Source organism: Novosphingobium sp. SG720 (genome assembly GCF_012275365.1).
GTDB lineage: Bacteria > Pseudomonadota > Alphaproteobacteria > Sphingomonadales > Sphingomonadaceae > Novosphingobium > Novosphingobium rhizosphaerae.
The window spans coordinates 346,029-402,349 of the sequence record NZ_JAAZQN010000005.1 but is presented as its reverse complement, the minus strand read 5'-3'; the positions used below and the strand labels follow the sequence as shown (position 1 = coordinate 402,349).

53 protein-coding genes and 1 pseudogene (2 of these 54 cut by a window edge) are annotated in these 56,321 nt (G+C 64.9%); 25 read left to right on the top strand and 29 right to left on the bottom strand.

Annotated elements, in window-relative coordinates; genetic code table 11:
• Positions 1-141, top strand: the final stretch of a protein-coding gene (locus FHW94_RS18490; protein WP_168557280.1) for a hypothetical protein. The gene continues 312 nt to the left of window position 1, outside the view; only the last 141 of its 453 coding nucleotides appear in the window; its start codon lies beyond the left edge, outside the window; the stop codon is at positions 139-141.
• A gap of 189 nt (positions 142-330) precedes the next feature.
• Here FHW94_RS18490 and FHW94_RS18485 read toward each other — a convergent pair whose 3' ends face one another.
• From FHW94_RS18485 to FHW94_RS18475, 3 genes are read right to left on the bottom strand one after another with little or no spacing between them, the layout of a single operon-like run.
• On the bottom strand, positions 331-1,314 hold the full coding sequence (locus FHW94_RS18485; RefSeq protein ID WP_168557279.1) for an NAD(P)H-quinone oxidoreductase: 984 nt from the start codon (positions 1,312-1,314) through the stop codon (positions 331-333).
• Positions 1,311-1,649 carry a carboxymuconolactone decarboxylase family protein gene (locus FHW94_RS18480; protein WP_168557278.1) on the bottom strand — a complete coding sequence of 113 codons (339 nt, stop codon included), beginning with the start codon at positions 1,647-1,649 and terminating at the stop codon, positions 1,311-1,313. The genes FHW94_RS18485 and FHW94_RS18480 overlap by 4 nt, the downstream gene beginning before the upstream one ends.
• Before the next feature lie 23 nt (positions 1,650-1,672).
• Positions 1,673-3,130 carry an NAD-dependent succinate-semialdehyde dehydrogenase gene (locus tag FHW94_RS18475; RefSeq protein ID WP_168557277.1) on the bottom strand — a complete coding sequence of 486 codons (1,458 nt, stop codon included), beginning with the start codon at positions 3,128-3,130 and terminating at the stop codon, positions 1,673-1,675.
• A 130-nt stretch (positions 3,131-3,260) separates the two neighbouring features.
• On the opposite strand from FHW94_RS18475, the gene FHW94_RS18470 reads away from it, so the two are divergent.
• Positions 3,261-4,259, top strand: coding sequence for a LysR family transcriptional regulator (locus FHW94_RS18470; RefSeq protein ID WP_168557276.1), 999 nt, complete (start codon positions 3,261-3,263; stop codon positions 4,257-4,259).
• Between the two features lie 137 nt (positions 4,260-4,396).
• On the opposite strand, the gene FHW94_RS18465 is transcribed toward FHW94_RS18470, so the two are convergent.
• Together FHW94_RS18465 and FHW94_RS18460 are read right to left on the bottom strand one after the other, a co-directional pair.
• A complete protein-coding gene (locus FHW94_RS18465) occupies positions 4,397-5,410 on the bottom strand; it encodes a nucleoside hydrolase (RefSeq protein ID WP_168557275.1) in 1,014 nt (337 codons plus the stop codon).
• A 245-nt stretch (positions 5,411-5,655) separates the two neighbouring features.
• A complete protein-coding gene (locus tag FHW94_RS18460; protein WP_168557274.1) occupies positions 5,656-6,543 on the bottom strand; it encodes a LysR family transcriptional regulator in 888 nt (295 codons plus the stop codon).
• A gap of 105 nt (positions 6,544-6,648) precedes the next feature.
• On the opposite strand from FHW94_RS18460, the gene FHW94_RS18455 reads away from it, so the two are divergent.
• Entirely contained in the window at positions 6,649-7,491 is an 843-nt protein-coding gene (locus FHW94_RS18455) for an oxidoreductase (RefSeq protein ID WP_168557273.1), read from the top strand.
• Here the strand turns inward: FHW94_RS18455 and FHW94_RS18450 are convergent.
• Positions 7,484-7,675 carry a hypothetical protein gene (locus tag FHW94_RS18450; RefSeq protein ID WP_168557272.1) on the bottom strand — a complete coding sequence of 64 codons (192 nt, stop codon included), beginning with the start codon at positions 7,673-7,675 and terminating at the stop codon, positions 7,484-7,486. The genes FHW94_RS18455 and FHW94_RS18450 overlap by 8 nt on opposite strands.
• A gap of 24 nt (positions 7,676-7,699) precedes the next feature.
• Positions 7,700-8,377 carry a hypothetical protein gene (locus FHW94_RS18445; protein WP_168557271.1) on the bottom strand — a complete coding sequence of 226 codons (678 nt, stop codon included), beginning with the start codon at positions 8,375-8,377 and terminating at the stop codon, positions 7,700-7,702.
• 364 nt (positions 8,378-8,741) lie between these two features.
• On the opposite strand from FHW94_RS18445, the gene FHW94_RS18440 reads away from it, so the two are divergent.
• A complete protein-coding gene (locus tag FHW94_RS18440; protein ID WP_168557270.1) occupies positions 8,742-11,756 on the top strand; it encodes a PAS domain S-box protein in 3,015 nt (1,004 codons plus the stop codon).
• 106 nt (positions 11,757-11,862) lie between these two features.
• Here FHW94_RS18440 and FHW94_RS18435 read toward each other — a convergent pair whose 3' ends face one another.
• From FHW94_RS18435 to FHW94_RS18415, 5 genes are all read right to left on the bottom strand, one after another.
• Positions 11,863-12,807 (bottom strand): NADP-dependent oxidoreductase, encoded by a 945-nt coding sequence (locus FHW94_RS18435; protein ID WP_210425742.1) that lies wholly within the window; start codon positions 12,805-12,807, stop codon positions 11,863-11,865.
• Positions 12,808-12,894: 87 nt separating this feature from the next.
• A complete protein-coding gene (locus FHW94_RS18430; protein ID WP_168557268.1) occupies positions 12,895-13,758 on the bottom strand; it encodes an alpha/beta hydrolase in 864 nt (287 codons plus the stop codon).
• Between the two features lie 48 nt (positions 13,759-13,806).
• On the bottom strand, positions 13,807-14,631 hold the full coding sequence (locus tag FHW94_RS18425; protein WP_168557267.1) for an oxidoreductase: 825 nt from the start codon (positions 14,629-14,631) through the stop codon (positions 13,807-13,809).
• 95 nt (positions 14,632-14,726) lie between these two features.
• On the bottom strand, positions 14,727-15,821 hold the full coding sequence (locus FHW94_RS18420) for an alkene reductase (RefSeq protein ID WP_168557266.1): 1,095 nt from the start codon (positions 15,819-15,821) through the stop codon (positions 14,727-14,729).
• A gap of 55 nt (positions 15,822-15,876) precedes the next feature.
• On the bottom strand, positions 15,877-16,665 hold the full coding sequence (locus tag FHW94_RS18415; protein WP_168557265.1) for an SDR family oxidoreductase: 789 nt from the start codon (positions 16,663-16,665) through the stop codon (positions 15,877-15,879).
• 108 nt (positions 16,666-16,773) lie between these two features.
• Here FHW94_RS18415 and FHW94_RS18410 point away from each other — a divergent pair, with 108 nt between their 5' ends.
• The 3 genes and pseudogenes from FHW94_RS18410 to FHW94_RS18400 all read left to right on the top strand — a co-directional run bounded on the left by FHW94_RS18410 (position 16,774) and on the right by FHW94_RS18400 (position 19,527).
• Entirely contained in the window at positions 16,774-17,322 is a 549-nt protein-coding gene (locus FHW94_RS18410) for a TetR/AcrR family transcriptional regulator (RefSeq protein ID WP_168557264.1), read from the top strand.
• Between the two features lie 413 nt (positions 17,323-17,735).
• Positions 17,736-17,915 (top strand): annotated as a pseudogene (locus FHW94_RS18405) (CsbD family protein); the annotation flags it as partial.
• Between the two features lie 121 nt (positions 17,916-18,036).
• Positions 18,037-19,527, top strand: coding sequence for a PAS domain-containing protein (locus FHW94_RS18400; protein ID WP_168557263.1), 1,491 nt, complete (start codon positions 18,037-18,039; stop codon positions 19,525-19,527).
• A 13-nt stretch (positions 19,528-19,540) separates the two neighbouring features.
• On the opposite strand, the gene FHW94_RS18395 is transcribed toward FHW94_RS18400, so the two are convergent.
• Positions 19,541-19,927 carry a response regulator gene (locus FHW94_RS18395; protein WP_168557262.1) on the bottom strand — a complete coding sequence of 129 codons (387 nt, stop codon included), beginning with the start codon at positions 19,925-19,927 and terminating at the stop codon, positions 19,541-19,543.
• A gap of 456 nt (positions 19,928-20,383) precedes the next feature.
• Between FHW94_RS18395 and FHW94_RS18390 the strand changes: the two genes are divergently transcribed.
• Together FHW94_RS18390 and FHW94_RS18385 are read left to right on the top strand one after the other, a co-directional pair.
• Complete coding sequence (locus FHW94_RS18390; RefSeq protein ID WP_168557261.1) at positions 20,384-22,531, top strand: TonB-dependent receptor; 2,148 nt, start codon at positions 20,384-20,386, stop codon at positions 22,529-22,531.
• Positions 22,518-23,984 (top strand): PepSY domain-containing protein, encoded by a 1,467-nt coding sequence (locus tag FHW94_RS18385; protein WP_349237556.1) that lies wholly within the window; start codon positions 22,518-22,520, stop codon positions 23,982-23,984. The genes FHW94_RS18390 and FHW94_RS18385 overlap by 14 nt, the downstream gene beginning before the upstream one ends.
• 251 nt (positions 23,985-24,235) lie before the next feature.
• Here FHW94_RS18385 and FHW94_RS18380 read toward each other — a convergent pair whose 3' ends face one another.
• Together FHW94_RS18380 and crtD are read right to left on the bottom strand one after the other, a co-directional pair.
• Complete coding sequence (locus tag FHW94_RS18380; protein WP_349237555.1) at positions 24,236-25,051, bottom strand: hydroxyneurosporene dehydrogenase; 816 nt, start codon at positions 25,049-25,051, stop codon at positions 24,236-24,238.
• A 23-nt stretch (positions 25,052-25,074) separates the two neighbouring features.
• Positions 25,075-26,634 carry a 1-hydroxycarotenoid 3,4-desaturase CrtD gene (crtD, locus tag FHW94_RS18375; protein ID WP_168557260.1) on the bottom strand — a complete coding sequence of 520 codons (1,560 nt, stop codon included), beginning with the start codon at positions 26,632-26,634 and terminating at the stop codon, positions 25,075-25,077.
• Between the two features lie 103 nt (positions 26,635-26,737).
• On the opposite strand from crtD, the gene FHW94_RS18370 reads away from it, so the two are divergent.
• From FHW94_RS18370 to FHW94_RS18315, 12 genes are all read left to right on the top strand, one after another.
• Positions 26,738-27,856 carry a methyltransferase gene (locus tag FHW94_RS18370; RefSeq protein ID WP_210425741.1) on the top strand — a complete coding sequence of 373 codons (1,119 nt, stop codon included), beginning with the start codon at positions 26,738-26,740 and terminating at the stop codon, positions 27,854-27,856.
• A 124-nt stretch (positions 27,857-27,980) separates the two neighbouring features.
• A complete protein-coding gene (bchC, locus tag FHW94_RS18365) occupies positions 27,981-28,958 on the top strand; it encodes a chlorophyll synthesis pathway protein BchC (protein ID WP_168557258.1) in 978 nt (325 codons plus the stop codon).
• A gap of 35 nt (positions 28,959-28,993) precedes the next feature.
• Positions 28,994-29,956, top strand: coding sequence for a chlorophyllide a reductase iron protein subunit X (locus FHW94_RS18360; protein WP_168557321.1), 963 nt, complete (start codon positions 28,994-28,996; stop codon positions 29,954-29,956).
• Positions 29,943-31,484 (top strand): chlorophyllide a reductase subunit Y, encoded by a 1,542-nt coding sequence (gene bchY, locus FHW94_RS18355; RefSeq protein WP_168557257.1) that lies wholly within the window; start codon positions 29,943-29,945, stop codon positions 31,482-31,484. The genes FHW94_RS18360 and bchY overlap by 14 nt, the downstream gene beginning before the upstream one ends.
• Positions 31,481-32,941 (top strand): chlorophyllide a reductase subunit Z, encoded by a 1,461-nt coding sequence (gene bchZ / locus FHW94_RS18350; RefSeq protein ID WP_168557256.1) that lies wholly within the window; start codon positions 31,481-31,483, stop codon positions 32,939-32,941. Before bchY ends, bchZ begins: the two co-directional genes overlap by 4 nt.
• A complete protein-coding gene (locus FHW94_RS18345; RefSeq protein ID WP_168557255.1) occupies positions 32,938-33,108 on the top strand; it encodes a hypothetical protein in 171 nt (56 codons plus the stop codon). Before bchZ ends, FHW94_RS18345 begins: the two co-directional genes overlap by 4 nt.
• On the top strand, positions 33,101-33,256 hold the full coding sequence (pufB, locus tag FHW94_RS18340; protein ID WP_168557254.1) for a light-harvesting antenna LH1, beta subunit: 156 nt from the start codon (positions 33,101-33,103) through the stop codon (positions 33,254-33,256). Before FHW94_RS18345 ends, pufB begins: the two co-directional genes overlap by 8 nt.
• Positions 33,257-33,335: 79 nt before the next feature.
• Positions 33,336-33,521, top strand: coding sequence for a light-harvesting antenna LH1, alpha subunit (gene pufA, locus FHW94_RS18335; RefSeq protein WP_168557253.1), 186 nt, complete (start codon positions 33,336-33,338; stop codon positions 33,519-33,521).
• 117 nt (positions 33,522-33,638) lie between these two features.
• Entirely contained in the window at positions 33,639-34,463 is an 825-nt protein-coding gene (gene pufL / locus FHW94_RS18330) for a photosynthetic reaction center subunit L (RefSeq protein WP_168557252.1), read from the top strand.
• 14 nt (positions 34,464-34,477) lie between these two features.
• Positions 34,478-35,452, top strand: a complete 975-nt coding sequence (gene pufM, locus FHW94_RS18325; protein ID WP_168557251.1) for a photosynthetic reaction center subunit M — start codon at positions 34,478-34,480, stop codon at positions 35,450-35,452.
• The gene (pufC, locus tag FHW94_RS18320; protein WP_168557250.1) at positions 35,449-36,555 is read left to right on the top strand and encodes a photosynthetic reaction center cytochrome PufC; all 1,107 of its coding nucleotides are present in this window, start codon (positions 35,449-35,451) and stop codon (positions 36,553-36,555) included. The genes pufM and pufC overlap by 4 nt, the downstream gene beginning before the upstream one ends.
• Before the next feature lie 269 nt (positions 36,556-36,824).
• Positions 36,825-37,355, top strand: a complete 531-nt coding sequence (locus tag FHW94_RS18315; protein ID WP_168557249.1) for a cytochrome c family protein — start codon at positions 36,825-36,827, stop codon at positions 37,353-37,355.
• A gap of 76 nt (positions 37,356-37,431) precedes the next feature.
• Here FHW94_RS18315 and hemA read toward each other — a convergent pair whose 3' ends face one another.
• From hemA to bchF, 14 genes are read right to left on the bottom strand one after another with little or no spacing between them, the layout of a single operon-like run.
• Positions 37,432-38,652 carry a 5-aminolevulinate synthase gene (hemA, locus tag FHW94_RS18310; protein WP_168557248.1) on the bottom strand — a complete coding sequence of 407 codons (1,221 nt, stop codon included), beginning with the start codon at positions 38,650-38,652 and terminating at the stop codon, positions 37,432-37,434.
• Between the two features lie 33 nt (positions 38,653-38,685).
• A complete protein-coding gene (gene puhE, locus FHW94_RS18305) occupies positions 38,686-39,498 on the bottom strand; it encodes a putative photosynthetic complex assembly protein PuhE (RefSeq protein WP_168557247.1) in 813 nt (270 codons plus the stop codon).
• Complete coding sequence (gene acsF, locus FHW94_RS18300; RefSeq protein ID WP_168557246.1) at positions 39,492-40,568, bottom strand: magnesium-protoporphyrin IX monomethyl ester (oxidative) cyclase; 1,077 nt, start codon at positions 40,566-40,568, stop codon at positions 39,492-39,494. Before acsF ends, puhE begins: the two co-directional genes overlap by 7 nt.
• Positions 40,565-40,855, bottom strand: coding sequence for a hypothetical protein (locus tag FHW94_RS18295; protein WP_168557245.1), 291 nt, complete (start codon positions 40,853-40,855; stop codon positions 40,565-40,567). Before FHW94_RS18295 ends, acsF begins: the two co-directional genes overlap by 4 nt.
• A complete protein-coding gene (puhC, locus tag FHW94_RS18290; protein ID WP_168557244.1) occupies positions 40,852-41,334 on the bottom strand; it encodes a photosynthetic complex assembly protein PuhC in 483 nt (160 codons plus the stop codon). The genes FHW94_RS18295 and puhC overlap by 4 nt, the downstream gene beginning before the upstream one ends.
• On the bottom strand, positions 41,331-41,957 hold the full coding sequence (puhB, locus tag FHW94_RS23615; RefSeq protein WP_168557243.1) for a photosynthetic complex putative assembly protein PuhB: 627 nt from the start codon (positions 41,955-41,957) through the stop codon (positions 41,331-41,333). The genes puhC and puhB overlap by 4 nt, the downstream gene beginning before the upstream one ends.
• Positions 41,954-42,742 carry a photosynthetic reaction center subunit H gene (gene puhA / locus FHW94_RS18280; protein WP_168557242.1) on the bottom strand — a complete coding sequence of 263 codons (789 nt, stop codon included), beginning with the start codon at positions 42,740-42,742 and terminating at the stop codon, positions 41,954-41,956. Before puhA ends, puhB begins: the two co-directional genes overlap by 4 nt.
• A gap of 22 nt (positions 42,743-42,764) precedes the next feature.
• Complete coding sequence (locus tag FHW94_RS18275) at positions 42,765-44,156, bottom strand: BCD family MFS transporter (protein WP_246866244.1); 1,392 nt, start codon at positions 44,154-44,156, stop codon at positions 42,765-42,767.
• A gap of 56 nt (positions 44,157-44,212) precedes the next feature.
• Complete coding sequence (gene bchM / locus FHW94_RS18270) at positions 44,213-44,917, bottom strand: magnesium protoporphyrin IX methyltransferase (RefSeq protein WP_349237554.1); 705 nt, start codon at positions 44,915-44,917, stop codon at positions 44,213-44,215.
• Positions 44,914-45,825, bottom strand: coding sequence for a ferredoxin:protochlorophyllide reductase (ATP-dependent) iron-sulfur ATP-binding protein (gene bchL / locus FHW94_RS18265; protein WP_210425739.1), 912 nt, complete (start codon positions 45,823-45,825; stop codon positions 44,914-44,916). The genes bchM and bchL overlap by 4 nt, the downstream gene beginning before the upstream one ends.
• 10 nt (positions 45,826-45,835) lie before the next feature.
• Entirely contained in the window at positions 45,836-49,414 is a 3,579-nt protein-coding gene (locus FHW94_RS18260; protein ID WP_168557240.1) for a cobaltochelatase subunit CobN, read from the bottom strand.
• Positions 49,404-50,942 carry a ferredoxin:protochlorophyllide reductase (ATP-dependent) subunit B gene (bchB, locus tag FHW94_RS18255; RefSeq protein ID WP_168557239.1) on the bottom strand — a complete coding sequence of 513 codons (1,539 nt, stop codon included), beginning with the start codon at positions 50,940-50,942 and terminating at the stop codon, positions 49,404-49,406. The genes FHW94_RS18260 and bchB overlap by 11 nt, the downstream gene beginning before the upstream one ends.
• 4 nt (positions 50,943-50,946) lie before the next feature.
• Entirely contained in the window at positions 50,947-52,230 is a 1,284-nt protein-coding gene (locus tag FHW94_RS18250) for a ferredoxin:protochlorophyllide reductase (ATP-dependent) subunit N (RefSeq protein WP_168557238.1), read from the bottom strand.
• Positions 52,227-52,694, bottom strand: a complete 468-nt coding sequence (gene bchF, locus FHW94_RS18245) for a 2-vinyl bacteriochlorophyllide hydratase (protein WP_246866257.1) — start codon at positions 52,692-52,694, stop codon at positions 52,227-52,229. The genes FHW94_RS18250 and bchF overlap by 4 nt, the downstream gene beginning before the upstream one ends.
• A 276-nt stretch (positions 52,695-52,970) precedes the next feature.
• Between bchF and FHW94_RS18240 the strand changes: the two genes are divergently transcribed.
• The 4 genes in view from FHW94_RS18240 to FHW94_RS18225 are tightly spaced (at most 58 nt apart) and all read left to right on the top strand, a layout consistent with a single transcriptional unit that may run on beyond the window.
• The gene (locus FHW94_RS18240) at positions 52,971-53,888 is read left to right on the top strand and encodes a cobalamin B12-binding domain-containing protein (protein WP_168557236.1); all 918 of its coding nucleotides are present in this window, start codon (positions 52,971-52,973) and stop codon (positions 53,886-53,888) included.
• 12 nt (positions 53,889-53,900) lie between these two features.
• Entirely contained in the window at positions 53,901-55,355 is a 1,455-nt protein-coding gene (gene ppsR / locus FHW94_RS18235) for a transcriptional regulator PpsR (RefSeq protein WP_168557235.1), read from the top strand.
• 58 nt (positions 55,356-55,413) lie between these two features.
• Positions 55,414-56,316, top strand: coding sequence for a chlorophyll synthase ChlG (chlG, locus tag FHW94_RS18230; RefSeq protein WP_168557234.1), 903 nt, complete (start codon positions 55,414-55,416; stop codon positions 56,314-56,316).
• Positions 56,313-56,321: the start of a BCD family MFS transporter gene (locus FHW94_RS18225; protein WP_349237553.1), read on the top strand. The gene runs 1,311 nt beyond the window's last position; the window shows 9 of its 1,320 coding nt (coding positions 1-9); its start codon is at positions 56,313-56,315; the stop codon falls past the right edge of the window. Before chlG ends, FHW94_RS18225 begins: the two co-directional genes overlap by 4 nt.

Here is a 56,321-nt window from a genome sequence, read left to right as displayed (position 1 = left end):
GAGATATTCAAGCTCATTGTAAGCAGCAGCGCGGATATTGATGCGGTCAGCAAAGCGCTTAATGCCGGCGCTGACATTAAGGGGGCAACGATAGCCTCATCATTGCTCGGAACTGACATCGCCTCGCACCTCCTCAAGTGAGGATGTCAGTTCCCCCTGCAACGCAGATCGACAGCACGCCTCCGATAGCGGCCTTCACCGGATGGCTACGCGAAACCCCTAGCCGGGCTCCTACGCGCTGACGGCATCTATAGCCATCGCAATGCAAACGGGCGAAGGAGGACTCGGGACCGGCGCAGCGAACACCGGTCCCCTTCTGCCGTCATCAAGTCACGACATCCGTAGAATGATCTTGCCGAAGCTGGCGCCGGTTTCCATCCGGCGATGGGCTTCGGGAGCCTGCTCGAGAGAGAAGCTGCTGTCGATCACGGGGCGGATTGAACCATCGGCGAAATGCCCCAGCCATGCCTCGCCAAAGCGTTGGACCATGGCATGTTTCACCGCCTGATCGCGCGACTTCATCACTGTGCCGATGATGCGCAGATGCCGGTAGAGCAGGAGATCAAGCGGCAGTTTTGCATCCGCTACGCCGCCCATGATGCCCACCTGAACCAAGCGTCCACCATAATTCATCGAGCGGATATTGCGCTCCAGATTGGGCGCGCCGATGAAATCGACGATCACATCCACCCCGCGCCCTTGCGTGGCTTCGGCCACGATCTGGGCAAAATCCTGGGTCTTGTAATCCACGCCGACATCGCCGCCGATAGCTTTCACCTTGTCGATCCGGTCGCCCGGCGCAGTGAAAATCACCTGACCCCCGCGCGCCTTGGCCAATTGCACGGCAGCCGAGCCAACCCCGCCCGAAGCCGCATGGATGAGCGCCCACTCGCCAGGTCGCAACTGCGCCAGATGCATCAGCGCCTCATGGGCGGTAACGAAGACCTCCATGATGCCTGCCGCCTCGACCAGATCCAGATTGTTGGGCACGGGCAGCGCCATGCGGTAATCGATGCGCGCCAGTTGCGCATAAGCGCCGCCGCCCGTGATGCCCATGACCCGGTCACCCACCTTGTAGCCGGGCACATCGCGGCCCACGGCCACAACCTCACCGGCCATTTCAAGGCCAATCAGGGGCGAGTCCCCGAAATCGGCCCAGCCATAAAAGCCGGTGCGAAAGCTGAGGTCGGCTCGGTTGATCCCCGCGGCTGCCACTTTGACCAGCAGATCGGTGGGGCGCAGCGCAGGATCGGGCACCTCGCGGATCTGCAGTACATCGGCATCGCCGAAAGCGTCGAACTGGATGGCTTTCACTGGACCTCTCCCTGCTGGGCGCCAAGCGTGGCGGCGGCGATGGCCGAGGCCGTGATGGCAGCCGGAAAACCGGCGTAGAACGACAAGTGCGTGATGAGCGCCCCCAGTTCCTCTTTGGTCACGCCATTTTCAACAGCGCGCTTGAGGTGGGCGGGAAGCTCATGCTCGGCGTGAAGCGTGATGAGTGCGGCAACGGTGGCAAGACTGCGATCCCGCGTCGAAAGCGTGGGATCATTCCACACCTGGGAATACAGCGGCTGTTCGACGAATTGCGTCAACAAAGGGGTGAAGGCGCGGGCAGCCTCGCGCGGGCTGGTGAAATCGATGGCGGACATGGGGTATCTCCTGGAAAATCGTGTCAGATCTGGCTGATGAATTTGGTCACGAGGTAATTGTCGATGCCTTCCTCGCCGCCTTCCGAGCCGTAGCCGCTTTCCTTGAAACCGCCGAAGGGCAGTTCGGAAACGATCATGCTGAAGTGGTTGATGCCGATCATCCCGGCTTCCAGTTCGTCCCCGGCGCGGATTGCGGTCCTGGCGTCCTGCGTGAAGACATAGCCGCCCAGAGCATAAGGGAGGCGATTGGCCTCCTTCATGCCATTTTCAAAGGTGTCGAACGGACGGATGATGGCGATTGGGCCGAAGGGCTCTTCCTGCATCACGCGGGCATCCAGTGGCACATCGGTCAGAACGGTGGGCTCGAAGAAGAAGCCGGGGCCGGGGATGGGCTTGCCGCCGGTCAGGATGCGAGCGCCGCGCGCCACGGCATCGTCGATCAGCGACTGGGTTTTCTCGACCTGCCTCGGATTGGAGAGCGGGCCGACCTGCGTGGCCGGGTCATGCCCACTGCCGACCTTGAGCGCCTGCGTTGCCGCCACGAATTTCTCAGTGAAAGTGTCAAGGCTTTCGCTCTGGACCAGAAAGCGCGTGGAAGAGATGCAGATTTGCCCTGTGCCGCGGAAGCGGTTGGCCGCGCCCAGCCGTGCCGCCGCATCCAGATCGGCATCGTTGAAGACCAGCACCGGCCCGTGCCCGCCCAGTTCCAGCGTGATGGGCTTCACCCCCTGCGCTGCTTGGGCTGCCAGCAAGCGGCCAACGGGCACCGAACCGGTAAAGGTCACCTTGCGGATGATGGGGGAGGCGATCAGATGCGCGCTGATATCGGCCGGCACGCCAAAGAGGATCTGCACCACGCCCTTGGGCAAGCCTGCATCTTCCAATGCTCGGCCGATGGCGAGAGCCGTGGCGGGGCATTCCTCGCCCGGCTTGATGATGACCGAGCACCCCGCCGCCAGAGCCGCGGCCAGCTTGCGTGCCGGGGTGATGGCCGGGAAATTCCAGGGGGTGAAGGCGGCGACCGGGCCGATCGGCTGGCGCTTTACGATCTGCTGCACTTCGGGCCGGCGCGAGGGGACCACGCGGCCATAGGCGCGCTTGCCCTGTTCGGCGAACCACTCGAAATAGTCGGCGGCGCTGGCCACTTCATATTTGGCCTCGCTCAGTGCCTTGCCCTGTTCGGTGGTCATCAGCCATTCGATGTGGGTCGCGCGCTGGCGGATCAGTTCGGCGGCGCGCTTGAGCACCTTGGCGCGGTCATAGGCGGGGGTGCCGCTCCACAGTTTAAAGGCGCGCTGCGTGGCGGCCAGCGCCCGTTCTACATCGTCATGCGTGGCATGGGGCACGCGGCCCACCACGCAGCCATTGGCCGGATTGATCACGGCCGAGGTGTCGCGGTTGCCCGCCTCCACCCATTCGCCGTCGATAAACAGATACAGGTCATCGAACCGGTCCGTGACCGGATTTGCCAGAGCATGCATGGATTGTCTCCTTGGGGGGCGGGGCCTTGGCCCCGCGGTACCGTCCTGCGGTGTGCCTCTGCATCTATGCCCCGCGCGCTTTTTCGATAATCCATTGCCTGCTCGAAACGCCTGTGCGAAAATCGCAAAGGTGAAAGATCCTCGCTTTGCCGAACACCTCTCCGTCTTTGTCGATGTCGTGCGGGCGGGCAGCTTCTCGGCTGCCGCGCGACGACGCAACGTCACGCCATCTGCCATTGTACGACAGATCGATGCGCTGGAAGCCGGACTAGGTACGGCTGTCTTCGTTCGATCAACCCGCGCGCTGGCTTTGACCGATGCAGGGCGCGTGGTGTTCGAGCGCGGTCAACCGATCCTGGATGAACTGGTCGATCTGCGGGCGGAAGTGCTGGGCCTCGACGATGCGGTGACCGGCATTCTCCGGCTTGCCTGCTTCCCCACGTTTGGCAAACGCTATGTCATCCCCGTCGCCCACGCGCTGATGGAGCGGCATCCCGATTTCAGCATCGAGTTGGACCTGACCGAGCGACTGGCCGATCCGGTGATGGAGCGCCTGGATGCGGTGATCCGCATCGGCCATCTGGCTGACAGTACGCTGATTTCTAGCAAGATCGCGTCTGACCGCCGCCTGTTGGTGGCTCATCCGGCCTATCTGGCACGGCACGGCGTGCCAGCCCATGAGGAGCTTTGCGAACACCGCCTGATCGATAAGCTGCACGGTCCCGATCTGCTGGGCTGGCGGCATGTTCTGGGGCGCACCACGGCAGAGTTGCCTAGCTCACGCACTGTTTTCCGTTGCGATGATTTCGAGGCGCTGCGTCAGGCGGCGTTCCGGGGGATTGGCATCGCCCTGTTGCCCGAATGGGTGATTGGGCCGGATGTGCGCGCTGGGTTGCTGCAAAAGCTGCCTCAAGATGTGAAGCCACCGGAAGGCGATGCCGGCATTTATGTGCTGCGCGCCTTGCCCAAGGCCAGCACCAGACTGGCTACCTTCATGACGGCGCTGCGCGCCCACATCGGTTCGCCGCCGGTCTGGGCCCATGACCATCAGCCGACCGAGGCGCAACTAGCGGCAGTACCTTCGTTGGCGCCCGCGCCCGCCCTGCTTGAATTGCCAACCACCGCATGATCATCTGCTCAGCGGGATGGCATGCAGATCATTGGTGACGAAATGGAGCAGAGTTTCCGTCACTTTTAAACCCGGTAGGCAAATGACCGGCTCCGACGCAGGGAACACGGCTGGAAGCGACTGGTCTTGGGGCGGAACTACCCGTTCGCTCTAAAACGGCTAATCATATCGCGAAATGTAAGGCCTGCATCCACCATTGTGTAAACCCGCATCGGGCGGGTGCCGTCCTGATTGTGATAGGAGCCGTCAGCCTGCAATATCGGCGTCGGTTTAAGAATATAGTGGCTGGAGGATGGATCCGGCTGAAGCGGCGACATGAGGGCGGTGAGCGTAACTAGCGGGCTGTCACCGAGGACATAAACATCACTCATCGGCATGGCAGGAAAACCGGGAATTTTGGTAAGATTAACTTCCATCTCGTCCAATTGCTGGCTAAGAAAACGGCCAATCTTGCAGCTTTTAGATAAATCTGACAGTTCGGCGGTTGACATCAGAAACTGCCGATAGGCATCGCGCGGGACCTGCCAAATATCGATATCGGATTCATTAAAGATCACCTGCGCGGCAATGGGGTCGACCGAAAAATTGAACTCAGCCTCGTATGGGCCAGGTGGTGGATTGGAAAGACCTGGGTGTTCGTTGCCGCCGATCCACGCCAATTTGATCCTTTTGCCGATTTTGGGTTCGGTCAACCAAGCAATCGCCAGTTCAGTCAGGCTGGCTCCCGCGGCGTAGAACAATGGCTCGCTCGCGTCTTCGCGCATCGCCTCGCGAATGATTGCGGCGGTGGCGGGGGTCGGTTTCCATTCAGTTCGTGCCGAAATCGGCAATTCTGCGCCGCCAATCAGGCGGGGCGAGGGGCCCTGATGGACGATGTCGAGCACTTGCTGCACTTTCTTCACGCCATTCCCGGCCGAAGATGGCCCGCCGAATTTGACCGGAAGATGCGAACTTACAATCAGCGGAATATGCACTGATGGGCTAAGGAGATGATGTGCCAATTGAAACAGGCCATCGGGATCGCCAGCAAAATCATTGTCGATGATCACACGCGCTGACACGCGCTTGGTTACGCTCGCCAATGTCGCTGCCGGTTTGACGACGAAAAGCCCCATGGCAGTCGTGGCCAGAAAACAGCGGCGATCGATCATGGCAATTCTCTCCATTTTTTGGTGCCGGGATGCTGAAAATCATCTCGGCTGCTCAAAAGCATGCGCCTAAGCGATATTCATGCCTGAACACAATCAGGCACGTAGACTTTTATCCGCGTGAATTTAATCCTGCTTGGGAAGGGCCGATCTTAAGCAGTGAACCAATGAAATAAGGACAGATTCGGCCCGATGTTTCGTCGTCTTTTCGCCGGTTTCTCTGGGCAACATCTTGCCGGTCCGTGTGCTCACTGCTCGCTGCAAAAGTCGATGAAAGCGCGCACTGCCGCTGGGAGCTGGCGGCGGCTGGGATAATAGAGGTGAAAGCCGTTGTACGGTGGACACCAATCTTCCAGCACGCGCATGAGGCGCCCTGCGGCGACCAGATCGGCCACTTGCCCCTCGAAGGCATAAGCCAGGCCCACGCCGTCCAGCGCAGCCTCGATCATCAGCGACTGGTCGTTCATTGAAAGCGGGCCGTCGACCTCGACTGCCAGGTCAATGCCGTTCCGCTCAAATTCCCACGCATAATAGCGACCGCTCTCGAAGCGCAACCGGATGCAGGGCAGCGTCTTGAGATCCTGTGGATGCAGGGGCACCCGATGACGAGCCAAAAAGTCCGGCGAGGCGACCACGGCCGATCGTTGGCGCGGTCCGATCGGCACGGCGATCATGCCCTGCGCGATGGTTTCGCCAAAGCGGACCCCGGCATCGAAACCGCCCGACACCAGATCGATCAATCCGTTGCTGATCACGATGTCGACCCGGACCTGGGGATAGGCCGCAACGAAACGACTGACTATCGGGCGCAGCACCATCTCGGCTGAAGAGCGCGCGGCATTGATTCTGAGCGTGCCGGTGGGCGTGCCCCGAAAATTGTTGAGATCGTCCAGCGCGTCATCAATGTCCCGAAACGCCGGGGCGACGCGGGCGTATAGCTGTGCGCCAGCCTCGGTCAGAGTAACGCTGCGCGTGGTGCGGTTGAACAATCGTAGGTCCAGCCGTTCCTCCAGTGCGCGCAAGGCATGGCTAAGGGCCGAAGGTGTGCAGCCGGTTTCATCGGCGGCACGGCGAAAGCTGCCATGGCGCGCAATAGCGAGGAAGCTCGCGAGGTTGCTGGGGCAAATGGTGTTCATTACTGAACAATGCTCATGATCAAGAGGAAAATCCAGTAGATTATCTCACCTGTTGGCAGGCGCTAGAGCCGAGTCACAGCAATAAGCGCGGATTGGAGTCTTCTCATGCGCACATGGTTCATCACAGGCGTCAGCAGCGGTTTCGGTAAAGCCATCGCGGTAGCTGCTCTGGCCGCAGGCGACACGGTAGCGGGCAGCTTGCGCCGGATCGAAGACTGCGCGGCTTTCGAGGCGCTGGCACCGGGGCAAGCGCTTGGCATCCTGCTGGACGTCACGCAGGATGACGCGATCCAGCCCGCCGTTCAGCGTATCCAGCGGGAGATCGGTCCGATCGATATTCTCGTCAACAATGCGGGGTATGGCCATGAGGGGCTGGTCGAGGAATCGAGCCTCGATGATCTACGGCGCCAGTTCGACGTCAATGTTTTCGGCGCGGTGGCCGTGATCAAGGCCGTGTTGCCGCAAATGCGTGAACGGCGGCGCGGGCACATACTGAACATAACCTCGATGGGCGGCATGATGACCCTGCCGGGGCTGGCATACTATCATGGCAGCAAATTTGCGCTGGAGGGTATTTCGGAAAGTCTGGGCAAAGAGGTGAAACATCTGGGCATCCATGTCACCGCGGTGGAGCCGGGGTCGTTTCGTACAGACTGGGCTGGTCGTTCAATGGTGCGCTCGCCGCGCTCTATTGCCGATTACGACCAGCTGATGGATCCCATCCGCCAGCGGCGCGAAGCTCTCAGTGGCCATCAGGCTGGCGATCCGGCCCTTTTGGCGGCGGCCATCATCAGGCTTGTTGCCGCACAGGATCCGCCTGCGCATCTGCTGCTCGGCTCGGACGCGTTGCGCCTTGTGTCGGAAAAACTGGCCGATCTGCAGGCGGAGTTTTCCGCTTGGCGATCGGTGACGGAATCGACCGATTTCCCAGTGCCAAGCGTCAGTTGACCACGGGAAAAGCTTTGGCTGAAGGCTCTGTGAAAGATGGATTTACGCTGGTCGTGCTGTCGATCAGGACAGTCAGGTGCAGATTATCGAGGCTGGGCACAGCTGACGGCGCGCGCGCGACAAGGGGCAGCGGCACCAGCGATGCTCCAGTGGCGGCCAGAAGAGTGCGGCGGCTCATGTACATGGCATTCTCCTCCAGCGCAAAAATTCAGCGCCGGGTCTGCTCCTGATCGGCTGAAAGCTGCCGGGCGCACAAACCCTGCGGCTGCCAGGTCTGTGTCAGGGTAGTGGCAGGTTGGGCGGCATCGTGCAGAATCAGAGCGAAGCCTTGCCGGGGCAGTTTGCCGATCGCCATCAGTAGCATCGGCGGCCCGGCCTTGATCAGTAGACTGTTGCCGGGGCCTCGGCCGATCTGGACGCCATCGGGGGTTTCGAGGCAAGTGTCGCCAGCTACGGCATAAAACGCTTCGGGTCCGGAGTGGACGTGCAGCGGCGCCGTGGCGCCGGGCTTGAATACTGACCTGAGATAGTCGGCAGAGTAGGTTGCGGCGGCGGCAAGGGGTAGGGGGCCGATCTCGGCCATGTGCTTACCGCCTTTTGGGCGCCATCCGGCATGCTGTAGCGTGAAAAGCCAGACCGATCCGAATGCTTTGGTCACTGTGCTGGTCGCGCTGGCGGCGTGCTCAGCATCGGCCAGCGACGGGAAAGTGTCCAAATGCCAAAACAGGGGGCCGGGCGGCAGAGACGGCAAAGGCGTGTGAACCAGCAGGCATGCAGGCCCTGGGGTCTCGATGGTATCGCATGGCCGCGTCGTCGCCTGCGCCCAGGCCGGCGTCGTCAGGCTGATCGCGGCCATAAAGGCGGCACACACAAGCGTCCTGCGCATCACGCCCTCCGTCGTAGCGGTCGGAGCGGCACTTATGCCCATTTCCAGCAACGGCATCAATCGACATGAGCATGGTTGGCCAACCAGATCCGTGGACGCCGCCAGCCGGTACCGGCAAATGCCGCCCATTTCAGGCAATTGCGCGCCACGCGTTTAGTTGTCCGGTCATGCCGAAATCCGCCCTTGTCTTGTGCGCGAGCATTCAATCAGTCTAAATTTCTGATTTCCGTCGATATTCGGGCTGGCCTGCGACTTGGGCAGCGAATGCGTTCATTGCATTGCTCAATGTGTCGCTGCGCGACGACCTTGTTTGAACTTCTGCGCATATGATAGGTTCGCAAAATGAACATCTTGGCTATCGGCAATGCGCTTCATGACCAGCGATAGGGAACTGGCAGGCGCCCAGCCACGCCTCATTGGCGGCGGCGAGGCCGGCGATCTCATCCGAAGCAAGGATTGGGGGGCAACGCCGCTGGGGCCGATCGCTGCGTGGCCGGTCGAGCTGGTTGCGAACTGCCAGACCGTGTTGTCTTCGGCGGTCCCCATGGTCGTGCTTTGGGGTACTGAGGGCATTCTGCTCTACAACGACGGTTACGCAGCGATCTGTGGCCCTCGCCATCCGGCTGCCATGGGCGGCAAGCTGTTGGAGGTCTGGCCAGAGGCGCGAGAGTTCAACGCCCGGGTGATCGAAGCTGGCTTGAGAGGAGAGGCGCTTAGCTTTCACAGGCAGGAATTGGAGCTGTGGAGGAATGGGCAGCCGGAAAGGGTCTGGATGGACCTTGAGTATCTGCCGATCCGTGACAGCGAAGGCTGTCCAATCGGGTCACTGGCGATGGTATTCGACATTACCGAGCGTGTGCTCGCTGAGCGGCGGCTCGCGCAGAGCGAGGAACTCTATCGCTTCCTCGACAGGCTCGGCCAGACTGTTGCGGGATTGCAGGATGCCGACGACGTGCTTTCGGTCACCATGAAGATGGTCGCCGCGCATCTCAAAGCGTCGAACTGTGCCTATGCCGACATGGATGCGGATGAGGACGGCTTCACCATCAGAGGCGATTGGCACGCTCCCGGCTCGCCCTCGATCGTGGGACATTACAGCCTGGCGGATTTCGGGCGCCTTGCAGTGCAGCAGCTGACAGCCGGCCGGCCGCTCATCATCAACGATAATCTTACGGAAATCGCCCCGTCGGAAGCCAAGACATTTCAGGATATCGGCATCGCCGCAACTGTCTGCATGCCGCTTGTGAAGAACGGTCAACTCACGGCGCTGATGGCCATCCACGACAAAATGCCGCGTCGCTGGAGCGACTATGATCTGACGGTTATCCGCGAAGTCACCGACCGATCATGGGCCCACGTCGAGCGGGTGGGGGCCGAAGCCAATCTCCGTGCCCGTGAAGAGCAGCTCAGGTTGGCGATCGAAGCGGCCGAAATCGGTCTATGGGATGTCGACGAGGTCGCTGGTACGTTGTTTTGGCCGCCGCGCGTGAAGGCTATGTTCGGCATCTCCCCGGACGTCCCGGTTTCTCTGGCAGACTTCTATGCCGGCCTGCACCCCGACGATTTCGAAGCGACTGCCGCGGCTTTTGCGGCGGCGGCAGACCCCGAGCGGCAGGCCGTCTACGAGGTCGAATATCGCACGATCGGCAAAGAAGACGGCGTTGAACGCTGGGTTGCGGCAAAGGGGCGCGGCGTATTCGAGGACGGGCGTTGCCTGCGGCTCATCGGCACGGCGATCGACATCACCCACCGAAAGCACGTCGAGGCTCAACTGCGCGACTTGAATGAAACCTTGGAACAGAGAGTGGCGGCGGCGCTCGCGGAGCGAAAGCTGCTCGCCGATGTTGTGGATGGCACAGATATCTTCGTGCAGGTTGTCGATCGCAATTACAATTGGCTCGCTATAAACACGGCTGCCGCAGCTGAATTCGCCCGCATTTTCGGGGTACGGCAGCCCCAGGCCGGCGACAACATGCTGGCCGTGTTGCAAGGGCACGCAGAACATCAAGCAGCCGTACGGGAGGTATGGTCCCGCGCACTCGGGGGCGAGGAATTTATCGAGACAGACGCTTTCGGCGACCTGTCCATCGATCGCCGTTCTTATGAGATGCGTTTCCGCAGCCTTCGCGACTCTGACGGGCATGTGATCGGCGCCTACCAGTTTGTCTCGGACGTGACCGAACGGCTGCGTGAACAGCAACGATTGCAGAGAGCGGAGGCGGCGCTTGCCCAGGCCCAGAAAATGGAGGCTGTCGGACAGCTCACCGGCGGGATCGCGCACGACTTCAACAACCTGCTTCAGGGCGTTACGGGTTGCCTCGATCTCATTCGCCGCAAGTCGGGCGATCAGGACCGGGTGCAGCGATGGGCTGATGCGGGACTGAAAGCGGCAGAGCGCGGGTCCAGGCTCACGGGCCAGCTCCTGGCATTCAGCAGGGCACAGAAGATCGAACTGAAGCCCGTGCCGCTTTCCGATCTGATCACGAATTTCCGCGAGATGATCGATCGGACCATTGGCGCCCACATCACAGTGCGCCTCGACCTCGGCGCGGACGGCGTTCGGGTTTTGGGTGACGATGTCCAAATCGAAATGGCGGTGTTGAACCTTGCGCTCAACGCGCGGGACGCAATGCCCGAGGGTGGCGAACTGACAATCAGCACGCGATCGATCCGCATGGAGCGCGACCGAGAGCTGGACGACGGTGACTATATCGAACTTGCAGTGCGTGACACCGGCACGGGTATGCCGCCTGAGATCGTTACGCGCGCCTTCGACCCTTTTTTCACGACCAAAGGCATAGGCAAGGGAACAGGGCTGGGGCTCAGCCAAGTCTACGGCGCGATGCGTCAAGGCGGCGGAACTGTTCGTATCGAAAGCGCGCCGGGCAAGGGCACGACGGTTCGGCTGTTCTTCCGGCAAACGGATAATTCCGAGAAGGTAGAAAGTTCGACAACCCGCTCGGTAATCACAGCGGGCGTTTCGGCTCAAGTCCTTGTCATCGACGATGATGCCGACGTGCGACATTTCGTTGCCGAATGTCTGGAGACTCTCGGCTTTGCCGTCACTTTGGCGGAAGATGGCGCCGCGGGTCTGGCAGAACTGCAGCGATCCGAGCCAGACGTCATCATTTTGGATTTTGCGATGCCTGGTCTGAATGGCGCCGAAGTTGCCAAGCGGGTGAAAGACATCCGGCCGGCGTTGCCCATTATCTTTGCGACTGGCTATGCCGAAAGCACCGCGCTAGCGCAGGTTTTCGATGGACCCGCGCCACTGCTCAGAAAACCTTTCCAGATTGACGAACTTGAGCGCGTGCTGATCGCAACTCTTCAGCACCGCGCTCAGGCGGATCTCGCGCAATCTAGGTCACGACCTAGCTAGAGCAAGAGCGTCTGCTCGATGAGATTTGGCCAATTACTGGCGACAATCCCGGATACCGCTGCCCCCTGGAGGTGGAGCGCGCTCTGAAAGCGCATGCCCCGCTTGGTCACAAACCCTGGACGACAACCTTTCCCTTGGCCCGCCCGGTTTCGACATAGGCAAGGGCGTCCGCAGTCTGCGCAAAAGGAAAGACCTTGTCGACGACCGCGCGGATCGCACCGGCATCAATCAGCTTGGCGATCTCCGCCAGTTGGCCCCCATCCGCGCGCATGAACAGGAAGCTATAGTCGACGCCCAGGCGCTTCGCCTTTTTCACGGTGCCCCGGCCCAGCATCCGCACCACGAGGCGCAGGACGGGGTTCATCCCCAGCGATCGGGCAAAGCCGATGTCCGGCGGGCCGGAGATGGAGATCAGCTTCCCGCCCGGCTTCAGCACGTTCAACGACTTTGCCAGAGCCTTGGCATCCTGGCTGTGGAGCACAAGGTCGTACCCGGACAGCAGCTGTTCGAAATCCTGCGTCCTGTAATCGATCACCACATCGGCGCCGAGGCTCCTGACCAGTTCGGCATTCGCGGCGCTGGTGGTGGTGGCGACGGTCGCGCCGAGATGCTTGGCCAGCTGGATGGCAAAGGTGCCGACGCCGCCCGAACCGGCCTGGATGAACACCTTCTGCCCGGGCTTCACTTTGCCCTGTTCCACCAGCGCCTGCCAGGCGGTAAGACCGACGAGCGGGATCGATGCGGCCTCTTCCATCGACAGGCTCGCCGGTTTCAGCGCGAGGTCCGCCGCGTTCACCGCGATCCTCTCCGCAAACGTGCCGGCGCGGCCATCGCGCGGGCGCGCATAGACTTCGTCGCCGGCCTTGAACTGCCGCACATTGGCGCCGGTGCGGATCACGGTTCCGGCCAGATCGTGCCCCAGGATGAACGGCGGGCGATAGGGCAGGAAGAGCTTGAACTCGCCGTCACGGATCTTGGAATCGAGAAGGTTGATCGCGGCGGCGTCGATGCGGACGAGAACATCGTCGGCACCGATCTCGGGATCGGGCATGTCGCGCAGGCGCAGCGGGCTCTTCTTCTTGTACTTGTCGACGACAAAGGCTTTCACGTGCGGTCTCCAGCGTGAGATGGTGTCGGGTCAATCGGCGAGGAAAGCTGCGGTTTTCGAGACGAACTCGTCGTGATACTGGAAGATGCCGCCATGGCCGGCGTCAGGGTAGATCACCAGTTCGGCATTCGGAATGCGCCGGGCCAAGTCCAGGCTGTTCGCGGTGGGCACCATGATGTCGTTGTCTCCATTGGCGACAAGCACCGGTATCACGATCCGCGCGAGATCTTGCGGAGGCTGGCGTCCCCAGGCCTTGATCGCGGCAAGCTGGCGCAGGAAGGCACGCGGCGTCGGTCCTTTGTCACGATCCGCCTTGCGCTCGTTCAAGCGCGCGAGAAAGTCCCTGGCCGCGCGGCGGCCTCTGGTGGTGCCGGTGAAGAACAGATAGGTCTTCGGGTCGCGTGCGGTCAGCATGCCTTTGAGGATCAGCGGCCAGGAGATGGCGCCGACTCTAGCGATGCCGGTGCCGCCCGCAGGGCCGGTGCCGGTGAGGATCAGCTTGCGCACCAGGCCCGGCGCCCTGAGCACGAGATCCTGGGCGACGAAGCCCCCCAGCGAGAAGCCCAGCAGATCGACCTTGGTGAAGCCCAGCGCGCTGATCACGGCCTGCACGTCGCGCGCCATCTCCCCTATAGTCGCCGGGGCCGATCCGCCGGAAAGACCGATCCCGCGATAGTCGAGCGCGATCACGTGGCGTGCGGTGGCGAGTCCGTCGACGATGCGTGGATCGAAATTATCCAGCACCGCGCCCCAGTGGTTGAGCAGGACCAGCGGCGTCCCGCCGCGTGGCCCGAGTTCGCGATAGGCGAAGCGGATCTTGCCCATGGTCACGAAGCGGTTGGGGGCGTCGCGATAGCGGCGTGGCGATGCGGTCGGATGGGTTGCGGTGGTCATGATGGGCCTGCGTTGCCCGCGCACGGGTCGATGAAGGGGAAGGGGCGCTCAGGCGATGTTGAATTGCTTGCGCAGCGTGCGATCGAACAGCGCGCGGGGCAGAAAGCGCCGGGCGAAGGCCGTCTGTCGCGCCGCCTTGCCCGAAGGGTAACGCAGCTGCGGTTTGCCGGCCTGTGCTGCGGCGACAATGGTTTCCGCCACATCCTCCGCCGTATCGCCGGTCGCCATCGCCGCCGCGAACGCGGCCTGGTAGCGCGCGAACGCGTCGCTATAGTCCGCGACGGGTCGATCGCCGCGCGGCGAATTGGCTTCGATGGATGTCTTGGTCGCCCAGGGCTCGATCACGGCGACGCGAATGCCGAACGGGCGCACTTCGTGGTCGAGCGATTCCGAATAGCCTTCAATGGCGTGCTTGCTCGCCGTGTAGTGGGCGCCGAAGGGACCGGGGATCAGCCCCACGACCGAGCCGATATTCAGGATCCGCCCGCCGCCCTGGCCGCGCAGGATCGGCAGCACCGCGTTCGTTACCCGGACGACGCCCAGATAGTTGGTGTCGAACAAGGCGCGGACCTGCTCGATCGAGCTCTCCTCCGCAGCGCCGGAAATTGCATAGCCGGCGTTGTTGACCAGCAGGTCGATGCGGCCGAGCTCGGCGTGCGCGGATGCCACTGCTGCTGCAACCGAGGCGTCCGATGTCACGTCGCAGGCGATCATCCGGATGCCATCGCGGATTTCGCCGGGTGCCGCCTTGCGGCTGGTGCCGATCACCCGGTAGCCCGCACGGGCGAGCGCCATAGCGGCCGCCTTGCCGATGCCGCTCGAGGCGCCGGTCACGAATGCTGTCTTCGATGCGTTGGATGTGGAGGTCGCCATGGCGTTGTTCTCGATCTGGCGTGCGGCATTGGCCGCGCGGCGGTTGATGGTGGGGTGGGTATCGAGGACCGCGCCGCAGCACGGCCCCCGCTGGCTCAGTTGCCGGACGCGTCGGTAAAGCGGGGGTAATCCGTGTAGCCTGCGGCGCCTCCGCCATAGAGCGTGGCTGGATCGATCTCGGCCAGGGGCGCGCCGCGCTGCAGCCGTTCGACGAGGTCCGGATTGGAGATGAACGGGCGCCCGAAGGCGATCAGGTCGGCCTTGCCTTCCGCCAGATGCGCGGTCGCGAGACCCAGATCATAGCCGTTGTTGGCGATATAGGCCTTTGAGAAGCGGCGGCGCAGCGAGCCGTAATCGAAGGGCGCGACGTCGCGCGGGCCACCGGTCGCGCCTTCGACGACGTGGATGTAGGCGATACCCAGAGTGTCGAGCTGATCGACGATATAGTCACATTGTGCCTGCGGATCGCTGCAGGCGATACCGTTGGCGGGCGAGACCGGGGAAATCCGGATGCCGGTGCGTTCCGCTCCGATCTCCTGCGCCACCGCGGCCGTGACTTCCAGCATCAGCCGCGCGCGGTTTTCCACCGAGCCGCCATAGGCGTCGGTTCGGACATTGGCCCCGTCTTTGGCGAACTGCTCGAGCAGATAGCCATTGGCACCGTGCACCTCGACCCCGTCGAAACCCGCCTCGATCGCGTTGGCGGCCGCCTGGCGGAAGTCGTCGACGATGCCAGCCAGCTCCTCGATCCTTAGCGCGCGGGGCTCGGAGACATCGACAAAGGCGTTGTTGACGAAGGTCTTGGTCTCTGCCCGGATGGCCGAAGGCGCGACCGGCTGGCCGCCGCCAGGCTGGAGGTCGAGATGGCTGATCCGGCCGACATGCCAGAGCTGGAGGACGATGCGGCCACCCTTTTCGTGCACCGCCGCGGTCACCTTGCGCCAACCTTCGATCTGATCGCGGCTGTAGATGCCGGGCGTGTCCTGATAGCCTTGCCCTTGCTGCGAAACCTGGGTCGCCTCCGAGATGATCAGTCCGGCTGAAGCCCGCTGGGCGTAATATTCGGCGGTCAGGTCACCCGGCACCAGGCCGGCCCCGGCGCGGTTGCGGGTAAGTGGCGCCATCACGATCCGGTTGGAAAGTGGAATGGCGCCGAGGGCGTAGGGTTCGAAAAGCGTGTTGCTGGTCATGATGCACCTGAAGGATGGCCGCTGTCGCGGCATGGGCATGGGGAGGGCTTGGTGCTCAGGCGCGCGTGCGATAGCGCTCGGCCGGCAGGGCGTTGCCGATGTTGCCGATCATGGCCTTGCGCGCGCCGTCGAACGCATCCCACTGGCCGGCATCGTGCAGCGGCGGGATCGTCACCGGTTCGCGGCGGTCGAAGCCGACCAGGGCCGCGTCCACCAGATCGCCCACTTCCATGACGTTGCTCATGGCATCGACGTCGGCACCGGCATGACCCCAGATCTCGGTGCGGGTCGAGGCCGGAAGCACCGCCTGGACGTAGACGCCCTTCGGCCCGAGCTCCTGCGCAAGGCCCTGCGACAGGAACTGCACGAAGGCCTTGGTTGCACCATATACCGTCATGCCGAATTCCGGCGCCACGCCAACGACCGAGCCGATATTGATGATCGCACCTTCGCCGGCCTCGGCAAGACGCGGGGCAATCGCCTTGGAAAGGCGCAGCAGCGCAGTTGCGTTGAGCGCGACGAGCCTGGTCATGTCTTCGACGCTCTGGTCGACGAAGCTTCCGCCGATCGCCGTTCCGGCATTGTTGATCAGGATGCCGATGCGCGCATCCTCCCGCAGCCTGGCCTCGACCTCGGCGAGATCTGCCGCCTGGGTAAGATCGGCCGGGAGGATGTCGATCGTCACCCCGGTTTCCTGCCGCAGGCGCGCCGCAAGCGCTTCCATCCGCGTCGCATCGCGCGCGACAAGCACCAAGGCATGGCCACGGCGGGCGAACCGCTCGGCATAGGTGGCGCCAATGCCGGTGGAAGCGCCGGTGATCAGAACTGCAGGAATGTCGCTCATCGGATTGCTCTTTCTGTATCGGGCTCTATATTCATGACAGTGATCATGATTGGCTAAATATGATAGCCATCATCTAAATGTCAACGGCGGTCGCGGAGAAATTTGGATATGAAGGTCAGCAAAGAGCAGATGGCGGAAAACCGTCGCCGAATTCTGAAAGTCGCCAGCGCCTTGTTCAGGGAAAAGGGTATCGAGGCGGTGAGTGTCGCGGAGGTGATGAAGGCGGCAGGCCTCACCCATGGCGGCTTTTACGGGCATTTCCGCTCGAAGGACGATCTGGTGGCGCAGGCGCTTGCGAACGCGCTTGCAGCGGACAGTTTCGAGAACGGAAGCTTCAGCGATTTTGTCCGGGCCTATCTGGCCCCGCGACACCGGGATAATCCCGGCGGCGGTTGCCCGACCGCCGGCCTCGCCGCTGCCATGCGCCACCAGACGCCTGCAGCGAAAGCCACCATGGCGGAAGGACTGCGAACGCAGATCGCGCGCATCGAACATGCGCTTCCGGCGTTGCCCGCAGCGGACAAGCGTACCGCAGCAATCGGAAGCTGGGCGGCGATGGTTGGGGCGGTCATCCTGGCGCGGGCGGTCGATGACCCACAATTGTCGGACGAGGTGCTCGAGCGAACGCGCGCATGGATCGACGCTGCCGTCAGGTAGGCCGCAGCGTCGCCGACAGGGAACTGGCCCGGCGCGGGTCCGCTGGCTTTTACATTCTCGGGCCGCCGCTGGGGCAACTTTGGCGCCTCTTTAGCCACTCCTCGTCTGTACGGGGCACCGCGACGTTGAGGCGCGTCTGCTGATGGAAAGATCCGCCATTCCACACGCCGTGTTGGATCGACGGCTTCGTCCTGCGATGCCACCTTCGCTTTCGGCAGCGCCCGACCACCTTCGGGTATTCAACTTGTTGAGCCAAATGTCCGGTTCTGACTGAAGTTACCGAAGGAGACAGGTCGGACCCGCCGATCGGCGAGGCTGCCTAGAAGCCACGCAGGCGCCTTGAGTAAGGAACGTGACATGGATCAGGACGTTGACTGGCACTGTCTTCAGGGACCCAAGTGACAGGAACGACCATGGGCGACCTCACAAACAAGATCAGCGCCGCCGGCAACAAGGTGGTGGGCAACGACAAGGAGGCGATTGGCAAAGCGACTGACAACGAGAAGCGGGTCGTCGAAGGCGAGGCGTAATAGATCAAGCGTATGGCGCAGGATGTGAAAGGCACCGTCAAGGGCCCGCTCGGCGACAATATCTCAGCCTGCTGCTTGGCACGGCCCGTGCGGACTGCCACGGAAGCATTCCCTTTTCGAGTCACCCACCAGGGCGCGGCTATCGCGGCCTCGCGCGCAACCAATAGAAGCGAATGTCCTGCTGATGACCGAGAAATTTGACGGTACGTCCATCGAGGAGGAGTCCGAACGGGCCGAATCCCTCCTGAGTTTTGACTTGGAAGAGTTGGCCGGCAGCGCGGCGCTGACGCGCATCACCGATTTCGCAGCCGCTTTGTGCGCTACACCGATCGCCCTTGTGAGCATCGTCGAACGCGAGCGACAATGGTTTCCAGCACGAACCGGGCTCGACGTTGCAGAGACTCCGCGTGAGACATCCTTCTGCGCGCACGCCATGCGCGGCACCGACCTCATGGTCGTGCCTGATGCAACGCAAGATCCGCGGTTTGCAGACAATCCGCTGGTGGCCGGCGCGCCCTACATTCGATTTTATGCGGGTACGCCGCTCATCTCGGACGACGGTGTACAGCTCGGCGCGCTTTGCGTCATCGATCGAGAACCGCGTTCTGGACTAACCACGGTGCAGCGCGAAGGATTGTTCGTCCTGGCCTCGAATATCATGTCATTGCTGACCGCACGCCGTGCGTCTCTCCGGACCGACCGGGAGTTGGACGAACGGGAAGCCAAATTCCGGATCCTGGCGGATGCGATGCCGCAGATGGTCTGGTCGGCGCGTCCAGACGGGTTCCACGACTACTACAACGCGCGCTGGTATGAATTCACGGGCATGCCGGCCGGCTCCACCGATGGCGAAGGCTGGAATGGCATGTTCCATCCGGAGGACCAACCCCACGCTTGGTCGGTCTGGCGCCGATCGCTGGCAACGGGCGAACCGTACGAAATCGAGTATCGACTGAGACGTGCGGACGGCGAGTATCGGTGGACTTTGGGCCGAGCTCTCCCCATCCGTGATCGAAACGGCGTGATCACACGATGGTTTGGAACATGCACGGATATCCACGATCAAAAGATGATACAGGCGCAAAGAGAGATCGTGGCGCACGAGCTCAGCCATCGTATCAAGAATATCTTCGCCGTGATCAGCGGCTTGATCAGCTTCTCGACACGGCAACATCCCCAGATGAAACCCGTCGCAGATGATTTGCGCGAACGGATCCTGGCACTCGGGCGCGCGCATGATTTCGTTCGACCGCATAGCGATGCATCCAAGCCGAGCGCCGTGCAGGACAGCCTGTCAGGGATGCTCGGTGAACTGATGGACGCATATGCCGGGCGCCTCGCCATCTTGGGAGATGATACGACCATCGACGATCGCTCTGCCACGCCCTTGGCCCTGCTGTTTCACGAGCTGGCCACCAATGCAGCGAAATATGGATCGCTTTCGTCCGCCGATGGCAGAGTCCAGATCACGATCGAGGTGGGCGATGGTCGCGTAGAAATCGAATGGCTCGAGCGCGGGGGGCCGCCGGTCGCCGCGCCCTCGCACGACGGCTTCGGCACCAAATTGATCGAGCTCAGCGCGATCAAGCAGTTGGGCGGTCACATAGAGCGGAACTGGTCCGTCGAAGGCTTGCGTCTGCGCCTCGTCGTTCCCACCACGGCACTACATCGCTAGCGGACGTTGTCAGCTAAATGATGATAACATCCTGATGGATCACGTTCGCTGATTCCGGATCCGCTGCGATAGCCGCTGCCGCGAGGACCGCTTCTTCCGAAAATGGTTTACGGATATAGCCGACAGCCGTCCGGGCAGGTTGTTCGATCTGATTTGGGTTGGCGGTCACGTAGACGATCCTCATACTGAACCTGTCCGCCAGCTCCAGCGCCAGCCCAGGGCCGGTCGGCCCATCTCTCAGATTCAGATCAACGAACGCTACTTTGGCTGTCGCTCCGGCAGCCAGCGCTTCCGTCTGATCGGCTGCAATGGCAACGACGGTGTACCCGGCATCCTGCAGAATCCGCTCTATTTCCAAGGCAATGAAGATTTCGTCCTCGACGATAAGCACGGATTTCATACTGGGAACCTCATGCATTCACAATGCTGCAGCGCCGCACCCGTTCCCTTTTCAATTGGCCCCTGCCAATGCATTCATTTGCTGCTCAAGCCGGCTTGCAGATCGGCATTGCGCAGGGCCGGAACGTCGGTGACGCGTATGCCTTGACGCACGTTGAACGTGACTGATCTACCCCAAGGGTCTCAGGCAACGGTTGCCCAGTTCAGCCGTTCAGGTTCAGCCGCTAGAGCGTCTGATCGTGCCGAAAGCCGCCAAAAGCAAAGCTCTTGAAAGTTGGCTCGAAGGCGCGCCCGGCTACGCAAATCGGGACTGCGTGGTTCTGCAACATCTTGTAACGACGCTGTAACCTGTGACTGTCGGCCCGATTACGGTACATAACTGGCCGCTGCACGGCGCACCCCTAAGCAACACGTGATACAGATTATTGGGGGGGTTGGAATGAAATGCACGGCGCGGATGCTGGCATTGGCCGGGTGGTCGATGACGGCAATATTGGTTGTGGCGGAAGCGCGCGCGGCTGAGGAAGACGATCCTCAAAACAACGACATTCTTGTGGTCGGCAGGCCGCTGGCCGCTCTCACGGCACCGGCTCCCACCGGCAGCCGCCTTGGTCTGACCCCGCTGGAAACCCCCGCCACCATCTCGATCATCGACGGCGACGAACTGCGCGCTCGAGGCGATCTGACAATCGTCGATGCGGTCACCCGTGCGCCTGGGATCACTTCCTCGGCAAACCCCGGCAATGGCGGGACCGCGCTGGTTGCGCGAGGCTTCAGTGGACAAGGTTCGGTCCTGCAACTCTACGACGGCGTTCGGCTCTTTCCGGTTGCCGGCACGATCACCTTTCCGGCAGATCCGTTCAACGTGGAAAGGGTCGAAGTGCTCAACGGTCCGTCGTCTGTGCTCTACGGGCAAGGCGCGCTCGGCGGCGCGGTCAATGTGATCACCAAGAAGCCGAATACCGCCAGGACCGAGGTCAACGGCGAAGCCAGCTATGGTGCGCAGAACAGCTGGCATGTTGCGGCTGGCTCGGGAGGGCCAATCGGTGACAGGCTGTCCTACCGCATCGATGGCAGTTACCGGCAATCTGACGGCTATGTCGATCGCGGGGACTCCAGCAGCTATGCCCTTTCGGCAGCGCTGCGTTTTGCGCCGTCCGACTCTTTCTCGCTCACGCTGCGTGACGATTATGCGAACCAGCGGCCTACCGAGTATTTCGGCACGCCGCTGATTGACGGCAAGCTCGACAGGAGCATCCGTCGCCGCAACTACAACGTCGCCGACGCCGAGCTGCATTACCGCGATAACCGTGTGATCCTGACCGCAGAGTGGGCGCCTTCCGCAGCCATCAGCATTTCCAACACAGCGTATTGGCTGACCAGCAAGCGCCTGTTCAAGAATCTCGAGAGCTATTGCTGGATCGGTGCCAGCGGCGATTGTCCCAATGGCTATAATGGCACCTCCGGCACCCCGGGCACGATCTACCGCACCGACAATCTCGGCATCTTTCACGACCAATCGCAGATCGGTAACCAGGGCAGCGTCAAGTGGAACGGCTCTTTCGGAGCTATCCGCAACGACCTCGTCGTCGGGTTCGACGTCAACAAGATCAACCTGACCTATTCGAACGATTTTGGTTCGGACCTGCAGGAGGATTTTGTCGACCCGCGGACGTTCGATCCGGGGTTGTTCTTCGATACACAGGGTATCGCCCCGCGGTACCGCACGCGCACCACGGAATACAGCTTCTTCGCCGAGGACCGGTTGCGCCTCAGCGACCAGCTTTCGATCGTTGCCGGTATCCGCGACGAGCACGACCGGGTCTATCGCCAGAACATCGACCCTGCCGGCGCAATCGGCGCGCGGCTCTTCACCAAGACGCTGCGCAACACGACCTGGCGGGCCGGCGCGGTTTACCAGCCGACCGCGACAGTGTCGCTCTATGGGCAGTATTCGACCGGCACCGATCCGCTCGGCACACTCACCACGTATTCGGGTTCGCAGACCCGGTTCAGCAACGCGACCGGCAATCAGGTCGAAATCGGCGTCAAGGCCAGCTTCCTCGATGGGCGGGGGACAGCCTCGATCGCTGCCTATCGCATCGCCAAGAAGGGCCTGTTGTCGCAACGGACGGCGACCAGCCCGATCGAACAGGTGGGCCAGCGCTCGTCGAAGGGTATCGAAGCTTCTGTCTCGCTCGATTTGCCGCTGGGCTTCGGCATCGATGCGAACGGCACCATACTCGACGCGCGTTTTGACGATTTCATCAGCGGCACGAGCATCTACACCGGCAAGACGCCGCCCGGCGTCCCGGAACAATCGGCCAATGTATGGCTGCGTTGGGATGCGGCCAAACAGGTGCAGGTACGGGCCGGTCTTCGCTATGTCGGCCGCACCTATTCCGACAACGCCAACAGCTTCCGGGTGCCCGCCTATGCGGTTGTAGACGGAGGGCTGAGCTATGCCGTGACTAGCAAAGTCGCTGTTGACCTCAGGTTCTATAATCTCTTCGACAAGGATTATGCGACGACCACCTACAATGACGAACAATGGATCCTCGGCCGTCCGCGCTCGCTCGATCTCACGGTTCGTGTCCGCCTCTGACATGCCTGGCGGCAGGCTCGGTCATCATCTCAAGCGGTGGCTTTTTCTGGTTCACCGCTGGATCGGCATCGTCACTTGTATGCTCTTCACGATATGGCTCGTTTCTGGCCTGGTGATGATCTACGTTCCGTTCCCGTCGCTCGGCAAGGCCGAGCGGCTGGCCGGTCTCGCGCCGATCGATTGGGCAGCAGTGCGTGTGACGCCCGAAGAAGCGCGACGGGTTGCAGGCGGCAGGCCGGTGCGCAACCTGACTCTGGAAATGCGCGATCGCGCGCCGGTATGGCAGATCGAGCCGTGGGATGCCGCCCCGGTGGCGATCTCTGCCGTCTCGGGCAATGTTCTGGCTCAAACCGACGGAGCGTCTGCGCGCCGAATTGCCGGTGATTTCGGGCATGCTCCAGTTCGCCTGATCACAGCTCTCGAACGCGATCAGTGGACCGTTGCGGGCAGCTTCGACCGCCACCGACCGCTCTGGAAGGCCGAACTCGCGAGCGAGGGCGGCAGGGTGCTGTACGTCTCGTCGCGGACCGGTGAGGTGGTGCTCGACACCAACGGGACGGAGCGTTTCTGGAACTGGATCGGATCCGTTCCGCACTGGATCTATCCAACGGTGCTGCGGCAGTACAATCTGGTCTGGCGGCAAGTCGTCATGTGGGTGTCGGGCCCCTGCATCATCGGTGCGATTACCGGAATTTGGATCGGGATACTGCGGTTGCGCACGGGACGCCGCCGCTACAGCGCAGGGCGCTTCACACCCTATCGCGGCTGGATGAAATGGCATCATGTTTCAGGGCTCGTTGGCGGGGTCTTCCTGACAACCTGGATTTTCAGCGGGTGGCTGTCGGTCGACCCAGGCCGGCTTTTCGCGAGCCCAGGCCTCAGTCTCGCTTCCCAGATCCGCTATGCGGGAGCCGACAAACCGCTGACACTTGCCGCTGATGCGCTGGGACGGTCTGCGACGGGGGTGAAGCTGGTGCACATCCGCTGGAGCCTTGGCAGGCCGCAGGTACTGGTCGAGCGCGGCCCGCAACAGGCAAGCTTCCTCAGTGGCAAGACGCTCACGCCATGGCAAACTGATCGCGCCACCATCGAGCAGCGCGCTGCGCAGCTTGTCCCTGCGGGCCATATCATCGCTGTTGATCGCCTTGTAGCACCCGATGCCTATTGGTACGAAACCGACGGACTGCCGCTGCTCCCCGTTCTGCGCATCCGCTTTGACGATCCGGCGCGAAGCTGGGTCTATATCGATCCGGCGAGTGGTGCGATCGTCGGCGATACCGACACCCGGCGCCGCCTCTATCGCTGGGCTTTCGACCTCCTGCACAAATGGGATCTGAACGGCTTGACCCAAGCGCGGCCTGCCTGGGACGCAGTGCTGTGGCTGACATCGCTCGCAGGGCTGGTAATCGCAGTGAGTGGCGTCGTGATCGGCTGGCGGCGCTTGAATCGCTAGGCGGCGTGGACAAATTTCACAGCGCAACCATGGCGTTGTGGAATTTGTCCACGCCGCCTAGACTTTTAGCGACAGCTCCGTAGGCATGCCTCGATCGCGATGGGCCCTGGCCGATGCTGGAGCAGCAGCGTGCAGGTCGGGGGCGCCATTTATGAGTTCACGACCTAGATAAACGTCCGCTCTTGCCGAAGTCCGCCCTTCAACGAGCAGATTGCGGACAGCAGGAATGTTCCAACGCCCGACGCCCCCCATCACCCCACCCGCGGAATCCGGTACGGCAGCATGAATTGCACCACGGGCGAGGCGAAGCGGGCCATGTCGAGGCTTTCCTGCACCGAGACGACCGGTTCGCCGTAGAGGGTGGAGCGCAGGGTGGAGCGGGCGTAGAAGGGGGCATCTTCCCAGGTGCGGACCACGCTGGCCAGGCCGCGGTCGGCGCGGGTCTTGCGTTCCATTTGCCACAGGGTGTTGGGCAGGGGGGCGACGGGGGGGAGCACGTCTTCCTCGTGCGGGGTGCCGTCGGCGGCGAAGCGCAGGGCGCTGGCGAAGGGGCGGCCGCTCTGGCGGATGCCTTCGTACATGACGAAAGCGCCTTTCCGGCTGTGCGCGCGGGACCAGTGCCACATGCGAAAGCCTTGTTCCAGCGACTCTGCGCCGAAGTTGGAATCGAGATAGGCGCTGCCCTGCCACGACAGCGCGGGCGCCTGCATCGTCACTTCGATCCGCGCGCGCGGGGCCAGGCAGTGCCAGCGGTGCAAGCCTTGCGGATCGAGCGCAAAGGCCGTGGCATTCATGGTTTCGGGAATGACCCGGATGCGGCCGGCGACGCGGCGTTGCCAGGGCACGCCCACGCGCTTGTCCATTTCCTCGATCTCGATTTCCAGGGCATTGCCCGTCCAGTGCACGCTGCTGGGCCCGATCTGAAGGGTATCGGCATCGCGCCGCACGGCGCCGCGCGCGCGCTCCGTCATCGTCCAGCGCGCGCCGGGACCATAGAGCGCGACGTTGAGCGCGCAGTGATCGAGCGGATCGGCCCGGCCGCTTTTCTTGTAATAGGGCGAAAACACGCTGCCGATGAAGGCGATGATGGTCAGCCCGTGGCGCCCGCAGGCGCTGATCGCGTCGACATACCACCAGCCGTAGCCACCGGGTGGAACCGCCGCATCGAAGCGAGGTCTTGCATCACCACCTGGGCTGCCAGCCGTCCCGACAAGGCGGCCATCGGCACCCCGGCCCCCGGGTGGGTGCTTCCACCCGCGCAATAGAGCCCAGGGATCCGCGTCCGCGTGCCCTGGCGCAGGAAGGACGCCGCCCAGCCGTGCGAGGCCCGTCCATAGATCGCTCCGCCGGTCGAGGGCGAAAAGGTCTCGAACGCGTTCGGCGTCAGCAGCACGCGGGGAAAATCCGGTTCCAGTTCCAGCCCGCAGCGCTGCAGCGCCCGGCTCATGGCCAACGTGCATTGGTCCCTCTCCTTTTCGGTATAGACGTGGCTGTCGCCATTGGCGGGCGCGTTGACGATGATCTGCAGCCGTTCGCGGCCGCCATCGTTGGCCAGGGCGCCGTCGCGATCCTGCGCGCAGACATAGACGCTGGGATCGGCGGGTGGGCGGCCCCCGGCAATATCGCGGAATTCGCGCGGGTAATCGGGCGAGAACAGGACGTTGTGGCGTTGCAACGGAAAGCTGCCGCTGCTGCGCGCATGGGCGAGCCAGACCATCGCCGATAGCGAGCGCTTTCGCACCCCGTGGCTGCTGACTGCCATGGCCGCCACCGGGCCCAGGCGGCCCGCTGCCAGTGCTTCGGGATCGGCATTGGCAATCACGGCATCTGCGGCCACGTGATCGCCGTTGGCCAGGACCACGCCCGATGCCCGGCCGAGCGCGGTTTCCAGCATTGCCGCGCCGGTGCCGAAGCGGAACTGCGCGCCATGTGCCTTGGCCAGGTTCATCAGCGCCTGGGCCAGCGCGCTCATCCCGCCATCGATCAGCCAGACGCCAAGCGACTCGACATGCGCGATCAGCATCAGCGTGGCCGGCGTGGCAAAGGGGGAAGAGCCGCAATAGGTGGCATAGCGCGCGAAAAGCTGGCGCAGGCGGGGATCGGCGAAGTGCTGCCCCAACACGGCCCACAGGCTTTCATAAGGGCGGATCGCCAGCAGATCGCCCAAGCGCCAAAGGCCGATGCGCCACATCAGCGATGGCGGCCAGGCGAGCTTGCTGCCGCGCAACATCGTGGCATCGAGAATGCCGTGGATGCGCGCCGCCTCTGCCCGAAACGCGCGAAACCCGGCGGCCGCGCCGGCGCCGGCAAAATCGCCGATCGCCTCTTCGCTGCGCGCCGGATCGGCATGAAGATCGAGCTGGCGGGTCTCGTCCCAGGCGTGGCGGGCCAGCACTTGCGCGCGCCGGATCGTCACGTGATCGGCAAGGCTTGCCCCGCATTCGTGGAAAATCTCGTCGAACACGTCGCGCAGGGTGAACACGGTTGGCCCGGCATCCACGGCCACGCCATCTACCGCGATCTGCCGCGCCTTGCCCCCCGGATGGGCGGCTTTCTCGATCACGGTCACGGCGTGGCCCCGCGCCGCGAGCAGCGCCGCTGCCGCCAGGCCGCCGATGCCGGCGCCGATGATCGCAACACGTGCCGCCATCTGCGTGCCCCCGTCTGCATGAATGCGTTGGAAAAGGAATCGAGCCTGCGTGTTCGCAATTGAACTTTACCGCATATGTGTCAAACAAGATAGACATATGCTGATGTCCATCGCCATTGAAGGCTTTCAAGCCTTGCCACGGCACACGCGCTGGAAGGGGCGGTGGGTGGCGTGGCGCAACGCGGTCTTGGCCAGCCCGCATTTCCAGTTGTGGGCGGCGCGTCTGCCGCTGCTGTCCTGGGTGGCGCGGCGGCGCGCGGTGCAGGCATTCGATCTGGTGGCGGGCTTTTGCTATTCGCAGGTTCTGGCAGCGGCGGTGCAGGTCGGGCTGCTCGACCTGTTGCGCCGGGGCCCCTGCGATCTGCCCGGTGTGATGAAGGCCAGCGGCCTTTCGCAAGCGGCCGCGCTGCGCCTGGTGCGCGCGGCGGCCGCGCTCGACCTGGCCGAGGAAGTGGCGCCGGGATGGTGGCTGCTCGGGCCGCAGGGGGCGGCGCTGCAGGCCAATCCGGGCGCGATCGCGATGGTTCGTCATCACGCCCTGCTTTATGCCGATCTGGCCGATCCGGTGGCCCTGCTGCGGGCCGATCGTGCTGCGCCCACTGCGCTTTCCGCGTTCTGGCACTATGCCGGCAACGCCCCTGCGCCCGAGGCTGCGGCCTATTCCGCGTTGATGGCCACCTCGCAAGCCATGGTCGCCAGCCAGGCGCTGGGGGCCTATCGCTTTGCGCGGCATCGCCGGGTGCTCGATGTGGGGGGTGGGCACGGCGCCTTTGCCAACGCGGTGGCGCGCGCCTGCCCGCGGGTGGATGTGGGGGTGCTTGACCTGCCGCCGGTAATCGCCGGGGCGCAAGTGGACCGGCGCATTGCGTTGCACGTGGGCGATTTCTTCCGCGATCCGCTGCCTGCCGGGTACGATTGCATCACGCTGGTGCGGGTGCTGCACGATCATGACGATGCCGCCTGCGGGGCGCTGTTGCGCGCCGTCCACCGTGCCCTGCCGCCCGGTGGGCGACTCGTGGTGGCAGAGCCGATGGCGGCGACGGCGGGGGCCGCCGCGATGGGCGAGGCCTATTTCGGGCTCTACCTTTGGGCGATGAATGCCGGCCGCCCGCGCTCTGCCTGCGAATATGGCGCGATGCTGAAAAACGCCGGGTTTTCCCGCTGGCGGCGCCAGGCGACGGATTACCCGGTCGTGTCCAGCCTGATTGTCGCGTTTAGATGACAAAATAAAGCGTCAACTGTAATTGACGTTTGATCGCGTTGGCGTATGTTGATTCTTGCCGGACCACATCCGCCTTTGGGTGTTGCGCCGGGGTCGAACAGACCGATGGGAGAAGGACCGGGGCATGGATGCGCTGGCCGTCATACTCGAGGCACCCAGGTGCATCGCGCTGCGCAAGCTGACGTTGACCGGCTCGGCCGGAGCGGGGCCTGCGACGGGCGCTTCGCCGGCGCCGCTCGGCCCTGGCGACGTCCTGGTCGACGTGCGGTGGAGCGGCATCAGCACTGGCACCGAGAAGCTCTTGTGGTCTGGCGAAATGCCGGCTTTTCCCGGAATGGGCTATCCCCTGGTGCCGGGCTATGAATCGCTGGGTCGTATCGTGGACGCCGGGGCCGATGCCCAGGGGCGGATCGGTGACTGGGTCTTCGTGCCCGGCGCGGCCTGCTATGCCGATGCGCGCGCCTTGTTCGGTGGAACCGCGCAAGCCCTGATCGTGCCGTCGGCGCGCGCCTTTCCGGTGGCCGAAACGCTGGGCGCCGATGGCGTGCTCTTTGCCCTGGCCGCAACCGCGCTTCACGCGCTCAACGGCGGAGCGGCGCCCGATCTGATCATCGGGCATGGCGCGCTGGGCCGCTTGCTCGCGCGGCTGGCGATCGCGCAGGGTGCGCCCGCGCCAACGGTGTGGGAGCGCAATCCGCTGCGGCGCACGGGCGATACCGGCTATCGCGTGATCGCGCCCAAGGACGACGACCGGCACGACTATGGCACGATCTATGATGCCAGCGGCAATGCCGATTGCCTGGACCTGCTGATCCCGCGGCTGCGCCACGGCGGCGAAATCGTGATGGCCGGGTTCTATGCCAACCGCCCGAGCTTTGCCTTTGCCCCCGCCTTTATGCGCGAGACGCGCTTTCGCATTGCGGCAGAGTGGCGGAGCGAAGACCTGGAGGCGACGCGCGCGCTGGTCGAGCGGGGGGCGTGCAGCCTGGCTGGCGTGATCAGCCACATGCGCCCCGCGCACGAGGCGCAGGATGCCTACCCCGAAACTTTCCTGGCCACCGACTGCCTCAAGACGGTTCTCGATTGGAGCGCTTGCGCATGACCTTGCTGAACACTGCCAACGCCCCGCACGGCGCCATGCTGCGCGCCGAAGCCGCGATCGAACCCGACCTGCCCCATATGGGCGAAGCGACCAAGCAGACCCAGGTGATCGCGATCTATGGCAAGGGCGGATCGGGCAAGAGCTTTGCCCTGTCGAACCTGAGCTACATGATGGCGCAGCAGGGCAAGCGCGTGCTGCTGATCGGGTGCGATCCCAAGTCCGACACCACCAGCCTGCTGTTTGGCGGGCGCAGTTGCCCGACGATCATCGAAACCTCGGCCGCCAAGAAGCTGGCGGGCGAAGATGTGCGGATCGAGGATGTATGCTTCCAGCGCGACGGCGTGTTCGCCATGGAACTGGGCGGGCCGGAAGTGGGCCGCGGCTGTGGCGGGCGCGGCATCATCCATGGGTTCGAGCTGCTGGAAAAGCTGGGCTTCCACGATTGGGGGTTCGACTACGTGCTGCTCGATTTCCTGGGCGACGTGGTCTGCGGCGGGTTCGGCCTGCCGATCGCGCGCGACATGTGCCAGAAAGTGATCGTGGTCGGCTCCAACGACCTGCAATCGCTCTATGTGGCGAACAACGTCTGCAAGGCGGTGGAATACTTTCGCAAGATGGGCGGCAACGTGGGCATTGCCGGCATGATCGTGAACAAGGATGATGGCACCGGCGAAGCCGCGGCTTTTGCCCGCACGGTGGATATTCCGGTGCTCTGCGCCATTCCGGCGGACGAGGACATCCGCCGCAAATCGGCCAATTACCAGATCATCGGCCGGCCCGGCGGGCAATGGGGCAGCCTGTTCGAAGACCTTGCGCGCAACGTGGCCGCAGCGCCGGCGCGGCAGCCGCGCCCGCTCGACCAGGATGGCCTGCTTGGCCTGTTCTCGCCCGAGGACGTGGGCGGGGGCGTGGTGCTGGTGCCTGCCACCCAGGCCGACATGCGCGGCGGCGCCTTCGTCCAGAAGCCCTCGCTCGAGGTGATCTATGACGAAGCGTGACGCGCCCGCGCCCGTGCTGGAGCGCCAGCCAGACCGGATCGCGCTTGGTCCGCCGGCCGAAGGCGGGGGCTGCCATGCCGATGCCGGCGTGTTGCGCGCGGCGACCGACAAGGCGCAGGGCAGCGAATTGCTGGCGCGCTATGCCGCCGATTATCCCGTCGGCCCGCACGACCAGCCGCAGAGCATGTGCCCGGCATTCGGCTCGCTGCGCGTGGGGCTGCGCATGCGCCGCACGGCCACGGTGCTCTCCGGCTCGGCCTGTTGCGTCTATGGCCTGACGTTCACGTCGCACTTTTACGGCGCGCGGCGGACGGTGGGCTATGTGCCGTTCAATTCCGAAACGCTGGTGACCGGCAAGCTGTTCGAAGACATCAAGGAGGCGGTGGAGGGGCTGGCCGATCCGGCGCTCTATGACGCCATCGTGGTCACCAACCTGTGCGTGCCCACGGCCAGCGGCGTGCCGCTGCGCCTGCTGAAAAAGCAGATCAACGGCGTGCGCATCATCGGTATCGACGTGCCCGGTTTCGGCATTCCCACCCATGCCGAGGCCAAGGACGTGCTGGCCGGTGCGATGCTGGCCTATGCGCGGATTGAGGCCGAGCAGGGCCCGGTGGCCGCGCCGCGCGTGAAGGCGGATCGGCCCACGGTGACGCTGCTGGGCGAAATGTTTCCAGCCGATCCGGTTGGCATCGGCATGCTGCTGGAGCCGCTGGGCCTGGCGGCGGGGCCGGTGGTGCCCACGCGCGAATGGCGCGAGCTCTATGCCGCGCTCGATTGCGCCGCAGTGGGTGCGATCCATCCGTTCTACAGCGCCAGCATGCGCGAATTCGAACATGCCGGGCGGCCCATCGTTGGGTCGGCACCCGTGGGCGTGGAAGGTACGGCGGCCTGGCTCGATGCCATCGGCGCGGCTTGCGGCGTGGCGCAGCGCCTGATCGACAATGCCAAGGACCGCTTCCTGCCCGCGATCGGTGGCGCGCTGGCGGCCAATCCGATCAACGGGCGGATCACCGTGACCGGCTATGAAGGATCGGAACTGCTGGTGGCGCGGCTCTTGATCGAAAGCGGCGCCGATGTGCCCTATGTCGGCACGGCCTGCCCCGCCACCGTGGCCGGGGCGGCAGACCGCGCCTGGCTGGAAGCGCGCGGCGTGCGGGTGCAATTCCGCGCCAGCCTGGAGCAGGACATTGCCGCGGTCGAGGAATTTGCCCCGGACCTGGCGATCGGCACCACGCCGGTGGTGCAATATGCCAAGCAGCGGGCGATCCCGGCGCTCTATTTCACCAACCTGATTTCGGCGCGACCGCTGATGGCCATGGCCGGGGCGGGCAGCCTGGCGCAGGTGGTCAACGCGGCGATGGGCAACAAGCCGCGCTTCGACGCGATGCGCGCGTTCTTCGATGGCGTGGGCACCGGCGCGCAGGCGGGCGTGTGGGAAGACACGCCGCAGGACCGGCCGCAGTTCAAGAAGAAATACGCTGCGCTCAACGAGGCCGCGCGCAAGGCGGCCGAGGCGGTGGGATCATGACGCTGGTGCTCGATCACGACCGGGCCGGCGGCTATTGGGGCGCGGTCTATGTCTTTGCCGCGGCCAAGGGCCTGCAGGTGATCATCGACGGGCCGGTGGGCTGCGAAAACCTGCCGGTGACATCGGTGCTGCATTACAGCGACGGATTGCCGCCGCACGAATTGCCCATCGTCGTGACCGGCCTGGGCGAGGAGGAGCTGGGCAAGACCGGCACCGAAGGGGCGATGAAGCGGGCCTGGGCCACGCTGGACCCGGACTTGCCCGCCGTGGTCGTCACCGGTTCGATTGCCGAGATGATCGGCGGCGGGGTGACGCCGCAGGGCACCAATATCAAGCGCTTCCTGCCGCGCACCATCGACGAGGACCAGTGGCAGAGCGCGGATCGCGCGCTGAGCTGGCTGTGGTCGGAATTCGGGCCGAAGACCGTGCCGGCGGCGCGCCCGGTGAAGCCCGGCGAAAAGCCGCGCGTGAATATCATCGGCCCGTCCTATGGCATGTTCAACATGGCCAGCGACCTGCACGAAGTGCGCCGCCTGATCGAGGGGATCGGGGCAGAGGTCAATCTGGTGTTCCCGCTCGGCTGCCACCTGGCCGATATTCGCAAGCTGGCCGATGCGCAGGCCAATGTCTGCCTCTATCGCGAATTCGGGCGCGGCTTGTGCGAAGTGCTGGAGCGGCCCTATTTCCAGGCGCCGATCGGGCTGGACAGCACGACGCGGTTCTTGCGCGCGCTGGCAGCCGAACTGGGGCTGGACGCAGAACCTTTCATCACCCGCGAAAAGCACACCACGATCAAGCCCTTGTGGGACTTGTGGCGTTCGGTGACGCAGGATTTCTTTGCCACGGCCAGCTTCGGCATCGTGGCCAACGGCACGTATGCGCGCGGCATCCGCCACTTTCTGGAACAGGACATGGGCCTGCCGTGCAATTTTGCCTTTGCGCGCGAGCCGGGGGTGAAGCCGCGCAACGAGGACGTGCGCGCCGCGATCCATGCCAATCCGCCGCTGGTGCTGCTGGGCAGCTATAACGAGCGCATGTACAACGCCGAGCGCGGCGGGCGCGGGATCTATATCCCGGCGAGTTTCCCCGGCGCTGCCATCCGCCGCCACACCGGCACGCCGTTCATGGGCTATGCCGGGGCGACCTATCTGGTGCAGGAAGTGTGCAATGCGCTGTTCGACGCGCTGTTCCACATCCTGCCGCTGGCCACCGAGATGGACAAGGTGGAGCCCACGCTTGCGCGCGCAGCCGGCGAGGCGGCCTGGCGCGAATTGCCGTGGGACGAAGATGCCAAGGCGCGGCTCGACGATGTGGTTGCGGCCCAGCCGGTGCTGATCCGCATTTCGGCCGCCAAGCGGCTGCGCGATGCGGCAGAGCGCGCCGCGCGCCGGTGCGGCGAAGACCGCGTCAGCGCCGATCGCCTGGCCGATGCCCTGCTTGAGGCACAGGTCGCATGACCCGCGCCCACCCCGATCGCCCCGCTGCCCGGTTCTGGGCAACCCGGCCTTGCCATTCTCGCGGCACCATCGAAGCGCGGCGAACCGCCCCGCAGGTTCGTGAGGATACCGAAGAGGTCTTCCGCCTCTCGCACACCACCAACGAAAGGAGATTGGGCTATGAGTGATCGTGACGATCGCTTTGGGCTGAGAACATATCTAACGCCCGAAGAAGCAAAGGAATTCCACAAGCTGTTCATGAGCAGCTTCCTTGGCTTCACCGCCGTGGCCGTGGTTGCACATGTCCTTGTCTGGATGTGGAAGCCCTGGCTCTGAACGCGCGTTTCCCTCGCGACCTCGGGCCATCACGGCTTGATGGGGCGGGGGCCAACAATCTTGCACAAGGATAAAACCCATGTGGAGACTTTGGCTGATTTTCGACCCGCGCAGGACACTGGTTGCCCTGTTTGCTTTCCTGCTCGTGCTGGCGCTGATCATTCACTTCATCCTGCTCAGCACCGATACCTACAACTGGCTCGACGGCCCCAACTCGGCGCAGGGCGCCGCGCATGCCGCCGCAGCCGCGAAGCCGGCAAGCTGACGAAAGCCCGTGCGAGAGGCGGCGGCTGTCCCGACCGCCGCCTCAAGGGCCCGGCCGATCGACAAGGGGGCAACCGATAACAAACGCCGCCGCATCCAGGCGGGGAAGGGGATGGCCATGGCACTCCTGAGTTTCGAACGAAAATATCGCGTGCGCGGCGGCACCTTGATCGGTGGCGACCTGTTCGATTTCTGGGTGGGCCCGTTCTACGTCGGCTTTTTCGGCGTGGTGACGGCGATCTTCGCCTCGTTGGGCACGGCGCTGATTTTCTATGCCGCCAGCCAGGGCCCGACGTGGAACCCGTGGCTGATCTCGGTGGCGCCGCCCGACCTGAAATATGGCCTGGCGCTGGCGCCGCTGAAGGAGGGCGGCTTCTGGCAGATCATCACGGTCTGCGCGCTGGTGTCATTCGTGTCTTGGGCGCTGCGCGAAGTGGAAATCTGCCGCAAGCTGGGCATGGGCTATCATGTGCCGGTGGCCTTCGGCATGGCGATCTTTGCCTATTTCACCCTGGTGGTGATCCGCCCGGTCCTGCTGGGCGCGTGGCATTGGGGCTTTCCCTATGGCATTTTCAGCCACCTCGACTGGGTGTCCAACACGGGATACCAGTACCTCCACTTCCACTATAACCCGGCGCACATGCTGGCGGTGTCGTTCTTCTTCACCACCACGCTTGCACTGGCGCTGCATGGCGCCCTGGTGCTTTCGGCGGTGAACCCGCCGAACGGTGGCGAAGTGAAGACGCCCGAATACGAAGACACCTTCTTCCGCGATCTGATCGGCTATTCCGTCGGCACCCTGGGCATCCACCGCGTGGGCCTGCTGCTGGCGCTCAACGCCGGGTTCTGGAGCGCGGTGTGCATCGTCATCAGCGGCCCGCTGTGGACCCGCGGGTGGCCCGAGTGGTGGACCTGGTGGCTCAACCTGCCGATCTGGTCGTGAAGGAGCACCGTGCGATGGCGACCTATCAGAACATCTTCACCCAAGTGCAGTTGCGTGGGCAGCCCGAGATGGGCGTGGCCCTGCCACCCGGCAGCGAGGCGCGGATCGGCCAGGGTGGCTTCGTCCACGTGCTTGGCCTGATCGGCCAGGCACAGATCGGGCCGATCTACCTGGGCTGGACCGGGCTGTTTTCGCTGATCTTCGGCTTTACCGCGTTCGAGATCATCGGGCTCAACATGCTGGCGTCGGTGCATTGGAATCCGATCCAGTTCGTGCGCCTGTTGCCTTGGCTCTCGCTGGAACCGCCGGGGCCGGAATATGGCTTTACCCCCTTCGTGCCGCTGGCCAAGGGGGGCTGGTGGATCATGGCCGGGTTCTGCCTGACCACGTCGGTGCTGCTGTGGTGGGTGCGAACCTATACCCGCGCAAGGGCGCTGGGCATGGGCACCCACGTGGCCTGGGCATTCCTCAGCGCGATCTGGCTGTTCCTGGTGCTGGGCTTCATCCGCCCGTTCTTCATGGGCAGCTGGGCCGAAAGCGTGCCGTTCGGCATCTTTCCGCACCTGGATTGGACGGCGGCCTTTTCGATCCGCTACGGCAACTTGTTCTACAACCCGTTCCACTGCTTCTCGATCGCGTTCCTTTACGGTTCGACGCTGCTGTTTGCCATGCATGGCGCCACGATCCTGGCCGTGGGCCGCTATGGCGGCGAGCGCGAGATCGAGCAGATCACCGACCGGGGCACCGCATCGGAACGCGCCGCGCTGTTCTGGCGCTGGACCATGGGTTTCAACGCCACGATGGAATCGATCCACCGCTGGGCCTGGTGGTTTGCGGTGCTGACCACGCTGACCGGCGGCATCGGCATCCTGCTGACCGGCACGGTGGTGGACAACTGGTATCTGTGGGCACAGCAGCACGGCTATGCCCCCAACTATCCCGCAACCGGGGTGATCGACCCCGCCACCTTGGGGAGCGCCGGGAAATGAGACGGATCACCGCATTTGCGCTGGCAACGCTGGCCGCGCTTTCCCTGGGGGGCTGCGAACTGGCGCACAAGGTTTCCGGCCAGAACGGCTATCGCGGCACGGGCATGGACCAAGTCACGGTCAAGAAAGTGGCCATGGCCAAGGACGAGGTGCCACCGCCGCCCTATGATCCGCCGTCCAACGACGGGCCCCGCGCCCGGGAATCGTTCCAGAACGTGCAGGTTCTGGGCGATGAATCCGCCGAGCAGCTGAGCTATACCATGGCTGCGATCACGGCCTGGGTGGCGCCCAAGGAGGGCTGCAACTATTGCCACAATCCCAACAACATGGCCTCTGACGAACTCTACACCAAGGTTGTCGCCCGGCGCATGTTGCAGATGACGCGCAACATCAACCACAACTGGGGCGCGCACGTGGGACAGACCGGCGTGACGTGCTATACCTGCCATCGCGGGCAGGCAGTGCCGGCCTATAACTGGGCGCTGCCGCCACAAGGGCCCAACGGCATCATCGGCAATCGCCACGGCCAGGACAATCCGATCGACGCGACGGGCTTTTCTGCGCTGCCGCAAGCCTCGCTGGCGCTCTATCTGACCGGCGATCCCAAGCGCGACCAGAACATTCGCGTGCAATCGACCAGCGCGCATCCTTCGCCGGCCGATAAGACCAGCGTAATGCAGACCGAAAATTCCTATGCCGTGATGGTCCACGTTTCCAAGGCCTTGGGCGTGAACTGCACGTTCTGCCACAATGCCCAGTCGTTTGGCACCTGGCCGATCAGCACGCCCAAGCGCGCCAAGGCCTGGTACGGTATCCGCATGGTGCGCGAAGCCAATGGGCAATACATCGGCTCGCTCGCCAACGTGTTTCCGGCCTATCGCAAGGGGCCGATGGGCGATCCGCTCAAGGTGAGCTGCGCCACGTGCCACCAGGGCAAGAATAAGCCGCTGGGCGGCTATCCCATGGCCCGTGATTATCACGCGCTGTGGGGCGCGCCCGGGCCCAACACCGTACCGGCCACGCTGCCCCGCCCGCTGCTGGCGCCGCCGCCGGCACAACCGGTTGCCTCGGCCGCGCCGGCACGGGCCAACCCGGCGGGCTGATGCCGATGGCCAGCCTGCTGCATCCGCCCTGAGCGGTCCGCCATCGGCCCGCAAGACGGCCCAAGGAACCGCTGGTGCCACAAATCGTTTTCGCGCCAGGGAAGTCACAGGAAAGTGCGGCAAACAGAGCCCTTTCGGCACCCACGGCCGCATGCAAGCGAAGATCGGTTGACCGCCCTAACGGCCGTATTGCGTGGCACTATAGGACTTGTTCTATTTTTCCGCCGTCCTGCGTGACGCGCACCCTCAAAAAATAATGGAGGATGCAGATGAAATCCAAGATCCACTATCTTGTGCTGGGTTCCGCCACCTTGCTGCTTGCAGCGTGCGGCGGTGGGAGCAGTTCCGACAAATCCGCGGCAGAACAGGCGCCTGCCGCCAGCGAAACGACCACGGCGGCGGCTGCCGCAATGACCCCTGCTGCGGCAACCAGCGCTGCGGCGCCGACCGCGGATTCGACCGATACGCTGGACGGGACCACGCTGGCATCGCTGACGGGCGATGCGGTCCATGGCAAGGCGATCTTCACCCAATGCCAGGCCTGCCATTCGGCCGAACCGGGCAAGAACATGATCGGCCCGTCGCTGGCCGGCGTGGTGGGCCGCAAGGCCGGGCAGATCGCCGGGTTTGCCTATTCCAATGCCAACAAGAACAGCGGCATCACCTGGACCGCCGAAAAGCTGTTCCAGTATCTGGAAAAGCCGCAGCGCGTGGTGCCCGGCACCAAGATGACGTTCGCCGGCCTGCCCAAGGCCCAGGACCGCGCCGACGTGATCGCTTATCTCAAGAACCCGACCTGAAGCACTGCTTGCCGGAAGGCCACGAAAAAGGGGGCCGCGACCAATATGGTTCGCGGCCCCCTTTTTTGGCTGTTGTTCAGGCCGCGGCGGAGCGCCGGGCCAGCTCGCACTGCGACCAGATGTCGCTCAATGCCTCGATCAGGCGTTCGATGTCGGCATCGCTGTGCACCGGCGAGGGCGTGATGCGCAGGCGTTCGGTGCCGCGCGGCACGGTGGGATAATTGATCGGCTGCACATAGATGCCGTGGTTGTCCATCAGCCAGTCGCTGATCCGCTTGCACTTCTTGGCATCGCCCACCATCACCGGAATGATGTGGCTGGGATTGGGCAGGTGCGGAATGCCCATGGCATCGAGCCGGCGGCGCACATTGACAACGCGTTCCTTGTGGCGTGCGCGCTCGATCTGGCTGCTCTTGAGATGGCGGATGCTGGCGGTGGCGCCGGCGGCCAGCGCCGGCGGCAGGGCGGTGGTGAAGATGAAGCCGCTGGAAAAGGTGCGCACGAAATCGCACAGCGCGGCCGAGGCGGCGATATAGCCCCCCATGACACCAAAGGCCTTGCCCAGCGTGCCTTCGATCACCGTGATGCGGTCCATCAGCCCTTCGCGTTCGGCCACGCCGCCGCCGCGCGGGCCATAAAGGCCCACCGCGTGCACTTCGTCGATATACGTCATCGCGCCGTGCGCGTCGCACACATCAAGGATATCGGCGATCGGCGCGATATCGCCATCCATCGAATAGACGCTTTCGAACGCCACCAGCTTGGGCACGTCGGGCCCGTATTGCGCCAGCAGTTGATCGAGGTGCGCGGCATCGTTGTGGCGCCAGATGTGGCACTTGGCGCGGGAGTGGCGGATCCCCTCGATCATCGAGGCGTGGTTGAGCGCATCGGAAAAGACCACGCAGCCGGGAATTTTCGCGGCCAGCGTGCCCAGGCCCGCCCAGTTGGAGACATAGCCGCTGGTGAACAACAGCGCGGCTTCCTTGCCGTGCAGGTCTGCCAGTTCGCGTTCCAGCATGACGTGGTGATGGTTGGTGCCGGAAATGTTGCGCGTGCCGCCCGCGCCCGCGCCGCATTCATCCAGCACGGTGTGCATCGCATCGAGCACGGCCGCATGCTGCCCCATGCCCAGGTAATCGTTGGAGCACCACACCGTGATCGGGTGGGTCTGCTCGTCGACATAGCGGGTGGCGTGGGGGAATTGGCCACAGTGGCGCTCGATCTCGGTAAAGATGCGATAGCGGCCTTCCTCGCGGACCGACTCCAGTTCCCCCATGAAGTAGGTTTCGAAATCCATCGTGATCGGTCCTCTCGTGCTTGTCTTGCTTGTTCAATTGGCGGGATGGCGGCGGGTTGCCGGCGTTCGGACCGGCAGGGCCCAGCCCCACAAGGCCCCATCCCGCAACGGCAGGGCCAGGAAGAGGTGTTCGAGCGCGCCCAGCGCGGCGAGCGCGAAGAGCAGGCTGGCGCCGGCGGCATCGGCACTGCCGGCGGGGGCGGCAAGGGCAATGGTGGCCAGCCATGCCGCAACAGCAAGGCAGGCGGCGATCGCGGCATAAAGTTCGGGGCCCAGCCGCGGTTTGCCGAAATAGCTTTTCAGGTAAGCCAGATGCTGGGGCAGGATATCCGCGCTCATGTTGGGAACGCCAAGGAAAATCGCGATCTTGGTGCTCAATCGCATGGCGAGCAGCAGGGCAAAGGCCATGGCGCCAACCTGGTTGGGAGCGCCCTGGCTCATCCAGATCAACCCGGCGGCGCTGAGTGCCAGGGCCACTTCGTGCCAGGCGACCACCGCCACGGCATGGGTGAAGCGCTGCCACCCCCGCGCGCCGGGCGGGCAGGCTTCGCGCCGCGGGCCGGTGATCACGCCGGTGAGGAAGCTGATTTCGTGCCAGGCCCAGACCAGGATTGCCCCGGCAAGCGAGGCATAGACACCCCACAACGTGGCCGAATGCATCGTGGCGGCGATGATCACGATGCCGCCGATCGCCGCCACGCCGGCCAGGGCCAGGCTGCGCGCGAACGTGTGGCGCGCACGGTTGTCCAGCCAGGCCACCAGCCCGGTGGCCAGGAACCAGACCAGGACCGTGGCCAGCACCGGCAGGACATGGCCGGTAAAACTGATCGCGCCCAGGCTTACCATGCCGGTTGCAGCCGCACCGTGGCGGGCAGGGCATTGCGGCGCGGGCGCAGCAGGTACATGCGGGCAAAGTTGGCCCCGGCACCCAGGGCCCCGGTGGCGCGCAGCCAGGCCCCGGCCAGCCCGCCCCGCGCCTTGCCCGCGGCAAGGCGGTTGCTGGCCACCAGCAGGCGCGCCATGGCGCGGCGGAAGCGGGGATCGTCGGTGTCCAGCTCTACCGGGAAGACCTGGCGGGCGATCTGCGAGCAGATCGTGAACACGCGATAATCGTAATCGGTGGGATCAAGGCCCAGGGCCTGGTGGAATGCCGGCCGGGCATGATCGCGCACGTACATCGTGGCATAGACGGCGAGCAGGAAAAAGCGCACCCACAGCGTGTTGGCCCCGCGCAGCAGCGCAGGATCGGCGCGCAGCAGCAGGGCGAACGCCTCGCCATGGCGGAACTCGTCGTTGCACCAGTTTTCGAACCACGCGAAGATCGGGTGAAAGCGCAATTCCGGCCGCGCGGCGAGCTGGCGATAGATCGTGATATAGCGCGCGTAGCCGATCTTTTCAGACAGGTAGACCGAATAGAAGATGAACTTCGGCTTGAAATAGTGGTATTTCTTGGCCTTGGTCAGGAAGCTCAAGTCGATGCCGATGCCTTCGTCTTTCAAGGCTTCGTTGATGAAGCCGGCATGGCGGCTTTCATCGCGCGCCAGCAGCTTGAACAGCATCTTCATGTCGGGGTTGGTCGTGCGCCGCGCCATTTCGGCATAGAGGATGCAGCCGGAAAATTCCGAGGTGAGCGAGCTGACCAGGAAATCGATGAACTCGGCGCGCAAGGCCGGTTCGAGCGCGGCGATGATGCCGGCAAAATCCTGCTCGCGCTTGAAGTGGCGCTTGTTGGGGTCGCTGGCCATCTCGGCAATCAGGGCGTCCCATTCCTGGCGCACGGGGGATACGTCGATCGCGTCCAGCGCCTTGAAATCGGTGGTGTAGAAACGCGGGCTCAGCACGGTTTCGTGGCTGACCATCGCGTGCACGTCGGCTGTGGCGGCCGGGGCAGGCTGAACAGGGGTGTGCGCGTTCATCTCAGGCTCCCAGGGGTAAAGCTCACTTCGTAAAGCTCGGTCAGGCCAAGGTAGGCCACCAGCCGTGTCCACGCGCGGCGCACCGGGCCGGCGCGCTCCACGGTTGCCATACGCTCGAACACGGCATTTTCGCCAAACGACACGCGAACCGGATCGCCGTGGACGCAGACCCGGTCGCCAGGCGCCATGGCCAGGTTGCCCGCCAGTTCGACATGGGCGTGAAAATGCGCGGCGCTTTGTTCAACCGCGATACGGCAGGGCACGGTCAGGGCGCGGGGGCGGATCATGCCGCGCTGCCTTTGAGAAAGCGGGCAAAGGCGGCGCGGTTGGTCGCCCCGAACGAGCCCAGCTCGATCGCGCGGCCGGTGGCGGGGTCGCGCAGCGTGAGCGCGCCATTGGCCCATTGCGTCAATTCGAACGGGCGGGCCGGGCCAACGCCGTTCACCCGCCGCTCGCGCGCCATGCCGCGCATCACCCCGCGCACGAAGCCGCCGCCATCGTTTTCGCCGACCAGCACGGCCAGCGCCTGGTCGCTATCGGTATCGCGCACCACCACCGCGCCATCGGCGCGATCGGCAAAAGTAAGGTGACGCACTTCAACTGCGCCAACCCCGGCCTTGGCCCGTTCCACCGCCGGCACCGCCTCGCGATCGAGCACGCCCACGCGCACCAGGGTGGTCAGCGCCAGCGTGATCGCCACCAGTGCGCCGGCCAGCACCAGGGCGGGGCGGGGAACGGTGTTTTCATGGGAATGGGCGTGGCTCATGCGGCGGCTCCATGCAGGGCGGGGCCGGGGGCGGCGTCGGGCGTGGGCGCCGTGGCACGGACCACGCCGGCCGGGGCGGCGGCCGCGCAGGCCTGCGCCAGGGCCTGGGCCAGGCGCGGCGCATCGACCAGCGCGCGCAGCATCGGCTGCGGGCACGAGAGGTGCCACGGGCGGGCGTGCGGCCAGAGCATGGCATAGCCCAGGCGGTGCGGCCCCTTGAGCGCGAGGGCGATATCGCCCGCCATGCCGCCATGGCTGCGCAGATCGGCGGCGGCGATCTGCGCCAGCGGCAGGTTCACGCACTTGCCCAGCGCCACGCCGATGCGCAAGACCAGCCGCTTGTTGGTGAGGGTGTAGACCGTGGTGCGCGCCACCGCCCAGGCAAAGAGCGTGAGCAACCCTTGCAGGATCACCCCGGCCCCGGCAATTGCGGCTGCGCCAACGGCATTGCCGCTGGCCAGCGCGGCGACGACCAGCACCGCGAAATAGAGCGCCAGCCACCGTGCGTGGAGCGCGCTGCGCCGGAACGCAGGCCAATCGGGCGAGGCTTGCCACACGATCCATTCGCCCGGAGGCAGGGTGCCCGGCAGCCCGCGCACCGGTTCGAAATCATATTCGATCACAGCAGTGGCTCCAGCCGATCGGCATTGGCATAGAGATAGCCGGTGCCGAAATACGCGACGATGCGCTCTTCCTCGTAGCGGGTGATCTCGCCGGGATTTTCGGGGAAAGGCGCATTGGCAAAGTCTGCGGCGTTGATCGCGCTGATGATGACACCTTCGCGGCGCACCACGGCCATTGCCATCGGCGCCAGCACGGTGCGCCCGCCTCCTTCCACATGGCCGGTATCGACCGCCAGATAGCGGATCACGTGTTCCGCGCGATCGACCCACAAGTCAGCCACGGTGCCGGCGCGGGCGCCATCGGCGCCATAGACGGGCAGCCCGCGCGGATCGGTGCTGGCGCTGGCCACGCTGATCTGCGGCACGGCGCCGATCGGCACGATCCGTGGCAGGCCATGGGCATCGCGATCGGCAAAGCGCGCGCGATTGGCATAGGCGCCCGGCCCGACGCCGGCGGCAAAGACATCGCCGATCGGCGAATAGGGCGCCCCGCCAAAGTTTTCGCGCCGCTCTGCCCGGATATCCACCGGTTCGCGATTGTCGCTGGCGGGCAGCGGCACGACCACGGTGCCCATGCCGAAGGGCAAGACGAAAGTCTTGGCGCTGGCGGTAGAGAGCGGGCCACCTTCGCTATCGACCCGGCCGGTCAGCGCATCTTCCAGCGGATAGCCCTCGCGCCGGTCTTCGCGTCGCAACCAGAACACCAGGGCGATGAAGAAGAGCACGAATGCGATCAGCGCCAGCTGCGCGGCATCCACAGTGCCGACGATATAGCCGTGTCTCATGGGCGTTATCCTTCTCGTCCGGTCATGTCGGGAACTCGGTAAGGCCGAAGCGGTGTGCCCCGGCGGCGGAAAGCGATGCCGGCGATCCCGACAGCCGCCCGACGAGCGGCCCCATCAGCACCAGCGTGGCCAGCAGCAGGCAGATCTCGATGGCGTAGATCACGCCATAACCGGTGGCATGGTGCGCCAGGGTAAGGCCCAGGCCATCGGCCACGGCGAAGGTGGACACGAGATCGCGCGCGATCCCGCCAAAGGCGATGGCCGGGCCGGCCGCCGTGGTTTGCACCGCGCCCCATGCGCCCAGCGCCAGGCCTGCGGTATCGCTGCCGGCCTGGCCCATGGCGGCGGTGAGCGTACCGACCGAGAACAGACCCGCCCCCGCGCCGATCGCCAGCGCGCCCAGGCCCAGCGTGACCGGGCTTTCCAGCGGGGCGGCAAAGATCACCAGCAGGAAGGCGGCAATGCCCAGCACCACGCCATAGCCGGCCAGGCGCAAGGCATCGGTGCCATGGCCCAGCCACCGCGCGGAAAAGCCAAAGCCGGCCAGCGCGCCCAGCGCCCAGGCGCCGGAAAGGCTGGTGGTGGCCCCCACGGAAAGGTGCAGCACTTCGCCGCCATAGGGTTCGAGCAGCGGATCCTGCATGGCAAAGGCGGCTGCGCCCAGGCCCACCGTGGCGAGCAGGCGCATGGTCAGCGGATCGGCGGCAAACTGGCGCCAGACCTGCGCAAAGGGCGGCCGCGGCGTTTGCGCGGAGGCGATCGCGGCGCTGCGCGCCTCCTGCTTCCACAGGGCGACGACGTTGAGCACGAACGTCAGCACGGCGCAGGCCTGGATCACCTGCACCAGCCGGGTGGGGGTGAAATGGTTGAGCAGCCCGCCCAGGATGGTGGAGCAGACCATCATGCCCGCCAACAGCGAGAGATAGAGCAAGGCCACCGCGCGGGCGCGCCGATCGTCGGGCAGGAGATCGCCTACCAGGGCAAGGCCGGCGGTTTGCGTGGTGTGCATGCCCGTGCCGGCCAGCAGGAAGGCCAGCGCGCTGGCGCCAAGCCCCACGGCAAACAGATGCGGATCGCGCATCAGCAGCAGCGCGAAAGGCATGATCGCCAGGCCGCCGAACTGCATCAGCGTGCCGAACCAGATGAATGGCACGCGGCGCCAACCCAGCACCGAGCGGTGCACATCGGACCGATGCCCGATCAGGGCGCGAAACGGTGCGACAAGCAGCGGAATGGCGATCATCAGCGAGACCAGCCAGGCCGGAATGCCCAGTTCCACTATGAGCACGCGGTTGAGCGTGCCGTTGAGCAGCACCGTCATCATCCCCACGCTGACCTGGAACAGTGACAGGCGCAGCAGGCGCGACAGGGGAATGTCGACACTGGCCGCGTCGGCAAACGGCAGCCAGGTCATCGCCACCCGGCTCCATCGGCTGGCCAGGGGGCTGAACCGAGGCGCGCGCACGGCCATCAGCGGCGCACCAGTTCCAGAGCCTGGGAAATGTAGAACCCGCTGGAAATGCGGCCCGTTCGGCCCACCTGCCAGCCATCGAGCGCATCGAGCCGGGCGCGCAGCGCAGCGGGCGGAATTGGCTGGATCGCGGGCGAGCGGTTGGCGCGCGGAAAGGCCTGGCCCACTGCATGCATCGCCCCCAAAAGGCGGGTGTGGGGGGCAAACGTGAAGAGCAGCGAGCGGGTGCAGCGCGCGGCCAGCCGCTCCACCGCCCAGACCATGTCATCGAGCGGGTAATGGATCAGCGAGTCCATCGCCACGACATGGTCGAAGGGAGCGCCGGGCGGATCGAGCATATCCCCCACGTGCCAATCGATGCGGCCATGGCCGAGGAAGCCGGGCGCGCGCTGGCGCGCGATGTCCACCAGCCCGCCCGCGACATCCACCGCCGTCACCGCCGCGCCGCGCCAGGCGGCCTCGACACTCAGGCTGCCGGTGCCGCAGCCGGCATCGAGCACGGTACAGCGCCGCAGGTCTTGCGGCAGCCAGCCGAGCAATTGCGCGCGCATGGCATCGCGCCCGGCGCGCACCGTGGCGCGGATGCCGCTGACCTTGGCGTTGGAGGTCAGGTCGATCCAGGCCTTGCGGGCGCTGCCATCGAAATACTGCGCAAGGCGTTCGCGTTGCAGCTCGTAAGGGGAAAGCGGGTGCGTGCTCATCATTCGAACCCCAGGAAATCGAAGATATCGCGGTCTTTCATCGGTGCCGCTGCGATCGGATCGACGCCGTCCCACAGCATCTGCGCCAGGCGCAGGTATTCCTGCTGCGCGGCCAGGACTTCGGGCGACGGCTCCATTTCGAACAGCGTGCATTTCTTGAGCCGGCTGCGCCGGATCGCATCGAGATCACGGAAATGGGCGAGGCGGCGCATGCCGATGGCCTGGCTGAAGCGGTCGATCTCGTCCGTGGCGGCAGAGCGGTTGGCGATGACGCCGGCGAGGCGCACGTTGTAGTTCTTCGCCTTGGCGCCGATCGCCGCGACGATGCGGTTCATGGCAAAGATCGAATCGAAATCGTTGGCCGCCACCACCAGCGCGCGTTCGGCATGCTGGAGCGGCGCGGCAAAGCCGCCGCAGACCACATCGCCCAGCACGTCGAAAATCACCACGTCGGTATCGTCGAGCAGGTGGTGTTGCTTGAGCAGCTTGACGGTCTGCCCTACGACATAGCCACCGCAGCCGGTGCCCGCCGGGGGGCCGCCGGCCTCCACGCACATGACGCCGTTATAGCCTTCGAACATATAGTCTTCGGGGCGCAGTTCCTCGGCATGGAATTCCACCTGTTCGAGCACGTCGATCACCGTGGGCATCAGCTTCTTGGTGAGGGTGAAGGTGGAATCGTGCTTGGGATCGCAACCGATCTGGAGCACGCGGTGCCCCAGCTTGGAAAAGGCGGCGGAGAGATTGGACGAGGTCGTCGATTTGCCGATCCCGCCCTTGCCATAGATGGCAAAGACCTTGGCCGTGCCGATGCGGTCCTGCGGGTCGAGGCGCACTTGCACCGAGCCTTCGCCATCGGCGCCCCGAGCCATCGGGGTAGCAAAGCGCGTGGGGGTGTCGATCAGGGTCATGCCGGTTTCCTCATTGCGCCGCGAACACGCCTTCGAGGCGGTCCTCCAGCTCGTCGCTGGCCACGCGCAGGGCCTCCAGCGTCTGTTCGTCGGGTTCCCACAGATGCCGGTCGCAGGCTTCGAGCAGGCGATTGGCGACGCGGGCGGAACTGTCGGGGTTGAGCTGAGACAGCCGCGCGCGCATCTGCGGATCGAGCACGAAGGTTTCGCTGATCCGCTGATAGATCCAGGGCGCGACCTGCCCGGTGGTGGCGGACCAGCCGACCGTGTTGGTCACATGTTGTTCGATATGGCGCACGCCTTCGAAGCCGTGCCGCAGCATGCCTTCGAACCACTTGGGATTGAGCGTGCGGGTGCGGGTTTCGAGGTCGATCTGTTCGGCCAGGGTGCGCACTTTGGCCGCCCCTTGCGTGGCATCGACGATATAGACCGGCGCCTCGCTGCCCTTGGCGCGCGCGACCGAGCGGCTGACCCCGCCCAGCCCATCGACATACTGATCGAGATCGGTAATGCCGACTTCGACGCTCTCCAGGTTCTGATAGACGAAATCGACATCGCGCAGCGCGCTTTGCAGCAGATCCCGCCGCTGCGTGGGCGGGCCGGCCACGCCATAGGCATAGCCCTTGTGCGTTTCGAACGCGTTGGCGAGGTCTTCGGGCGTGGTCCACACGCCGCCGTCGATCAACTGGTTGACGTTGGCGCCATAGGCCCCTTCGGCATTGGAAAACACGCGCAGCGCCGCCGTTTCCAGGTCGCAGCCGTGCTGGGCCTGGTGGGCGAGGCTGTGCTTGCGCACGAAATTGTGAGTCAGCGGCTCGTCGGCGCTGGCCGCCAGCAAGGCGGCCTCGGCCAGCATCCGCGTCTGCATCGGCAGCAGGTCGCGGAAGATGCCCGAGAGCGTGACGACCACGTCCACGCGCGGGCGGCCCAGCTCTGCCAGTGGCACGAGCTGCGCGCCGACCACGCGCCCATAGCTGTCGATGCGCGGGCGCGCGCCGATCAGGCTCAGCGCCTGGGCGATCTGCAGCCCTTCGCTTTTCATGTTGTCGGTGCCCCACAGCACCATGGCCAGGCTTTCGGGAAAGGGTTCGCCGCTGGCGATGTGGCGGGCGATGATCTGTTCGGCCTGCTCGGCGCCCTGGATGCAGGCAAACCGGCTGGGCATGGCAAAGGGATCGAAGCCGTGGATGTTGCGGCCGGTGGGCAGCACGGCCGGGTTGGCCAGCACGTCTCCGCCCGGTGCCGGCTTGATATAGCCACCATCGAGCGCGTGGATCACCGCGCCAATCTCGTCGCAGGCGGCAAGGCTGGCTTCCAGCGTGGCGCGCTCGGCCGCAGGATCGGCTTCCAGCATGGCACCGACCAGGTCTTGGGCTGCGGCGCCGTGGGGCGACTGGCCCAGCACATGCAGCCCCTCGGGGATCAGCGTCCGTTCTAGTTCATAGAGCGCCGGGGCAAGATCGGCGATGTCCGTGCATTCCAGATCGAGCGCGGCGCACTGGTCCTGGATCAGGGTTTCGAGCGCGTCGCGCTCTGCCCCGGCGGCCGACCAGCGCCAGCGCTCGACGCTGGACTTGAGCTCGACAAACCCGCGATAGAGCCCGGCGCGGGCCAGGGCCGGGGTGAGATAGCTGACCAGCGTGGCGCCAGAGCGCCGCTTGGCCAGGATGCCTTCCGACGGATTGTTGGCGGCGTAGAGATAGAAATTGGGCAGATCGCCGATCAGCCGTTCGGGCCAGCATGCCCCGCTCAGACCGGCCTGCTTGCCGGGCATGAATTCCAGCGCGCCGTGGGTGCCGAAATGGAGCACGGCATCTGCGCGAAAATCGTGGCGGAGATAGCTGTAGAACGCGGCGAAGGCATGCGTCGGGGCAAAGCCGCCTTCGAACAGCAGCCGCATCGGATCGCCTTCATAGCCAAAGCCGGGTTGCACCCCCACGAAGATCTTGCCGAAATGCGCGCCCAGCACGTGGATATGCGATCCATCGGATTGCAGCTTGCCCGGTGCCGGGCCCCATTGCGCCTCGATCTGCGCCAGGTGCGCCTCGCGCCGCACGTGATCGTCGGCGCTGATCCGCGCGGCGACATTGGCATCGGCGCCAAAGCGCGCCGCATTGCCATGCAGGATGGCGGCCTGCAGCGCGGCGACGCTTTCGGGCACGACCACGTCATAGCCTTCCTCGCCCAGGCGGCGCAGCAGGGCGTGGAGCGATTCGAACACCGCGAGATGCGCGGCCGTGCCGGTGGCGCCGGACTTGGGCGGGAAGTTGAAGATGGTGATCGCCAGGCGCCGCTCGGCCCGGGCGGCGCGGCGCAAGGCGATCAGCTTGCGCACTTTGGCGGCCAGCGCGGCGGCGCGTTCCGCGTCTCCGCACATCGCCTGCACATGCGCGGCACCAGGCCGGTCGGCACTGCGCCCGCCGAACACGCTGGGGCAGATCGCACCATCGAGTTCGGGCAAGGCCACCATCATCGTCGCTTCGAGCGGCACCAGCCCGGTGCGCCGCTCGCGCCATTCCTCGATCGTCTGGAATTCCAGCGCGTGGGCCGCCACATAGGGCACATCGAACCGCGCGAGGGTTTCGACGGCGGCCGCGGCATCGTTGTAGGCTGGGCCACCGACCAGCGAGAAACCGGTGCAATTGACAATGGCATCGACCGCCACGGCGCCATCGCGCAGGAAAAACCGCTCCATCGCCGCGCGCGCATCCAGGCCGCAGAAGAATGCTGGAATGACGCGCAGGCCGGCCTGCTCCATCGCCGCGATCAGCCCGTCGTAATGGCCGGTATCGTTGCCGAGCAGGTAGGAACGCAGCAGCAGCAGCCCGACGGTGCCATTGGGTTTGCCCTTTGCCGGCGGCAGCAGGCTTGCGCTTTCCGACATCCTTTGCGTGGTGCGCGGGTGATAGACGCCCAGTTCGGGATAGTCGCGCGGCGGTGCGGCCGCCAAAGTGCCGCGGCGCGCGGCCCGGGGGCCGGCGGCATAGCGATCGATCAGGTTGCGCACCATGGCGACCACGTTCTCGTCCGAACCGGCCAGCCAGTATTGCAGCGTCAGGAAATAGGCGCGCACGTCTTGCGCGGTGCCGGGAATGAAGCGCAGGATCTTGGGCAGGCGGCGGAGCATGCGCATCTGGCCGGCACCCGAATTGGCACTGGCGCCGGCCTTGGGCTTGGTCGATCCGCGTAGCCGCTTGAGCAGCGCCAGCGGCCCCTTGGCCGGGGCACCCATGCGATAGGCGCCCATGCGTGTCAGCCGCGTCACGTCCCCGGCCGACATCATGCAGACCATCGCGTCGCAGGCTTCGCGCCGCGCTTCCAGCGTGGGCTGGATCGCGCGGATGTGATCGTCGAGGAACAGCATCGTGGCGATGACGATGTCCGCCTTGGCCACGGCGGCCTTGGCACGGTCGAGCGCGCCGGCCTCGCGATCCCAATCGGCCGCAGCGTGGAGCGTCAGCGTGATGTTGCCGGCGGCGAGCTGCACGGCGGCGCGTTCCACCGCGCCCTTGAGGTGGTTGTCGAGCGTCACGATGGCGACGCGGACCGCCGCACCGGCGCGCAGGGGCGAGGCGGGGCTAGCGGGCATAGTGGGCCTTGGCGTCATAGAGGGTCGCCAGGTCGATCTGCGCGCGGCCGTGGAGCGCGGCGTAGCGTTCGGTGTTGGCGCGGGCCTTGTTGCGCACGAAGAACGGGATCTTGCGCAGTTCGCGCTCGGCCTCTCCGGTCCAGCCGGGCGCGGCTGCCGGTTCAGCGGGTGCGGGTGCCTGGGGCGCGGCGGGGAGGTGGGCGGGGGGAAGATGCGAGGGGCCGGCCACGTCGGAAAATTCGAAATCATCGCGGAACATGGTGAGCAGATGCTCTTCCAGTCCCATCACCAGGGGATGGACCCAGGTATCGAAAATCACGTTGGCGCCTTCGAAGCCCATCTGCGGGCTGTGGCGCGCGGGAAAATCCTGCACGTGGACCGGCGCGGAAATGACCGCGCAGGCAAGGCCCAGGCGCTTGGCGATGTGGCGTTCCATCTGGGTGCCGAGCACGAGTTCGGGCGCGCTGGCGCGGATCGCGGCTTCGACGGCCAGGTGATCGTCGGTGATCAGCGGATCAAGACCATGGCGCGCGGCGGCGGCGCGCATCTCGCGCGCGAATTCGCGGTTGTAGCAACCCAGCCCGCAGACGGTGAAACCCAGTTCCTCGCTGGCGATGCGCGCGGCGGCGATGGCATGGGTGGCATCGCCGAAAATGAACACGCGTTTGCCGGTCAGATAGGTCGAGTCGACCGAGCGGCTCCACCACGGCAGGCGTGCGCCTGCTGCGGCGAGGGCCGGGGCCGGATCGACCCCGGCGAGCGCGGCGACCGCCTGGATGAAATCGTTGGTGGCGCCAATGCCGATCGGCACCACGTCGATAGTGGACTGGCCGAACGTGCGGCCCAGCCAGCGCGCCGCCTCGGCCCCGATTTCGGGATAGAGCACCACGTTGAAATCGGCGCGGCCCAGGTGACGCAAGTCTGCCGGCGTGGCGCCCAGCGGAGCGACGCAATTGACGCCGATGCCTAGGCTGTCGAGCAGCTTGACCACTTCGACCACATCGTCGCGATGGCGAAAGCCCAAGGCGCAGGGGCCGAGCAGGTTGGCCAGCGGGCGGCGGCCTTGTCTTGGCCCGGCGCGCACGGCCGGATCGGCGAGTGCGCGCACCATGCGATAGAAGGTTTCGGCCGCGCCCCAGTTTTCCTTGCGCTGGTAGCTGGGCAGTTCGAGTGGAATGACCGGGCAGGACAGGTCGAGCGCCTGCGCCAGCCCGGCCGGATCGTCCTGGATCAGTTCGGCGGTGCACGATGCGCCGACCAGCAGCGCCTGGGGCGCGAAGCGCGCGGCCGCTTGGCGGATCGCGTCCTGCAACAGGGCGGCGGTGTCCTTGCCCAGGTCGCGGGCCTGGAACGTGGTGTAAGTGACGGGCGGGCGCCGGTCGCGCCGCTCGATCATGGTGAACAGCAGGTCGGCATAAGTATCGCCCTGCGGCGCGTGCAGCACGAAGTGCACGCCTTCCATCGCCGTGGCCACCCGCATGGCCCCCACGTGGGGCGGGCCTTCATAGGTCCAGACGGCGAGTTGCATGGCGCTATACCCTCAAGATGTCGCGCCGCCGCAGCGGCCGGGCAAAAAGGTCGGCGAGGTCGCCGGCCTGCTCGAAGCCATGGATGGGCGAGAACACCAGCTCGATCGCCCACTTGGTGGCAAAGCCTTCCGCTTCCAGCGGATTGGCCAGGCCCAGGCCGCACACGGTGAGATCGGGCCGGTCGGCGCGCACGCGATCGAGCTGCCGCTCCAGGTGCTGGCCTTCGCTGATCCGCGTGGCCGGGGGCAGCAGTGGCAATTCGCGCGCCAGCAGATCGCGGTGGAGATAGGGCGTGCCCACTTCCACCGGCACCATGCCCAGTTCGCTGGACAGGAACCGCGCCAGCGGCACTTCCAGCTGCGAATCCGGCAGGAACGTGATGCGCTTGCCGCGCAGCCGATCGTGGCTATGGGCCATGGCGCGCTTGGCGCGCTCCCGCCCCGGCGCGACCACGCGGTTGACGTGCATGGGGTTGATGCCAAAGGCATCGGCTGCCGCGCGCAGCCAGTCGGTGGTGCCTTCGGCCCCGAACGGGAACAATGCGTCGAGCCGCTGCGCCCCGCGATCCTGCAAGGCGCGCATGGTTTCACCCAGGAACGGCTGGGCCAGCAGGACGCGCGTGGCCGGCCCCGCCGGCGGCAGGTCTGCCAGCCGCCGCGCCGGCAGCCAGCCCACGGCGGGAATGCCCAGTTCGGCAAACAGTCGCTGAAACTGGTCTTCCACGATATCGGGCAGGGTGCCCACCACCAGCAGTTGCGGCGCGGCGGCGTTTTCGTGTGCGGGCATGTGCGGCACCAGGGCGGCAAGGCACGCGTCTTCGCCTTCGGTAAAGGTCGTTTCGATGCCGCTGCCCGAATAATGCAGCACGCGCGGGCCGCCCCCGGCACGCCCGGCCAGGTGCCGGTCGAGCCGCTGTGCCGCCATGCCCAGGTCCAGCTTGATCACTTCCGACGGGCACGAGCCGACCAGGAACAACGTGCGGATTTCCGGCCGCCGCTCCAGCAGTTGCAAGGCGATGCGATCAAGCTCGTCCTGGCAATCGGCCATGCCGGCCAGGTCGCGCTCCTCGATGATCGCCGTGGCAAAGCGTGGCTCGGCAAAGATCATGACGCCGGCTGCCGATTGCAGCAGATGCGCGCAAGTGCGCGAGCCAACCACCAGGAAGAACGCGTCCTGCATCTTGCGATGCAGCCAGACGATGCCGGTCAACCCGCAGAACACCTCGCGCTGGCCGCGTTCGCGCAGCACCGCCGGGGCTGGCGGGGCAAGGTCTGCCTGGCCGATCATGCGGCCACCGCCGCCGACTGGCCTTGCGCTTCAAGCCGCGCGGCGCGTAGCTTGAACAGGAACTGCCCGGCGTTGACGAGATAGGCCACATAGCCGGCAAGGGCCACCTCCATGCGCTGGTCGAACGTGCCGCTGCCGCTCAACAGCATCGCCAGATAGGCGGTGTGCAGCGCGATCACGAGCATCGAGAACACGTCTTCCCAGAAGAACGCGGGCGCAAACAGCCAGCGCCCGAAGACGACCTTCTCCCAGATCGAGCCGGTGATCATGATGGCGTAGAGGGTGAGCGTCTTGGCCACGACCGAAATGTCGGCGGCGGCCGTGCCGGTGTGCGTGACCAGGCTGTGCAGCACCAGCACCAGGCTGGCGAGGAAGACTGCGAACTGGAACGGCGCGAGCAGGCCCTGCACCAGTGTCCAGCGAGTCGCGTCGCGGCGGCGGCGCTGTTCTGCGGTGTAGAGCATGCGCCCGCGCTGGCGGCCCTGACCGTTCGCACCCGTGGTGCCGGAACTGATCGCATCCCCTCTCATGTGCAGACGCTCGCCTTTGTTGTTGGGCGGAGATTACGCCTGCCTTCCGGCAAGTGTCAATCTAGGTTGACGACAAATAAAAATGACACTTTGCTATTTGTCAGATGGTGGAAAAGGGCGTAGGCTGATGGTCCCGAACAGCAGCGACTTGTCGATGCAGCCGTCCGGGCAAGGCGCGATCTGCGCCAAACCGGACCGGAGGGGTCTGTCATGGCAACTGTTTTTGGTGCAGGCGCGGCAAAACGCGCCGGTCGCGGAGAAAACGCTCCTCGAACCAAGGATGGAATGGGAACTGCACCGGGCCGTCCAGGCGCGGCCCGACGCGAATGCACGCTGGCGTTTCCGCCCGCCGCGGTCGATGCGCTGATCAGTGAACAGATCATTCCGCGGCTGTTGATGGCGCAGGCCCACAGCGTGCCACCGCGCGACGTGACGCCGGGAAATCTGACCGTCGACCCGGCCGAAGCCCAACGTTTCGCATCGCTGCCCTTGCAACTGGAAGCCGACGAACTGCTGGTGGTGGTCGAAGGCATCCTGGCGCGCGGGGTTAGCGTGGAATCGGTATTCGTCGATCTGCTGGCCACCTCGGCCCGGCGCCTGGGGCAGCACTGGGAAGACGACGATTGCGATTTCGTCGATGTGACAATGGGTTTGTGGCGACTTCAGGAAGTGATGCGCGAGGTGACCATGCGCTTTCCGCCGCCGCGCTCTGCCCTGGCGCGCCAGCGCGCCGCGCTGTTCGCGCCGGTGCCGGGTGACGTGCACAGTTTTGGTGCGCTGATGGTGGAGGAAGTCTTTGCCCGCGCCGGGTGGCAGACCGAGGTTCTGATCGAACCCGAACGCAAGGAATTGCTCCAGCATATTTCCGCGCACAGCGTGAATCTGGTTGGCTTGACCATCAGTTGTGATTGTCCTAACGCCAAGCTAGCGAGCCTGATTTCCGCCATGCGCAGTGTATCGAGATCGCCCGATCTGAAGATTTTCATTGGTGGAAAGATGGTCAACGCCAATCCCGCACTCGTTGATGAGGTCGGCGCCGATGGCAGCGCCCCTGACGCTTGCGGTGCGCTTGCTCTTGCAGAACGACTGGTGCCGATGCCGGCGTTTCCCGCCGCCTTCGACGTTTAGCCCGGCCCGCCGATGTCCAACCGCAGAAACAGCCTGGAAGGCAAATCGCCTTTCGCGACGGCCACCCGGCATTTTGCCGGCCTGGATGGCGATGTTGCGGCCAAGCTGGCGATGGTGGCTGGAGACATCGCCCTGATCCTCGATGCGGCGGGCCGTATTGTGGACGTTGCGGCCGACCCGCGCGCATTTCCCGAAGCGGCCGCCTGGGTGGGACGCGAATGGCTGGACACGGTCACGATCGAGAGCCGGCCCAAGATCATGGAAATGCTGGCCGGGATGCGCAAAGGCGTGACCCAGCACTGGCGGCAGGTCAACCTGGTGGCCAGCGACGGCGATATCGCGGTGCGCTTTGTCACCGTGGCACTCGGCGCGGCGGGGGGCAGCGGCACGGGTAACGGCAGCGGCAACGGTGGTGGCTGCATCGCCATTGGCCGTGACATGCGCGACGAGGCCAAGTTGCAGCAGCGCCTGCTCCAGGCGCAGCAATCGCTGGAACGCGATTACATCCGCCTGCGCCAGCTGGAAGCACGCTATCGCCTGCTGTTCGAGCAGACCGCCGAGCCGGTGCTGATCATCGATGCCGATACGTTCCGCATTCGCGAGGCCAACTTGGCCGCGCACCAGCTGTTCCACAGCCGCCCTGGCACCTTGCCGGGCGGCAAGCTGACCGCGCTGTTTGCCCACGCCGCGCGTGACCAGGTCATCGCGTTCCTGGGTTCGGCCATGGTTTCCCACGGGTTGCAGCCGCTTGACGCCGCCCTGGCCCACAGCGTTGACAAAGTGCAGCTGTCCGCCAGCGGGTTTCGCGAGCGGGGTGGCCAATTCCTGCTGGTGCGGCTTGCGAGCGCGCCCGGTACGGTGCGTGCGGATGCCAGCGTGACCGCGCGGGTGATCGAGTCGATGCCCGATGCCTTCGTGCTGACCGACGAGGCAATGATCATTCGCGAAGCCAATGCCGCCTTTGTCGAACTGGTGGCGGCAGCCAGCGCCGAGCAACTGCGCGGGCAGCCGCTTGGCGACCACGTCGGGCGCCCCGGCATCGATCTCGATCTCATCGATGGCCAACTGGCCAAGCACGAGAGTGCCCGCAACGTGATGACCGTGGTGGGCGCACGCGATGGCTTTGAAGGCGAGCCGGTGGAGCTTTCCGCCGTACGCATCGGCAGCGAGCAGGTCTTTTATGGCTTTGTCATCCGCCCGATCGGGCGCCGCCTGCGCGACCTGCCGCCGACCAGCGACTCGCCGCGCTCGGTCGAGCAATTGACCGAACTGGTGGGCCGCATGTCGCTGCGCGACATCGTGCGCGAAAGCACGGATCTGATCGAGCGCCTGTGTATCGAGGCGGCGCTGGAATATACCTCCAACAATCGCGCATCGGCTGCCGAGATCCTCGGGCTGAGCCGCCAAAGCCTCTATTCCAAGCTGCATCGCTATGGTCTGGGCAACATGGCTGACGCCGAAGATTGACACAAAATCTGTCAATTTAATTTGACGCATGGGGCGCCTTGGGCTTAGTCTCCAGCCCATGGCTCGCTCTGCTGCCTTTCCTGCGATGGCGCCGTTTCCGGCGGTCCGGGACGTTGCCACGCTGCTCAAGCCGATCACCTGGTTTCCGCCGATGTGGGCGCTGCTGTGCGGTGTCGTTTCTTCGGGCGTGCCGGTCCTTTCACGCTGGTCTTTCCTGATCGCCGGGCTGGCGCTGGCCGGGCCGCTGGTGTGCGGCACCAGCCAGGCAGTGAACGACTGGTTCGATCGCCATGTCGATGCCATCAACGAACCGCACCGGCCAATCCCGTCCGGGCGCATTGCCGGGCGTTGGGGCCTGGCCATCGCCATCGGCTGGACGGGCCTGTCGTTGCTGGTCGCCGCGCTCACCGGGCGGTGGGTCCTGGCAGCGACCATGCTGGGCCTGGCCTGTGCCTGGGCCTATAGCGCACCGCCGCTGCGCTTGAAGACCAGCGGCTGGATCGGCCCGGGAGTCGTTGCGCTGAGCTATGAGGGGCTGAGCTGGTTCACCGGGGCTGCGGTCATGGCCGGGGCACTGCCATCCGGCCGTGTCCTGGCGGTGCTGTGCCTTTACAGCCTTGGCGCCCATGGGATCATGACCTTGAACGATTTCAAGGCCGTGGTCGGCGATCGGATGACCGGATTGCGATCGCTGCCGGTGGTTCTGGGCGAGCGCCGCGCGGCCCTGTTGGCCAGCGCGGTCATGGCCGTGCCGCAAGCGTTGGTCGTGCTGCTGTTGCTGCGCTGGGACATGGCCATTTCGGCGCTTGCCGTGGCGTTGGCGCTGGCGACGCAGATCGCGCTGATGCCGCGGCTGGTTGCCGATCCGGCGGCGCGCGCGCCCTGGTACAACGCCACCGGGGTTTCGCTTTACGTGCTCGGCATGATGGCTGCCGCGTTCGGCCTGGGAGGATACCTGTGAGACAG

What these genes read in the sequence shown, in the direction of transcription:
- FHW94_RS18480 (WP_168557278.1), bottom strand. Translation starts at nt 1,649, where the DNA reads ATGTCCGCCATCGATTTCACCAGCCCGCGCGAGGCTGCCCGCGCCTTC.
- FHW94_RS18475 (WP_168557277.1), bottom strand. Translation starts at nt 3,130, where the DNA reads ATGCATGCTCTGGCAAATCCGGTCACGGACCGGTTCGATGACCTGTAT.
- FHW94_RS18465 (WP_168557275.1), bottom strand. Translation starts at nt 5,410, where the DNA reads ATGATCGATCGCCGCTGTTTTCTGGCCACGACTGCCATGGGGCTTTTC.
- FHW94_RS18460 (WP_168557274.1), bottom strand. Translation starts at nt 6,543, where the DNA reads ATGAACACCATTTGCCCCAGCAACCTCGCGAGCTTCCTCGCTATTGCG.
- FHW94_RS18455 (WP_168557273.1), top strand. Translation starts at nt 6,649, where the DNA reads ATGCGCACATGGTTCATCACAGGCGTCAGCAGCGGTTTCGGTAAAGCC.
- FHW94_RS18450 (WP_168557272.1), bottom strand. Translation starts at nt 7,675, where the DNA reads ATGTACATGAGCCGCCGCACTCTTCTGGCCGCCACTGGAGCATCGCTG.
- FHW94_RS18445 (WP_168557271.1), bottom strand. Translation starts at nt 8,377, where the DNA reads ATGCGCAGGACGCTTGTGTGTGCCGCCTTTATGGCCGCGATCAGCCTG.
- FHW94_RS18440 (WP_168557270.1), top strand. Translation starts at nt 8,742, where the DNA reads ATGCGCTTCATGACCAGCGATAGGGAACTGGCAGGCGCCCAGCCACGC.
- FHW94_RS18435 (WP_210425742.1), bottom strand. Translation starts at nt 12,807, where the DNA reads ATGCCCGATCCCGAGATCGGTGCCGACGATGTTCTCGTCCGCATCGAC.
- FHW94_RS18430 (WP_168557268.1), bottom strand. Translation starts at nt 13,758, where the DNA reads ATGACCACCGCAACCCATCCGACCGCATCGCCACGCCGCTATCGCGAC.
- FHW94_RS18425 (WP_168557267.1), bottom strand. Translation starts at nt 14,631, where the DNA reads ATGGCGACCTCCACATCCAACGCATCGAAGACAGCATTCGTGACCGGC.
- FHW94_RS18420 (WP_168557266.1), bottom strand. Translation starts at nt 15,821, where the DNA reads ATGACCAGCAACACGCTTTTCGAACCCTACGCCCTCGGCGCCATTCCA.
- FHW94_RS18415 (WP_168557265.1), bottom strand. Translation starts at nt 16,665, where the DNA reads ATGAGCGACATTCCTGCAGTTCTGATCACCGGCGCTTCCACCGGCATT.
- FHW94_RS18410 (WP_168557264.1), top strand. Translation starts at nt 16,774, where the DNA reads ATGAAGGTCAGCAAAGAGCAGATGGCGGAAAACCGTCGCCGAATTCTG.
- FHW94_RS18400 (WP_168557263.1), top strand. Translation starts at nt 18,037, where the DNA reads ATGACCGAGAAATTTGACGGTACGTCCATCGAGGAGGAGTCCGAACGG.
- FHW94_RS18395 (WP_168557262.1), bottom strand. Translation starts at nt 19,927, where the DNA reads ATGAAATCCGTGCTTATCGTCGAGGACGAAATCTTCATTGCCTTGGAA.
- FHW94_RS18390 (WP_168557261.1), top strand. Translation starts at nt 20,384, where the DNA reads ATGCTGGCATTGGCCGGGTGGTCGATGACGGCAATATTGGTTGTGGCG.
- crtD (WP_168557260.1), bottom strand. Translation starts at nt 26,634, where the DNA reads ATGGCGGCACGTGTTGCGATCATCGGCGCCGGCATCGGCGGCCTGGCG.
- FHW94_RS18370 (WP_210425741.1), top strand. Translation starts at nt 26,738, where the DNA reads ATGTCCATCGCCATTGAAGGCTTTCAAGCCTTGCCACGGCACACGCGC.
- bchC (WP_168557258.1), top strand. Translation starts at nt 27,981, where the DNA reads ATGGATGCGCTGGCCGTCATACTCGAGGCACCCAGGTGCATCGCGCTG.
- FHW94_RS18360 (WP_168557321.1), top strand. Translation starts at nt 28,994, where the DNA reads ATGCTGCGCGCCGAAGCCGCGATCGAACCCGACCTGCCCCATATGGGC.
- bchY (WP_168557257.1), top strand. Translation starts at nt 29,943, where the DNA reads ATGACGAAGCGTGACGCGCCCGCGCCCGTGCTGGAGCGCCAGCCAGAC.
- bchZ (WP_168557256.1), top strand. Translation starts at nt 31,481, where the DNA reads ATGACGCTGGTGCTCGATCACGACCGGGCCGGCGGCTATTGGGGCGCG.
- FHW94_RS18345 (WP_168557255.1), top strand. Translation starts at nt 32,938, where the DNA reads ATGACCCGCGCCCACCCCGATCGCCCCGCTGCCCGGTTCTGGGCAACC.
- pufB (WP_168557254.1), top strand. Translation starts at nt 33,101, where the DNA reads ATGAGTGATCGTGACGATCGCTTTGGGCTGAGAACATATCTAACGCCC.
- pufA (WP_168557253.1), top strand. Translation starts at nt 33,336, where the DNA reads ATGTGGAGACTTTGGCTGATTTTCGACCCGCGCAGGACACTGGTTGCC.
- pufL (WP_168557252.1), top strand. Translation starts at nt 33,639, where the DNA reads ATGGCACTCCTGAGTTTCGAACGAAAATATCGCGTGCGCGGCGGCACC.
- pufM (WP_168557251.1), top strand. Translation starts at nt 34,478, where the DNA reads ATGGCGACCTATCAGAACATCTTCACCCAAGTGCAGTTGCGTGGGCAG.
- pufC (WP_168557250.1), top strand. Translation starts at nt 35,449, where the DNA reads ATGAGACGGATCACCGCATTTGCGCTGGCAACGCTGGCCGCGCTTTCC.
- FHW94_RS18315 (WP_168557249.1), top strand. Translation starts at nt 36,825, where the DNA reads ATGAAATCCAAGATCCACTATCTTGTGCTGGGTTCCGCCACCTTGCTG.
- hemA (WP_168557248.1), bottom strand. Translation starts at nt 38,652, where the DNA reads ATGGATTTCGAAACCTACTTCATGGGGGAACTGGAGTCGGTCCGCGAG.
- puhE (WP_168557247.1), bottom strand. Translation starts at nt 39,498, where the DNA reads ATGGTAAGCCTGGGCGCGATCAGTTTTACCGGCCATGTCCTGCCGGTG.
- acsF (WP_168557246.1), bottom strand. Translation starts at nt 40,568, where the DNA reads ATGAACGCGCACACCCCTGTTCAGCCTGCCCCGGCCGCCACAGCCGAC.
- FHW94_RS18295 (WP_168557245.1), bottom strand. Translation starts at nt 40,855, where the DNA reads ATGATCCGCCCCCGCGCCCTGACCGTGCCCTGCCGTATCGCGGTTGAA.
- puhC (WP_168557244.1), bottom strand. Translation starts at nt 41,334, where the DNA reads ATGAGCCACGCCCATTCCCATGAAAACACCGTTCCCCGCCCCGCCCTG.
- puhA (WP_168557242.1), bottom strand. Translation starts at nt 42,742, where the DNA reads ATGAGACACGGCTATATCGTCGGCACTGTGGATGCCGCGCAGCTGGCG.
- FHW94_RS18275 (WP_246866244.1), bottom strand. Translation starts at nt 44,156, where the DNA reads ATGACCTGGCTGCCGTTTGCCGACGCGGCCAGTGTCGACATTCCCCTG.
- bchM (WP_349237554.1), bottom strand. Translation starts at nt 44,917, where the DNA reads ATGATGAGCACGCACCCGCTTTCCCCTTACGAGCTGCAACGCGAACGC.
- bchL (WP_210425739.1), bottom strand. Translation starts at nt 45,825, where the DNA reads ATGACCCTGATCGACACCCCCACGCGCTTTGCTACCCCGATGGCTCGG.
- FHW94_RS18260 (WP_168557240.1), bottom strand. Translation starts at nt 49,414, where the DNA reads ATGCCCGCTAGCCCCGCCTCGCCCCTGCGCGCCGGTGCGGCGGTCCGC.
- bchB (WP_168557239.1), bottom strand. Translation starts at nt 50,942, where the DNA reads ATGCAACTCGCCGTCTGGACCTATGAAGGCCCGCCCCACGTGGGGGCC.
- FHW94_RS18250 (WP_168557238.1), bottom strand. Translation starts at nt 52,230, where the DNA reads ATGATCGGCCAGGCAGACCTTGCCCCGCCAGCCCCGGCGGTGCTGCGC.
- bchF (WP_246866257.1), bottom strand. Translation starts at nt 52,694, where the DNA reads ATGCTCTACACCGCAGAACAGCGCCGCCGCCGCGACGCGACTCGCTGG.
- FHW94_RS18240 (WP_168557236.1), top strand. Translation starts at nt 52,971, where the DNA reads ATGGCAACTGTTTTTGGTGCAGGCGCGGCAAAACGCGCCGGTCGCGGA.
- ppsR (WP_168557235.1), top strand. Translation starts at nt 53,901, where the DNA reads ATGTCCAACCGCAGAAACAGCCTGGAAGGCAAATCGCCTTTCGCGACG.
- chlG (WP_168557234.1), top strand. Translation starts at nt 55,414, where the DNA reads ATGGCTCGCTCTGCTGCCTTTCCTGCGATGGCGCCGTTTCCGGCGGTC.